The sequence below is a fragment of the Streptomyces sp. Q2 genome, from assembly GCF_056820935.1.
Genome location: NZ_JBXEJE010000030.1, coordinates 8,467 through 66,137 on the forward strand (window position 1 = coordinate 8,467; position 57,671 = coordinate 66,137).

Annotated in this window: 44 protein-coding genes and 3 pseudogenes (1 of these 47 running past the window's edge); 13 read left to right on the forward strand and 34 right to left on the reverse strand. The window is 71.2% G+C overall.

Going from position 1 to position 57,671, the window contains the following annotated elements; translation table 11 throughout:
- Positions 1-42: 42 nt before the first annotated feature.
- The 3 genes from ACWBNA_RS30655 to ACWBNA_RS30665 all read right to left on the reverse strand — a co-directional run bounded on the left by ACWBNA_RS30655 (position 43) and on the right by ACWBNA_RS30665 (position 4,408).
- Positions 43-231, reverse strand: coding sequence for an acyl-CoA carboxylase subunit epsilon (locus ACWBNA_RS30655; RefSeq protein WP_482707764.1), 189 nt, complete (start codon positions 229-231; stop codon positions 43-45).
- A 57-nt stretch (positions 232-288) separates the two neighbouring features.
- Positions 289-1,908, reverse strand: a complete 1,620-nt coding sequence (locus ACWBNA_RS30660; protein ID WP_482707765.1) for an acyl-CoA carboxylase subunit beta — start codon at positions 1,906-1,908, stop codon at positions 289-291.
- Positions 1,909-2,059: 151 nt separating this feature from the next.
- On the reverse strand, positions 2,060-4,408 hold the full coding sequence (locus ACWBNA_RS30665; protein WP_482707766.1) for a polysaccharide lyase 8 family protein: 2,349 nt from the start codon (positions 4,406-4,408) through the stop codon (positions 2,060-2,062).
- Between the two features lie 143 nt (positions 4,409-4,551).
- Here ACWBNA_RS30665 and ACWBNA_RS30670 point away from each other — a divergent pair, with 143 nt between their 5' ends.
- On the forward strand, positions 4,552-5,160 hold the full coding sequence (locus tag ACWBNA_RS30670; RefSeq protein ID WP_482707767.1) for a YceI family protein: 609 nt from the start codon (positions 4,552-4,554) through the stop codon (positions 5,158-5,160).
- A gap of 112 nt (positions 5,161-5,272) precedes the next feature.
- Here the strand turns inward: ACWBNA_RS30670 and ACWBNA_RS30675 are convergent, their stop codons facing one another.
- The gene (locus tag ACWBNA_RS30675; protein ID WP_482707768.1) at positions 5,273-5,839 is read right to left on the reverse strand and encodes a YdeI/OmpD-associated family protein; all 567 of its coding nucleotides are present in this window, start codon (positions 5,837-5,839) and stop codon (positions 5,273-5,275) included.
- A gap of 291 nt (positions 5,840-6,130) precedes the next feature.
- Between ACWBNA_RS30675 and ACWBNA_RS30680 the strand changes: the two genes are divergently transcribed.
- Entirely contained in the window at positions 6,131-6,913 is a 783-nt protein-coding gene (locus ACWBNA_RS30680; RefSeq protein ID WP_482707769.1) for a serine protease, read from the forward strand.
- A 105-nt stretch (positions 6,914-7,018) separates the two neighbouring features.
- On the opposite strand, the gene ACWBNA_RS30685 is transcribed toward ACWBNA_RS30680, so the two are convergent.
- The 7 genes and pseudogenes from ACWBNA_RS30685 to ACWBNA_RS30715 all read right to left on the reverse strand — a co-directional run bounded on the left by ACWBNA_RS30685 (position 7,019) and on the right by ACWBNA_RS30715 (position 17,415).
- A complete protein-coding gene (locus ACWBNA_RS30685; RefSeq protein WP_482707770.1) occupies positions 7,019-8,398 on the reverse strand; it encodes a hypothetical protein in 1,380 nt (459 codons plus the stop codon).
- 63 nt (positions 8,399-8,461) lie between these two features.
- Positions 8,462-9,230, reverse strand: a pseudogene (locus ACWBNA_RS30690) (glycoside hydrolase family 3 protein); the annotation flags it as partial.
- Positions 9,231-9,274: 44 nt separating this feature from the next.
- On the reverse strand, positions 9,275-10,879 hold the full coding sequence (gene cimA / locus ACWBNA_RS30695; protein WP_482707771.1) for a citramalate synthase: 1,605 nt from the start codon (positions 10,877-10,879) through the stop codon (positions 9,275-9,277).
- Positions 10,880-11,187: 308 nt separating this feature from the next.
- Positions 11,188-12,411 carry a hypothetical protein gene (locus ACWBNA_RS30700; protein ID WP_482707772.1) on the reverse strand — a complete coding sequence of 408 codons (1,224 nt, stop codon included), beginning with the start codon at positions 12,409-12,411 and terminating at the stop codon, positions 11,188-11,190.
- 53 nt (positions 12,412-12,464) lie between these two features.
- Positions 12,465-14,294, reverse strand: a complete 1,830-nt coding sequence (locus tag ACWBNA_RS30705; RefSeq protein ID WP_482707773.1) for a hypothetical protein — start codon at positions 14,292-14,294, stop codon at positions 12,465-12,467.
- A 659-nt stretch (positions 14,295-14,953) separates the two neighbouring features.
- Entirely contained in the window at positions 14,954-16,042 is a 1,089-nt protein-coding gene (locus tag ACWBNA_RS30710; RefSeq protein ID WP_217234718.1) for a branched-chain amino acid aminotransferase, read from the reverse strand.
- 329 nt (positions 16,043-16,371) lie between these two features.
- Positions 16,372-17,415, reverse strand: a complete 1,044-nt coding sequence (locus ACWBNA_RS30715) for a 3-isopropylmalate dehydrogenase (protein WP_482707774.1) — start codon at positions 17,413-17,415, stop codon at positions 16,372-16,374.
- Between the two features lie 143 nt (positions 17,416-17,558).
- Here ACWBNA_RS30715 and ACWBNA_RS30720 point away from each other — a divergent pair, with 143 nt between their 5' ends.
- Complete coding sequence (locus tag ACWBNA_RS30720) at positions 17,559-19,124, forward strand: purple acid phosphatase family protein (RefSeq protein ID WP_482707775.1); 1,566 nt, start codon at positions 17,559-17,561, stop codon at positions 19,122-19,124.
- Between the two features lie 57 nt (positions 19,125-19,181).
- Here ACWBNA_RS30720 and ACWBNA_RS30725 read toward each other — a convergent pair whose 3' ends face one another.
- From ACWBNA_RS30725 to ACWBNA_RS30740, 4 genes and pseudogenes are all read right to left on the reverse strand, one after another.
- Positions 19,182-19,313 (reverse strand): hypothetical protein, encoded by a 132-nt coding sequence (locus tag ACWBNA_RS30725; protein ID WP_107091473.1) that lies wholly within the window; start codon positions 19,311-19,313, stop codon positions 19,182-19,184.
- 307 nt (positions 19,314-19,620) lie between these two features.
- Positions 19,621-19,734, reverse strand: a pseudogene (locus ACWBNA_RS30730) (LysR family transcriptional regulator); the annotation flags it as partial.
- An 81-nt stretch (positions 19,735-19,815) separates the two neighbouring features.
- Positions 19,816-21,447, reverse strand: a complete 1,632-nt coding sequence (gene pruA / locus ACWBNA_RS30735) for an L-glutamate gamma-semialdehyde dehydrogenase (RefSeq protein ID WP_482707776.1) — start codon at positions 21,445-21,447, stop codon at positions 19,816-19,818.
- A 58-nt stretch (positions 21,448-21,505) separates the two neighbouring features.
- Entirely contained in the window at positions 21,506-22,432 is a 927-nt protein-coding gene (locus tag ACWBNA_RS30740; protein WP_482707777.1) for a proline dehydrogenase family protein, read from the reverse strand.
- 164 nt (positions 22,433-22,596) lie between these two features.
- Between ACWBNA_RS30740 and ACWBNA_RS30745 the strand changes: the two genes are divergently transcribed.
- The 6 genes and pseudogenes from ACWBNA_RS30745 (at position 22,597) to ACWBNA_RS30770 (ending at position 29,158) form a co-directional block, all read left to right on the forward strand.
- Complete coding sequence (locus ACWBNA_RS30745; protein ID WP_482707848.1) at positions 22,597-23,796, forward strand: PucR family transcriptional regulator; 1,200 nt, start codon at positions 22,597-22,599, stop codon at positions 23,794-23,796.
- 159 nt (positions 23,797-23,955) lie between these two features.
- Positions 23,956-24,162 (forward strand): annotated as a pseudogene (locus ACWBNA_RS30750) (hypothetical protein); the annotation flags it as partial.
- A gap of 129 nt (positions 24,163-24,291) precedes the next feature.
- Positions 24,292-25,788 carry an ABC transporter substrate-binding protein gene (locus ACWBNA_RS30755; RefSeq protein WP_482707778.1) on the forward strand — a complete coding sequence of 499 codons (1,497 nt, stop codon included), beginning with the start codon at positions 24,292-24,294 and terminating at the stop codon, positions 25,786-25,788.
- A 23-nt stretch (positions 25,789-25,811) separates the two neighbouring features.
- Entirely contained in the window at positions 25,812-27,524 is a 1,713-nt protein-coding gene (locus ACWBNA_RS30760; protein ID WP_482707779.1) for an ABC transporter permease subunit, read from the forward strand.
- Positions 27,514-28,497: an ABC transporter ATP-binding protein gene (locus ACWBNA_RS30765; RefSeq protein WP_482707780.1), complete on the forward strand. Its 984-nt coding sequence runs from the start codon at positions 27,514-27,516 to the stop codon at positions 28,495-28,497. The genes ACWBNA_RS30760 and ACWBNA_RS30765 overlap by 11 nt, the downstream gene beginning before the upstream one ends.
- Positions 28,484-29,158 (forward strand): ATP-binding cassette domain-containing protein, encoded by a 675-nt coding sequence (locus ACWBNA_RS30770; RefSeq protein ID WP_482707781.1) that lies wholly within the window; start codon positions 28,484-28,486, stop codon positions 29,156-29,158. Before ACWBNA_RS30765 ends, ACWBNA_RS30770 begins: the two co-directional genes overlap by 14 nt.
- Here the strand turns inward: ACWBNA_RS30770 and ACWBNA_RS30775 are convergent.
- The gene (locus ACWBNA_RS30775) at positions 29,145-29,729 is read right to left on the reverse strand and encodes a TetR/AcrR family transcriptional regulator (protein WP_482707782.1); all 585 of its coding nucleotides are present in this window, start codon (positions 29,727-29,729) and stop codon (positions 29,145-29,147) included. The two genes, ACWBNA_RS30770 and ACWBNA_RS30775, sit on opposite strands and share 14 nt — an antisense overlap.
- Positions 29,730-29,826: 97 nt before the next feature.
- Between ACWBNA_RS30775 and ACWBNA_RS30780 the strand changes: the two genes are divergently transcribed.
- A complete protein-coding gene (locus ACWBNA_RS30780) occupies positions 29,827-31,362 on the forward strand; it encodes an MFS transporter (protein WP_482707783.1) in 1,536 nt (511 codons plus the stop codon).
- Between the two features lie 8 nt (positions 31,363-31,370).
- On the opposite strand, the gene serA is transcribed toward ACWBNA_RS30780, so the two are convergent.
- The 6 genes from serA to ACWBNA_RS30810 all read right to left on the reverse strand — a co-directional run bounded on the left by serA (position 31,371) and on the right by ACWBNA_RS30810 (position 41,481).
- Positions 31,371-32,960: a phosphoglycerate dehydrogenase gene (gene serA / locus ACWBNA_RS30785; RefSeq protein ID WP_482707784.1), complete on the reverse strand. Its 1,590-nt coding sequence runs from the start codon at positions 32,958-32,960 to the stop codon at positions 31,371-31,373.
- Between the two features lie 253 nt (positions 32,961-33,213).
- Positions 33,214-34,212, reverse strand: a complete 999-nt coding sequence (ilvC, locus tag ACWBNA_RS30790; RefSeq protein ID WP_482707785.1) for a ketol-acid reductoisomerase — start codon at positions 34,210-34,212, stop codon at positions 33,214-33,216.
- A 118-nt stretch (positions 34,213-34,330) separates the two neighbouring features.
- The gene (gene ilvN / locus ACWBNA_RS30795; protein ID WP_266433468.1) at positions 34,331-34,858 is read right to left on the reverse strand and encodes an acetolactate synthase small subunit; all 528 of its coding nucleotides are present in this window, start codon (positions 34,856-34,858) and stop codon (positions 34,331-34,333) included.
- A gap of 19 nt (positions 34,859-34,877) precedes the next feature.
- Positions 34,878-36,734: an acetolactate synthase large subunit gene (locus tag ACWBNA_RS30800; RefSeq protein WP_482707786.1), complete on the reverse strand. Its 1,857-nt coding sequence runs from the start codon at positions 36,732-36,734 to the stop codon at positions 34,878-34,880.
- A 237-nt stretch (positions 36,735-36,971) separates the two neighbouring features.
- Positions 36,972-40,043, reverse strand: coding sequence for a putative bifunctional diguanylate cyclase/phosphodiesterase (locus ACWBNA_RS30805; protein WP_482707787.1), 3,072 nt, complete (start codon positions 40,041-40,043; stop codon positions 36,972-36,974).
- A 487-nt stretch (positions 40,044-40,530) separates the two neighbouring features.
- The gene (locus tag ACWBNA_RS30810) at positions 40,531-41,481 is read right to left on the reverse strand and encodes a 2-hydroxyacid dehydrogenase (RefSeq protein WP_482707788.1); all 951 of its coding nucleotides are present in this window, start codon (positions 41,479-41,481) and stop codon (positions 40,531-40,533) included.
- A gap of 76 nt (positions 41,482-41,557) precedes the next feature.
- Between ACWBNA_RS30810 and ACWBNA_RS30815 the strand changes: the two genes are divergently transcribed.
- Together ACWBNA_RS30815 and ACWBNA_RS30820 are read left to right on the forward strand one after the other, a co-directional pair.
- Entirely contained in the window at positions 41,558-42,556 is a 999-nt protein-coding gene (locus ACWBNA_RS30815) for an aldo/keto reductase (RefSeq protein ID WP_482707789.1), read from the forward strand.
- Between the two features lie 119 nt (positions 42,557-42,675).
- Positions 42,676-43,848, forward strand: a complete 1,173-nt coding sequence (locus tag ACWBNA_RS30820) for a PQQ-dependent sugar dehydrogenase (protein WP_482707790.1) — start codon at positions 42,676-42,678, stop codon at positions 43,846-43,848.
- Here ACWBNA_RS30820 and ACWBNA_RS30825 read toward each other — a convergent pair.
- The 7 genes from ACWBNA_RS30825 to ACWBNA_RS30855 all read right to left on the reverse strand — a co-directional run bounded on the left by ACWBNA_RS30825 (position 43,845) and on the right by ACWBNA_RS30855 (position 51,517).
- A complete protein-coding gene (locus ACWBNA_RS30825) occupies positions 43,845-44,054 on the reverse strand; it encodes a DUF6191 domain-containing protein (protein ID WP_482707791.1) in 210 nt (69 codons plus the stop codon). The genes ACWBNA_RS30820 and ACWBNA_RS30825 overlap by 4 nt on opposite strands.
- A gap of 38 nt (positions 44,055-44,092) precedes the next feature.
- Positions 44,093-47,140 (reverse strand): helix-turn-helix transcriptional regulator, encoded by a 3,048-nt coding sequence (locus ACWBNA_RS30830; protein WP_482707849.1) that lies wholly within the window; start codon positions 47,138-47,140, stop codon positions 44,093-44,095.
- Between the two features lie 62 nt (positions 47,141-47,202).
- Positions 47,203-47,388: a hypothetical protein gene (locus tag ACWBNA_RS30835; RefSeq protein WP_482707792.1), complete on the reverse strand. Its 186-nt coding sequence runs from the start codon at positions 47,386-47,388 to the stop codon at positions 47,203-47,205.
- Positions 47,389-47,594: 206 nt separating this feature from the next.
- Positions 47,595-48,176, reverse strand: coding sequence for a hypothetical protein (locus ACWBNA_RS30840; RefSeq protein WP_482707793.1), 582 nt, complete (start codon positions 48,174-48,176; stop codon positions 47,595-47,597).
- Between the two features lie 35 nt (positions 48,177-48,211).
- The gene (locus ACWBNA_RS30845; protein ID WP_482707794.1) at positions 48,212-48,787 is read right to left on the reverse strand and encodes a GNAT family N-acetyltransferase; all 576 of its coding nucleotides are present in this window, start codon (positions 48,785-48,787) and stop codon (positions 48,212-48,214) included.
- Positions 48,765-51,011 (reverse strand): MMPL family transporter, encoded by a 2,247-nt coding sequence (locus ACWBNA_RS30850; RefSeq protein WP_482707795.1) that lies wholly within the window; start codon positions 51,009-51,011, stop codon positions 48,765-48,767. The genes ACWBNA_RS30845 and ACWBNA_RS30850 overlap by 23 nt, the downstream gene beginning before the upstream one ends.
- A gap of 212 nt (positions 51,012-51,223) precedes the next feature.
- Positions 51,224-51,517, reverse strand: coding sequence for a hypothetical protein (locus ACWBNA_RS30855; protein WP_383860961.1), 294 nt, complete (start codon positions 51,515-51,517; stop codon positions 51,224-51,226).
- Positions 51,518-51,706: 189 nt separating this feature from the next.
- On the opposite strand from ACWBNA_RS30855, the gene ACWBNA_RS30860 reads away from it, so the two are divergent.
- The gene (locus tag ACWBNA_RS30860; RefSeq protein ID WP_482707796.1) at positions 51,707-52,510 is read left to right on the forward strand and encodes an SAM-dependent methyltransferase; all 804 of its coding nucleotides are present in this window, start codon (positions 51,707-51,709) and stop codon (positions 52,508-52,510) included.
- 81 nt (positions 52,511-52,591) lie between these two features.
- On the opposite strand, the gene gatB is transcribed toward ACWBNA_RS30860, so the two are convergent.
- From gatB to ACWBNA_RS30885, 5 genes are all read right to left on the reverse strand, one after another.
- A complete protein-coding gene (gene gatB / locus ACWBNA_RS30865; protein WP_482707797.1) occupies positions 52,592-54,106 on the reverse strand; it encodes an Asp-tRNA(Asn)/Glu-tRNA(Gln) amidotransferase subunit GatB in 1,515 nt (504 codons plus the stop codon).
- Between the two features lie 15 nt (positions 54,107-54,121).
- Entirely contained in the window at positions 54,122-54,361 is a 240-nt protein-coding gene (locus ACWBNA_RS30870) for a hypothetical protein (RefSeq protein ID WP_030040520.1), read from the reverse strand.
- Complete coding sequence (gene gatA / locus ACWBNA_RS30875; RefSeq protein ID WP_482707798.1) at positions 54,358-55,860, reverse strand: Asp-tRNA(Asn)/Glu-tRNA(Gln) amidotransferase subunit GatA; 1,503 nt, start codon at positions 55,858-55,860, stop codon at positions 54,358-54,360. The genes ACWBNA_RS30870 and gatA overlap by 4 nt, the downstream gene beginning before the upstream one ends.
- A gap of 5 nt (positions 55,861-55,865) precedes the next feature.
- Positions 55,866-56,162, reverse strand: a complete 297-nt coding sequence (gatC, locus tag ACWBNA_RS30880; protein ID WP_067164579.1) for an Asp-tRNA(Asn)/Glu-tRNA(Gln) amidotransferase subunit GatC — start codon at positions 56,160-56,162, stop codon at positions 55,866-55,868.
- A gap of 212 nt (positions 56,163-56,374) precedes the next feature.
- Positions 56,375-57,671 carry the 3' portion of a putative bifunctional diguanylate cyclase/phosphodiesterase gene (locus ACWBNA_RS30885; RefSeq protein WP_482707799.1) on the reverse strand. Its footprint extends 959 nt past the window's final position, so 1,297 of the gene's 2,256 nt are visible here — the last part of the coding sequence; its start codon lies beyond the right edge, outside the window — the gene reads right to left on this strand; the stop codon is at positions 56,375-56,377.

The following is a 57,671-nucleotide window of genomic DNA, read 5'->3' on the forward strand; positions in this document are numbered from 1 at the left end:
GGGCCCCTCTCTCGGAGAGGGGCCCTTCCGTTTCGTTCGAGGTCAGCGCCAGCTGTGCGGGGCGCGGAAGCCGGGCTCGCGCTCCAGGCGGCGCCAGCCCGCCTTCGGGCGGACTCGGTGGGTCGGGGCGGCAGGGGCGGCCGCCGCGCGGGCCAGGAGGATGGCCGTGATGGCGGCGACTTCCTCGGGCTCGGCGTGGCCCTTCTCGACACGAATGTCATGCGTGGTCATGGGTGTCAGTCTCCGTGAGAGAGGTTTCCGCGGGGGAACCGCGGAGGTTCCGCAGGGTTACTGCGGGGGGTTGCCGTGCTTGCGGGAGGGCAGGTCGGCGTGCTTGGTGTGCAGCATCGCCAGGGACTTGATCAGGACCTCGCGGGTCTCCGCGGGGTCGATGACGTCGTCGACCAGGCCGCGCTCCGCCGCGTAGTACGGGTGCATGAGCTCGGACTTGTACTCCTTGACCATGCGGGCCCGCATGGCCTCGGGGTCCTCGGCGTCGGCGATCTGGCGACGGAAGATCACGTTGGCCGCGCCTTCCGCGCCCATGACGGCGATCTCGTTGGTCGGCCAGGCGTAGGTGAGGTCCGCACCGATGGACTGGCTGTCCATGACGATGTACGCACCTCCGTATGCCTTGCGCAGGATCAGGGAGATCCTCGGCACGGTCGCGTTGCAGTAGGCGTAGAGCAGCTTCGCTCCGTGCCGGATGATCCCGCCGTGCTCCTGGTCGACGCCCGGGAGGAACCCGGGGACGTCCAGGAAAGTGATGATCGGGATGTTAAAAGCGTCGCACATCTGGACAAAGCGTGCAGCTTTTTCCGAAGCCTCGATGTCCAGGACCCCGGCCAGGGACTGCGGCTGGTTGGCCACGATGCCCACCACCTGGCCGTCGAGACGAGCCAGGGCGCAGATGATGTTGCGGGCCCAGCGCTCATGGACCTCCAGGTAGTCGCCGTCGTCGACGATCTCCTCGATGACCTTGGTCATGTCGTACGGCCGGTTGCCGTCGGCCGGGACCAGGTCGAGCAGGACCTCGCTGCGGCGGTCCGTCTCGTCGCTCGGCTCCACCCGGGGCGGGTTCTCGCGGTTGTTCTGCGGGAGCATCGACAGCAGGTAGCGCACCTCGGCGAGGCACGTCTCCTCGTCGTCGTAGGCGAAGTGACAGACGCCGGACGTCTCGGCGTGCACGTCGGCGCCGCCGAGGCCGTTCTGGGTGATCTCCTCACCGGTGACGGCCTTGACGACGTCCGGGCCGGTGATGAACATCTGCGAGGTCTCGCGGACCATGAACACGAAGTCGGTGAGGGCGGGGCTGTAGGCCGCGCCGCCCGCGCACGGGCCGAGCATCACCGAGATCTGCGGGATGACCCCGGAGGCCTTGGTGTTGCGCTGGAAGATGCCGCCGTAGCCCGCGAGGGCCGAGACGCCCTCCTGGATACGGGCGCCGGCGCCGTCGTTCAGGGAGACCAGGGGCGCCCCGGCCGCGATGGCCATGTCCATGATCTTGTGGATCTTCGTGGCGTGGGCCTCGCCCAGCGCGCCGCCGAAGATGCGGAAGTCGTGGGCGTAGACGAAGACCGTACGGCCCTCCACGGTGCCCCAGCCGGTGATGACACCGTCCGTGTAGGGCCTCTTCGCCTCCAGGCCGAAGCCGGTCGCCCGGTGTCGCCGCAGCTGTTCGACCTCCCGGAAGGAATCCGGGTCCAGGAGCAGCTCGATGCGCTCCCGTGCGGTCAGCTTGCCCTTGGCGTGCTGCGCCGCGGTCGCCTTCTCGCCGGGGCCGGCCAGCGCCTGCGCACGGATCTCGTGCAGCTCCGCGACCCGCCCGCGCGCGTCCGTCGGCTCACCCGTCGGCTCACCCGTCGCCTCGTCGGTCGACTCACCCGGCGCCTCATCCAAAACGGTCATGTAGCGACCTTACGAACACCACCAAGGAAAGCTCGCCGTCGACTCCGTACAGTCTCCGGACCGTTTCCTTGGTACCCCTGAACAGAACCAGGGCGGCATGCAGCCCTTCTGACTGCTCAGAGGGCTTCGCGCTTGTAGAGGTCGTACAAACTCATCCGGTGAGAGTCACCTCACATTCCTGGGTGGCACATGCCCTCCCCGGAGTGACACGGAGGCGCAATCGGCGGCCTGTGGAGAGCACCTCGACCGAGTCGTCCGCGCGGATCACCCCGCTCACCGGCCGGTCCCAGGTGAGCTCCAGGGGCTCGCCGGTGCGGGGCGGCTCGCTCACGCAGAGGGTAGCGGTGCGGCCGTGGCGGCGGACCAGCACGCTCGCACCGGCGGACGCGGTGAGTCCGCCCACCGTGCCGACCTGCCAGAAGGTGGCGGCCGTCAGGCCCAGGGAGGGGACGTGGACGGCCTGGCGGACGGTGTCGTTGGCGAGGACCGACAGCCAGTGGCGGTCGGCGGCGCGGGCGGCGACCGTACGGCGGGCTGCTCCGGGCATGAGGACGTAGACGTACGAGGCGTTCACCGGGTCGGTGCCGTGGTCCAGCCACAGGGTCTGCCAGCGGCGGGAGCGGCGCTCGGTCGTGCTGCCGGTGTTGATGTCCGACCAGGCGCCGGTGCGGTCCTCGCGCAGGGTGCGCAGGTCGCCTGCCGGGACGAGCCAGCCACCGTGGTCCTCCAGGTGGGCCCAGCCGGGGCCGCGCACGAAGGCCTGGATGCCGTTCTCCCCCAGGTTGCGGTTGTCGACGACCGTCTCGACGGGGACGCCGTCGGCGCAGGTGATGCCGGCGCCGAGGCAGACGATCGCGTCGGCGACGCAGAACCACGACTTGCGGGCCTCGAGGGTCGAGCCCAGCCCCTTCAGATGCTGGCCGATCGCCGCGTACTCGCCGTCGGTCGTGCCACCGACCCACCGCACGTCCGGCTTGGGCCGGCCCCATTCGCCGCCCGCACCGTCGGGGAGGCGCTTGGTCGAGACGGTGGTGCCGGGGAGCCGGTACCAGTCGACGGTCGGCCAGTACCAGTCGGTGTACTGGTCACCGCGGCCTCTCGGCCACCACGAGAGCATCCCGGCGCCGGTGTGCCAGCCGCGCGGGTTCTCACCGTTGCCGCACTCGTAGTGCGCGATGCGGTCGCTCGCCATGGCGAGGCTCGCGGTGAAGGCGGGGCGGCGGTGGACGGCCCGGTCCATGGCCGGGAAGAGGCGGTGGCCGACGGGCTCGGGGGCGGGGGCGACCGGGGAGGCGGCGACGGCGTGCAGTCGGGCCAGGTCGGCCACGTCGAACTGGGGCGCCGTCAGGACCGGGGCCACGGTGTCCCGTTCGATCCAGCCCTTGACGCGCCCGTACCAGCGCTGCCGCTCCGCAGCGCTCGCCCCTTCGGCCAGCAGGGCGATGGCGGCGATGATCTGCTGCCCGTGGAAATGGTCTCCGCGCAGGACGGGACGGTCGTCGATCGTGAGGTGACCCCGGCTGATGGCACGGCCGTTGACGCCGTCCACGACCAGCCCGTCGTGGATCAGGGGCGCGTAGGCGTGGTCGACGCTGTCGAGGATGATCTGCCGGTTCGGGTCGGTGACCTCCCACGCGGAGCCGGCGAGCAGTGCGAACAGGCGTCCTAGGCCGTCGAGCATGACCTGGCCGTACGTCCCCGAGTAGGCGACCCAGGTGTGCTGCACGAACGAGCCGTCGGCGTGGAGCCCGTCCCCCTCGGTCACGTACGGGAAGACCGGCGAGAGGGCGTCCCGGGCGAGGGCGATCCGGTCGGGGGCCCGGCCCAGGATGCCGCGCAGGGCGACGGAGCGGCACAGGTCGACACGGTTGGCGCCGGTGGAGGTGCCGGAGTAGTCGGTCAGCATCGCGTCCGGGATGAAGTGGTCGACGGCCGCGCAGGCGGCTTCGCGCCGGGCGTCGGTGAGGTGGTCGTGGAGGGCGGCCGTGAGGTCCATGAGCAGGCGGGGGCTGCCGATCTGCCATTCCCACCAGTTGCCGTAGCGGGTGGTGGTGGGGTTGTAGACGGTGGCGGAGAGGTGGTCGAGACCGCGGAGTAGGTCCGCGAGGAGGGCGGGGTCGCCGGTGGAACCGGTGCCCTGCCGGACGTACGCCTGGGCCATGGTCCACAGGCGGCCGTAGCTCTGGGTGATGCCGGCGGGCGGGTCGTAGGGGCGGTCGGGCCACAGGGAGGTGGGGGTGGGGGTCATGGTGGCGCGGAACCCGCGGGCGAGGTCGCCGGTTTCGGCGAGGCGGGAGGCGTACGGCTCGGTGGCGGGGTCGTAGCCGGTGCCGAGGGTGAGGTCGAGCCAGCGCCGGCGGAGGGTGTCGTAGGGGTCGGCGGCCGCGTCCACGGGGCGCCCGGGGGTGGCGGCGGTGGCCGTGGCCATCAAGGCGATCGTGAGCAGGAGGGCCCGGCGGGTGGGGGCGGGTAAGGCACGGGCTCGGCGCTGGGGATCCATGACCGTTTCGTCTACCACCTCCGTGCCCTCGGACCAACAATCCGCCGGGATGGTTGAAGTGTCACCGGAATAGGACTACGGTCGTCCCTGTTGACCTGGTTGAACATTCAACATCACTCCGTCGATCTCGCTAGGAGCACCTCATGGGCATCTTCGGCCGCAAGGACACCGCCGACACGACCACCGCGGCGCCCGCCGCCGTGAACCCCGACCTCGCCGCGCTGACCGGCGACTACACCATCGACCCGTCCCACACCACGCTCGGCTTCGTCGCCCGGCACGCCATGGTCACCAACGTCAAGGGCAAGTTCCTCGACTTCAGCGGCTCGCTGCACCTCGACGGCAGCGACCCGTCCGCGTCCACGGCGTCCATCGACGTCAAGATGGACAGCATCGACACGGGTTCCGCGGACCGCGACGGCCACCTCAAGGGCTCGGACTTCTTCAAGACGGACGAGTTCCCGACGATGACCTTCCGCTCGACCTCGGCTCAGGCCCTGGGCGGCGACGACTACCGCATCACCGGCGACCTCAGCGTCCTCGGCGTCACCAAGCCGATCACCATCGACCTCGAGTTCAACGGCGCCGCGAAGGACCCCTTCGGCAACGAGCGCGTCGGCTTCGAGGGCAAGGCGGAGATCCTCCGCTCCGAGTGGGGCCTGACCTGGAACGCGGCGCTGGAGACGGGCGGCGTCCTGGTCTCCGACAAGATCAAGCTGAACTTCGACATCTCCGCGATCAAGAACGCGTGAGCCTGCCGGCGGCCGACCCGGTGAGTCGCCCCCGGTACGTCGTCGAGACACGGAAGCACTGAGCGCGCCCGCCCCCCGGTCCCCACGGACCGGAAGGGCGGGCGCTCGGCTGTCACCCCCTCGCCAGTCTGCCGACGGCCGCCGCCAGTTGGGCCTCGCGGCTCTTCGGCGTACGGGCCCGCAGGACGGGGAGCATGGCGAGGTACCGGTCCGTCTTGCCGAGGCGCTCGAAGGCGGCCTTGGCGCGGGGGTTGTGTTCCAGTGCCGCGGCGAGGTCGTCGGGGACGGTGGCCTCGCGTTGCGACTCGTACGCGGCGGCCCATCTGCCGTCGGCCTTCGCGGACTCCACCTCGGCGAGTCCGGCGGGGCGCATACGGCCGTCCGCCGTCAGTTCCTCCACGCGCCGCACGTTGACCATCGACCAGAGACTGCCGGGGCGACGCGGGGTGATCCGTTGCAGGTAGTGGGTGGCGTCGAGCCCCTTGCGCCGACCCGTGATCCAGCCGTGACAGAGGGCCACGTCGTTGACGTCGGAAGCTGTCACGGAGGGCAGGCCCGAGGACTTCTTGGCGACCTTGACCCAGAGGCCCGGGTGGGGGGCCAGGTGGGCGGCGAGCCAGCCGTCGAGGGCGCTCGTGGTGTCGAAGGCTCGGGGCTGCGGGTCCTCGGGGGCGGGCATGGAGACACCGTAGGCGGGAAATAGGTCAGGAGCTGTCCTCGTTGCGGCTCGGCTTGGTCGCGGCGGGCACACGCGGCCGGTGAGCGCTGCACGCGTCGCTGTGCGGGTTGTGCGCATGGCCGAATCACACCCCTTGTGCGGGCACTCACGGCGTTCTCATAATCCAGCAACAGATTTGACCTGCCCATGCCAGCCTCTGGGCAGTTCTTTGTTGCCCGTCATGACATGTTCTCGTCAATTCTGCGTTTCGTCGCACGTCCCCAAGGTCAACCCCCCACGGAAGGCATCACGTTGAAGAGACTCCTCACGGCACTCAAGAGATGCGCGGCCGTCGGTGCCGCCGCTCTCGCGATCGCCAGTCTTCAGCCCGTCTCGGCCGCCAACGCCGCCCCCGCCCCCGTCGTCGGCGGCACCCGTGCCGCGCAGGGCGAGTTCCCGTTCATGGTCCGGCTCTCGATGGGCTGTGGCGGCGCGCTGTACACCCAGCAGATCGTGCTGACCGCCGCGCACTGCGTGGGCGCGACCGGCAACAACACCAGCATCACCGCCACCGCCGGCGTCGTGGACCTCCAGTCCACCACCGGCCGGGTCCAGGTCAAGTCCACCAAGGTGTACCGGGCCCCCGGCTACAACGGCACCGGCAAGGACTGGGCGCTCATCAAGCTCGCCGCGCCCATCAACCTGCCGACGCTGAAGATCGCCACGACCACGCAGTACAACACCGGCACCTTCACCGTCGCCGGATGGGGCTCGGCCTCCGAGGGCGGCGCCCAGCAGCGGTACATGCTCAAGGCCAACGTGCCGTTCGTCAGCGACGCCACCTGTCGCTCCTACAGCGGCTACAGCGGCCTCGTCGCCGCCGAGGAGATCTGCGCCGGCTACGCGGCCGGCGGCGTCGACACCTGCCAGGGCGACTCCGGCGGCCCGATGTTCCGCCGTGACAGCGCCAACGCCTGGATCCAGGTCGGCATCGTCAGCTGGGGCATAGGCTGCGCCCGGGCCAACGCCCCCGGCGTCTACACCGAGGTCTCCACCTTCGCCTCCGCCATCGCCTCGGCCGCGTCCACGCTCTGACGCGCACCTGACCTCGCACGGCCCGCATACGAACTGCATGGAGCTGCACGGGCCCGGCGCGCGTCTGCGCCGGGCCCGTGCCCGTGCCCGAGGCGGGGGTGTACGTCAGAACCCGCCGCCGAAGTCCCCGCCGCCCCCTCCGAAGCCGCCGCCCCCGCCGAAGTCCCCGCCGCCGAAGCCGCCGCCGAAGTCGCCGGTGTCGAAGTCGGCGCCGGAGACGTCGCCGCCCTCGTAGCCGCCGGCGCCGAAGTCGCCGTAACCGGAGCCGTAGTCGGCGGCGTAGGCCGGGGTGGCCATCATGCTGCCGAGCATCGTGCCGATGAGCAGGCCGGGCAGGATACCGCCGCCGAAGTAGCCGCCCGCCCAGGGGCCGTAGGCGGGGCCCGCGTCCCAGTAGGGGCGGCGGCCCTGGTCGGTGTCGACCTCGCGGATCACAGGATCGCGGCCGTCCGCCAGACGGGTCCGGTCGGCCGCGCAGACCGGGACCTCGCGCGAGGCACCGCCGACCGGTGTCCAGGTCGCGTCGGCGACCGAGGGGCCGTGGCGCGGGTCGAAGAAGCAGGGTGGGCGGCGTTCGGGCAGCGGCCGGCCCTCGCGGCGGGCGGTGAGCTGGGCGAGGGCGAAGCGGCCGTCCGCCAGGGTCTGGGTGACGGGCCGGACGTCCTCGGGCTTCGCGGCCTCGGCCATGTACGTCTTCGCCTTCTCGTAGGCGTCCAGCGCACGCTCGTAGTCCGCGCGCATGGCGTCGTCCGCTCCCGGTTCCCCGGGGTGGAAGTCGAGACGGTCCAGCTCCTCACCGAAGGCGGTGATGTCCTCGTCGACCACGACCCGCAGCCTCTCCAGCGCGGCCCGCTGCGCCTCCTCGTGCCGGCGCCGCCTGCGCCGTACGAGCGCGTACGCACCTGTGCCGCCCGCCACGACCACCGCGCCGGCGGTGATCAGCCCGGCGGTGGACGCGCCGTCGCCGCCGTCGGAGGCGTCCCAGCCGGCCGGGGCCGAGCCGCCCATGTTCGTCAGGGCGCGGTCGGTGAAGTCGTCGAGCTGGGTCTCGGCGTCCTTCTCCGTCGCGACGCTGCCGACGAGGTTCTGGACGGCCGTGGGCGACAGGACCGAGGAGTCGGCGCGGGCGTCGAACTCGTCGCCGACGCGGATCGCGTACAGGCCGGTGATACCGGTGGCGGTGCGCAGGTCGGTGAAGAGCTTCCCGGTCGGCTGGTCGGCGGGCAGGACGGCGACGAAGAGCGGCTTGTCGGCGTCCTTGATCTGCTCGGACAGCGCGTCGGCGTCGGCGGAGGAGAGCTGGTCGGAGGCGGCCGGGGCGACGTAGACCGGATCCTCGCGCAGGGCCTCGGCGATCGTCGAGACGTCGGTGGCCGCGGAGGCGCGCGAGGCGCCCGCCGTCAGGACGGTCAGGGCCGTCAGGACGGCGAGCGCCAGTGCGGCGAGCAGTCCGGCAAGGCTTCGGGCCGATAGGGCGACCTTCATACTTCGAAGCTACCCGAAAGCCAAAAAAAAAAGGTCTATTCAGACCGGCGGGAACCCGGTCGCTCAGGCCGCCGCCCGATAGGCCGCCGTCAGCTTCTCCACCGCCTGTCCGTACCGCCGGGTCAGGGGCGGATGGTCCGCGTCGGCGAAGGGTTTCGCGACCGCCGCCGTGATGTCCTGGCCGGCCTTCTCCTGGACGATCAGCCGGGCCCTGGTGACGAGCGCGCGACCGGCCTCGTGGGCACCGGTACGTTCGGCCACGCCCGCCGCGACGCCGAGCCCCTTCAGGGCCGTCGCGCCGCCCTCCGGGACCCGGCTCAGGGTCGTCAGTCCCCGGCCGTAGGGGAACTGCGGGTCGTACGCCGTGTCGCCGACGTCGACCGGCAGCTGTGCCGGGGACTTCGGCCAGGTCACCGGGAGCTGCCCGTGAAGGGCCGCCTGCCGTACAGCACGTCGGCCACGCCCCCGCCCTCCGTGCCCGGAAGCCAGGAGGCGACCAGGGCGTCGATGTCGCCGAGCCGGTCCCCGACCAGTTGGGGCGCCCGGAGACGATCAGCACCGCGCATCTCATCGCGGCGCACACCGTGTCGACGGCTGCCTGGTCGGCGGCGGACAGCTCCAGGTCGTGGCCGTTGCCGACGTCGCCCACGCCCTCGGCGTACGGGGTCTCGCCGACGACGACCACCCCGACGTCGTGGCCGCCCGTCGGTGCCGAGGCGTCCTTGGAGCAGGTGACGTCACCGCCTGCCGCGCGCATCCCTTCCAGGATGGTCGTGCCGGGGGTGACGTCGCCGGAGGAGCCCTGCCAGGTGACGGTCCAGCCGCCGGCCTCGGCGAGTCCCAAGAGCTCGCCGAGGACTCCTGTCGAGCGGTCGGTTACTCGGCCGGCTCGACCCCCGCCCGCAGCAGGCCGTACGTGTAAGCGTCCTCCAGGGCCTGCCAGGACGCGGCGATCACGTTCTCCGCCACGCCTACCGTGGACCACTCGCCCGCGCCGTCGGACGTGGAGATCAGGACGCGGGTCGTGGACTGGGTGCCGTGGACGCCCTCGAGGATGCGGACCTTGTAGTCGACGAGGTCGAGCTTGGCGAGCTGGGGGTAGATCTGTTCCAGGGCGACGCGCAGGGTGCGGTCCAGGGCGTTGACCGGTCCGTTGCCCTCGGCCGTGGCGACGATGCGCTCGCCCTTGGCGAAGAGCTTGACCGTGGCCTCGTTGGCGTGGATGCCGTCGGGGCGGTCCTCGACGATCGCGCGCCAGGACTCGACCTCGAAGTACTTGAGGGGCTTGCCCTCCACCTCGGCACGCAGGAGGAGTTCGAAGGACGCGTCGGCCGCCTCGTACGTGTAGCCCTTGAGCTCGCGCTCCTTGACCCGGTCGACCACCCGCTGGACCAGCGCGCGGTCGCCGCCGAGGTCGACGCCGAGTTCCTTGCCCTTGAGCTCGATCGACGCGCGGCCCGCCATGTCGGAGACCAGCATCCGCATGGTGTTGCCGACCTGCTCGGGGTCGATGTGCTGGTACAGGTCGGGGTCGACCTTGATGGCGGAGGCGTGCAGGCCCGCCTTGTGGGCGAAGGCGGAGACACCGACGTACGGCTGGTGCGTGGAGGGGGTGAGGTTCACGACCTCCGCGATCGCGTGCGAGATGCGGGTCATCTCGCGCAGCTTGCCGTCGGGCAGCACCTTCTTGCCGTACTTCAGTTCCAGGGCGGCCACGACCGGGAACAGGTTGGCGTTGCCGACCCGCTCGCCGTAGCCGTTGGCCGTGCACTGGACGTGGGTCGCGCCCGCGTCCACCGCGGCGAGGGTGTTGGCGACCGCGCAGCCGGTGTCGTCCTGGGCGTGGATGCCGAGGCGGGCGCCGGTGTCGGCGAGGACCGTCGCGACGACCGCCTGGACCTGCGCGGGGAGCATGCCGCCGTTGGTGTCGCAGAGGATGACCACGTCGGCGCCGGCCTCGGACGCCGAGCGTACGACCGCCTTGGCGTACTCCGGGTTCTGGCGGTAGCCGTCGAAGAAGTGCTCGCAGTCGACGAAGACGCGGCGGCCCTGGCCCTTCAGGAAGGACACCGTGTCGCGGACCATCGCCAGGTTCTCGTCCAGCGTGGTGCGCAGGGCGAGTTCCACGTGCCGGTCGTGGGACTTGGCCACCAGGGTGATGACGTCGGCGCCCGAGTCGAGGAGTGCCTTGACCTGGGGGTCCTCGGCGGCCTTGGCGCCGGCCCGGCGGGTGGCGCCGAAGGCGACCAGCTGGGCGTGCTTGAAGTCGATCTCCTTCTGGGCGCGGGCGAAGAACTCGGTGTCGCGTGGGTTGGCGCCGGGCCAGCCGCCCTCGATGAAGCCCACGCCGAAGTCGTCCAGGTGCCGTGCGATGGCCAGCTTGTCCGCGACGGTGAGGTTGATGCCCTCCCGCTGCGCGCCGTCGCGCAGGGTGGTGTCGAAGACGTGGAACGAATCGTCGAGCTCGCTGGTTTCGGTCATGGTGTCAAGGCTCCTGTGTCGGATCTCGGTCTGTACCGGAATGACCGGCTCCACCGTCCTCACATGGTCCCTCGCGCTCTCGCCTCCGGCTGCGGGTGGGCCAGAAAAGCGAAAAACCTCTCGCGGGTGCGAGAGGTCTGCGCGCGGGTCGAAGACGACGGTGTCCGCCCGTACCTGGTCGTACGTGGCGGTCACTGCGGACCGGCGCGCCTGCTGCCAATAATCGTGGCGAACGAGAGCACGGGGGCAGTCTGGCACAGACCGCCCCCGTGCTCACCGTCCGTCTCAGGATGCGAGCACTCGGTTGATCACCGCAGGTGGCGGACGAAGACGTCGTAGCCGTCGTTGGCGTCTCCGGCGTCGACGAGTGTCGCGTCGGACGAGGTGAAGGCGATGCGGCGGGCGCCGTCCGCGACGCCGCCCGGTCGGACGTCGGCCGTGGCCGTGCCGCTGGTGGTGTCCGGGGTGACCAGGACGGTGGTGCCGGTCTTCAGGTCGCGCAGGTAGACCGGGTTCTCGGTGCCCCACCGGCTGCCCGGTTCGTCGACCCGGGAGGAGAAGGTGACGTAGCGGCCGTCGGCGCTCACCGCGGGCGCACGGGTGTACGCGGTGGCGGGTCCGCCATGGGTGGCGTGGATGCGCTGGTTGGCACCGGACGCCACGTCGTGCACGAACACGTTCCAGCTGGCGTCGGTGTCGTCCGGCACCAGGTGGGTGTCGGCCGACTCGAAGACGACCGTACGGCCGTCGCCGCTGATCGACGGCAGCAGGGACTCCCGCTGGGTCTGCGAGCCGTCGTGGGAGCGGTCGATCTGGGTGCGGGCGCCCGTGCCGCGGTCGAGCAGCCAGACGTCTCCCCAGTCGTCGCCGCGCGGGCCGTTGGTGTAGCGGTGGTCGTAGACGACGCGGTTGCCGTCGTCGCTGACCGTCGGGGCCCCGGCACTGCGCGGCTCCCAGGTGGGCTTCGGGTGGCTGACGCGCTCGGTGGTACCGGTCACGCGGTCGTGCAGGAAGACGACGGAGCCGCCCTCCTCGCCGTCGTACTGGCTGCCGGCGGTGAAGACCGCGTAGCGCGCGTTGCCGCTGAGGGCGACGTCGGCGCGGCCGGTGCCGTAGCTCGCCGGGATCCCGGTGTCGAGGCGCTCGGTCCGGCCGGTGCGCAGGTCGCGCAGTCGGACCTCGGTGCCGGTGGTGTAGGCGAGGTGGCGGCCGTCGGCGCTGAGCGAGGGGCTGCCGCCGTCGGCGACGTGGCGGAGCTTCCCGGTGCGCAGGTCGCGTACGAAGACGCCGCCTTCCGGGGCGCCGGGCAGCAGGTCGGACGCGCCCGAGGAGAAGGCGACGTACCGGCCGTCGCGGCTGGTCACGGCATCCGACGAGGTGCCGTTGCCCGCCTTCCGGTCGGGCGTGACGCTGATCGGCTCGGTGTGCGGAGCGCTGGGCGCGGCGCTCACCGCGGAGCCGGTGAACGTCAGGGCGGCGGTGGCCGCGACGACGACGGCCGCCAGGGCGGCGCGGTGCCTCTTCGTGCGCATGGTCGTTCCCCCGTTGTCGCTGTGCATGGTCATTCCCCCGTGGTCGTTCGTTGTCATCGCACTGTCCGCAGGAAGACGTCCGAGACCCCGTTGGTGTCGTGCTCCACCAGATCGGGTGACGCCGATTCGAACGCGACGGCCGTGCCGTCGGCGTTGACCGAGGGGTGCCCCGCCGGGAGGTCGTTGCGGCCGCCCCAGCGGTCGACACTGATCAATTGCCGCTTCCCGGTGGCGAGTTCGAGCAGGTACACGGAACGGCCCGAGGTGTACGCGACACGCGTGCCGTCACCGGAGAGCGAGGGCTGCGCGCCCCTGATCCGGGTCGTGGTCCGGGTGTCGAGGTCGCGGACGAGGACGTCCCGGCCCTGCTGGAAGGCGATCTTGCGTCCGTCCGCGCTGAGGGAGGGGGCCGAGGAGCCGCCGACTGCCTTCTCCAGGGCGCCGGTGTCGAGGTCGCGGACGTGGATGTCACCGTCCTGTTCGAAGGCGATGTACCGGCCGTCGTAGTTGATCGACGGGTTGCCCGCCGACTTGCCCGAGGGCTCGCTGACCAGGTCCGTGGTGCCGCCGTTGAACTTGAAGCGGTAGACGCGGGGCTGAGGGTGCGGGTCGGCGTCGGTGGCCGGCAGGGTGGCGGCGTAGGTGATCCACTGGCAGGTGGGGTCCACGCCGGGCTGTCCCATCCAGGTGAAGCGCACACCCTGGTAGGAGCCCAGGCTGGTCAGTTTGCCGACCGCGCGGTTGCGGATGTGGACGCCCGGGCCGCCGTCGGAGGCGAGCGGGGCCACGTAGCCGACCATGCGTCCGCTGTAGCAGGGCGTGCCCTCGCGCGAGGGGCCCTGGGCACCGGAGTCGACCTGGGAGATGCCGCCGGCCGCGTTGACGAACACGTTCGTGTTCCTCGGGTCGTCGGTCCCTTGCGAGGTGAAGGCGACGACCCTGCCCTCCCCCATCATCGGGTCGTAGGACGCCCCGGGGCGTTCCTGCCCGTCCGAGGTCATGCTGATCCGTTCGGTGACGGAGGGCATCGGGTCCGGGTTCTCCCGGAGTTCGCCCGAGAAGACGAACACGTCCGACTCCCCGTTGGTGTCGCCCGCCACCAGGTGGGACGCCCGCGAACCGAACGCGACCGCCCGCCCCTTGGCGGCCAGCATCTCCGAGCCCAGCTGGGCATCCGCCGGCAGAGCCGCCCCGCGCCGGCCCGTGCGCAGGTCGCGCACCCGCACGCCGTCCTCGCCGCCGACGACGGCGTACCGGCCGTCCGCCGTGGCCGAGAGAGGCCGCCCCTCGGCCACGCGCCGCGACTCGCCCGTGCTCAGGTCGTGGACGTACAGGCCGCTCTCGGCGTCGAGGAGGACGCGGCGGCCGTCTGCGGTGATGCGGACCAGGTAGGCCACGCCGAGGCCCTTGTCGACCTGGGTCCGCTCGCCCGTCGCCCGGTTCTTGACGAACACGTCGACCGGGTCCGTCTCGGAGTCGACGCGGACACCGTACGCCACCTGCTTGCCGTCGCCGCTCACCGAGGCCCCGGCCTTGTCGCCCTCCTCGGCCGGTGAGATCAGCTCGTCGGTGCCGGTGGCCGTGTCGCGGACGTACAACAGCCGGAAGTTCTCGTCGCCGTTGCGGTTGCCGATGGTGTACGCGACGTGCGTGCCGTCCGGGCTGATCGACTGGACGCGGCCCAACTCGTGGGAACCGGGCGGGTTCTCGGGCCACAGCCGCTGCGAGCGGCCGGTGGCGCGGTCGTACAGGTACGGGGCCAGGAACCGGGTGCCCGCGGAGTAGGCGATACGGTCCCCGTCAGCGCTCGGCATCGGCGAGCCGTACGTGTAGCCGCTGCCGAGGTCGATCTTGCTGACCTCGCCGGTGGCCAGGTCCTTCACAAGCAGGCACGGCAGGCTGTGCGCGCAGCCGAAGCTCGGCGCGTCGGACGTGAACGAGACATGTCGCCCGTCGGCGCTGATCGCGGCACCGCCGGACGGCCCGTCGGCCTGAGTTCCGTCGGCGGCGGTGCTGACCCGTTCGACGTGCGGTGCGTGTGATGCATGCGGTGCTTGTGGTGCCTGTGCGTGTGGTGCCCGTGCGTGTGGTGCCTGCGGTGCTGCGGTGGCGCTCGGAACGGCGGCTCCGGCGAGCACCAGCAACAGCACCGTGCCTAACGAGCCTCTGGACACATGTACGGCTCTGGACATGTTCCCCCCTGTGGTCCCCGTGGACGCTTCACCCCCGGCCCCGCGCCAAGGGCTCCGTTCGAGGCAAACGCACCATCGGCCACCGGGTCAATCGGCCTTATTGCGTACAACCCGGGCGGTGGGTCACGCGTCCGCGAGGAGGCTTTCGTCCGGGAAGTCCCGACCGTGGCCGAGAATCGTCTCCCGGTGACGGAGCGCGTGTTCGTCGGCCGCTGATCCTGGCTTCCTGTCGTCGGGGGCACTGGCCGGGCCGGCGCACCTGGCGGCGACAGGTCTGGAACGCGTGAGGGCCGCCGCGGACACGAAGTCCACGACGGCCCTGCGGGCGACCACCGGCGCCCGGCCCACGCCTAACCCAGCTTGTGCATCCATCCGTGCCTGTCCTCCGCCGTCCCGCGCTGGATGTCCAGCAGGGCCTGGCGCAGCCGCAACGTGACCTCGCCGGGCTCGCCGCCCGCCTGCTGCCACTCGGCGGTGGCGCGCTTGACGGTGCCGACGGGGGTGATCACGGCCGCCGTGCCGCAGGCGAAGACCTCGGTGAGGGTGCCGGCCTCGGCGTCGCGCTGCCACTGGTCGACGGAGACGCGGCCCTCCTCGGACTCGTAACCGAGGTCGCGGGCGACGGTGAGCAGGGAGTCGCGGGTGACGCCCTCCAGGATGGAGCCGGTGAGGGCGGGCGTGACGATCTTGTCGCCGTACACGAAGTACAGGTTCATGCCGCCGAGTTCCTCGACCCATGTGTGCTCGACCGCGTCGAGGTAGCAGACCTGGTCGCAGCCCTTGGTCGCCGCTTCGGCCTGGGCGAGCAGGGAGGCCGCGTAGTTGCCGCCCGTCTTCGCGTCGCCCATGCCGCCGGGGACGGCACGGACCCGGTCCTCGGAGAGCCAGATGGAGACCGGCTTGACGCCACCGGGGAAGTAGGCGCCCGCGGGGGACGCGATGACCAGGAACAGGTACTCGTTGGCGGGCTTCACACCCAGGCCGACCTCGGTCGCGATCATGAACGGGCGCAGATAGAGGGACTCCTCGCCGCCGTGCGCCGGGACCCATGCCTGGTCCTGGCGGACGAGCGCGTCGCACGCCTCGATGAACGTCTCGACCGGCAGCTCCGGCATGCCGAGGCGGCGGGCCGAGGACTGGAAGCGCCTGGCGTTCTTCTCGGGGCGGAAGCTGGCGACGGAACCGTCGGGCTGGCGGTAGGCCTTGAGCCCCTCGAAGATCTCCTGCGCGTAGTGCAGGACCATGGTCGCCGGGTCGAGGGAGATCGGCGCGTACGGAACGAGCTGGCCATCGTGCCAGCCGCGGCCCTCCGTCCACTTGATGATCACCATGTGGTCGGTGAAGTGGCGGCCGAACCCGGGGTTGGCCAGAATCGCGTCGCGCTCCGCGTCGGAGAGTGGCGAGGCCGAGGGCTTGAGCTCGATCGTGGGCGTCGTCATGAGTAGGTGTCCTTCGCATCCTGGCGAACGTCTGGGCAGCGTCCGGCCTTTCGGCCGGGGGTCCGGGGGTTTGTCCCCCGGAAATTGCAGCACCGGTCGGATAGTGACGGGCCGCGCTCACGCCCGTACTGCCAGTGGCCAGTGCTAGGACGTCCGGGCATTCCCTCAATCCGCGGCTCTGCGTTCGATTATCTCGCGACGGAGGCCGTGGACGAACAACAGCGTGAATGCGACCCAGGGGATGATGGTGGCACCCCGGCGGGGACATGCGAAAGCCGCCGGGTGGTGAGTGACCCGGCGGCTTCGAGAGTTCGCTCAAGCGCGGCGGGTCAGCCGGCTACTCGTACGGCGAGCGCGTCGCCGATCTCGGAGGTGGAACGGGCGGGCTTGCCGGTGCGCTCCGCGAGGTCGGTGGAGACGGCGTCCTCGATGCGGGCGGCCTCGGACTCGTAGCCGAGGTGACGCAGCAGGAGGGCGACGGACAGGACCGTGGCGGTGGGGTCGGCCTTGCCCTGGCCTGCGATGTCCGGGGCCGAGCCATGGACCGGCTCGAACATGGACGGGAACTCGCCGCTCGGGTTGATGTTGCCGGAGGCGGCGACGCCGATGCCGCCGGAGACGGCCGCGGCGAGGTCGGTGATGATGTCGCCGAAGAGGTTGTCGGTGACGATCACGTCGAAGCGCTCGGGCTGCGTGACCAGGTAGATGGTCGCCGCGTCCACGTGCATGTACTCGGTGGTGACGTCGGGGAACTCCGCCGCCACCTTGTTGAAGATGTTGGTCCACAGGTGACCCGCGAAGGTCAGCACGTTGTTCTTGTGGATCAGCGCGAGCTTCTTGCGCGGGCGGGCCTGGGCGCGGGCGAAGGCGTCACGGACCACGCGCTCGACACCGAAGGCCGTGTTGACGGAGACCTCGGTGGCGACCTCGTGCGGGGTGCCCTTCCTGATGGTGCCGCCGTTGCCGGTGTACGGCCCCTCGGTGCCCTCACGGACCACGACGAAGTCGATCTCGGGCTCGCCGGCCAGCGGGGTGGCCACACCCGGGAGGAGCTTCGACGGACGCAGGTTGACGTGGTGGTCGAAGAGGAAACGGAGCTTCAGCAGGAAACCGCGCTCCAGGACACCGGACGGGACCGACGGGTCGCCGATCGCGCCGAGCAGGATGGCGTCGTGCCGCTTGAGCGCCTCGGCGTCCGCGTCGGTGAGGGTCTCACCGGTGGCGTGGTACCGCTGGGCGCCGAAGTCGTACTCCTTGGTCTCCAGCTTCACATCCTGCGGGAGGACGGCGGAGAGGACCTTCAGGCCTTCGGCCACGACTTCCTGGCCGATGCCGTCACCGGGGATCACTGCGAGATTGATGCTGCGAGACATGTCGGCACCGTACTCCCTCGTCCCATGGGATGACACGCGCCGTCCGCGATACGGACACGCGGTCGGCGGACAACGTCATCCTGTCGGATGGCGTTCACCCGTACGTATGACGGGTGTTGGGCTGCGCTGGGAAGTTCACCACCATGGAGACTCCCGACTTCGGCATCCCGCCCGCGCTCGCCCGCCGGATGAGCATGGCGGAACAGCACGAGTACCTGCGCATCAAGCTGTCCCGGCGCCGCACGCTGGTGACGGCGGGCGCGGTGGCGGGCGGGCTGCTGACCGGCTGTTCGGGCGGCGGATCGCCGAGTGCCACCGCCGGCGCGACGGCCGCGACGACCGGTTCCCGGGTGCACGGCTCCGTCGTCACCCCCTTCGGCCGCCACCTCGCCTTCGGCGCCGACCCGAAGACCCAGATGCGGGTCTCCTGGCAGGTGCCGCTCGCGGTGCGCAAGCCGTATCTCCGGATCGGGACCCGGCCCGACGGCCTCGACCGCAGGATCGAGGCCGAGGTGCGCGACCTGCACACGCCCGGGTTGACCGGCGTGCGCTCGGCGCTCGACCAGTACTACCTGCACGCGGCCCTGGACGGCCTGATCCCCGGCACGACGTACTACTACGGCGTCGGCCACGACGGCTTCGACCCGGCGTCTCCCGAGCGCGCCAGAACGATCGGCACCTTCCGTACCGCCCCGGCGAGCCCCGAGCGGTTCGTGTTCACCGCGTTCGGCGACCAGGGGGTGGGCAAGGCCGCGGCCGCCAACGACCACGTGCTGCTGCGCCAGGACCCCGCCTTCCACCTCCACGCCGGCGACATCTGCTACGCCGACGTCAACGGCCGGGGCGAGAAGGCCGACGGCTACGACCCCGCCTTCTGGGACCTGTTCCTCCGGCAGAACGAGCCGGTCACCAGGTCCGTGCCGTGGATGGTGACGACCGGCAACCACGACATGGAGGCCTGGTACTCGCCGGACGGCTACGGCGGCCAGCTGGCCCGCTGGTCCCTCCCGGACAGCGGCTTCGACCCGCGCGCGGCCCCGGGCGTGTACGCGTTCACGTACGGCAACGTCGGCTTCGTGGCCCTGGACGCGAACGACGTGTCCTACGAGATCCCCGCCAACTTCGGCTACACCGAAGGCAAGCAGACGGCCTGGCTGGACCGGAAGCTGGGCGAGCTGCGGGCGGACGCCTCGGTGGACTTCGTCGTCGTCTTCTTCCACCACTGCGCGTACTCGACCTCCACGCACGCCTCCGACGGCGGGGTGCGTGACGAGTGGCTGCCGCTGTTCGCCAGGCACCAGGTGGACCTGGTGATCAACGGGCACAACCACGTCTACGAGCGCACCGACGCGATCAAGGACGGCGAGGTCGGCAGGCCGGTCCCGATCGGCGCGTCCACGGACCCCACGCGGGACGGGACGGTGTACGTCACGGCGGGCGGCGGCGGCAAGGACCTGTACGGCTTTCCGACGGGCGTCAAGGAGAGCTACGAAGGGCATGTCACGGGCCGCGAGCCGGTCGAGACCTTCCGGTGGACGAAGTCGCAGGAGTCCGAGAAGGAGACCGTGGAGTGGTCGCGGGTGCGCTACCGGGGCTTCTCCTTCCTCTCGGTGGAGGCGGAGAGCGGGGCGCGGCCGCGCCTGACGGTGTCGGCGCTGGCGCAGAGCGGGGAACGCGTCGACCATTTCGAGGTGCGGCGCGGCCACTGAGACCGCGCCGCACCTCGCGGGTGCGGCTCCCGGATCACATGGGTACGGGGCCCGGCCTCAGTGGCCGGTCGAGCCGCCGTTGTCGCGGCGGTCGAGGGCGCGCTGGAGGGCGGCGGCCGCGTTCTTGCGGTCGGACTCGCTCGTACGGGAGATACGACGGACTCGGCGGCGGGCGGTCGTCTCGGCCATGGGAAATCGACTCCTTCGAGTTTCCTGGAGTGCAACAAAGGGGTTGCGAGACGCCGGAAGAGGCGGGGAGCGGGCCGCAGGGGTTGCCTGCGCGGGGCCCGGCTCACGACCGCCATTCGCTTGGTCGAGCGAGACGTTCGGCTCCTACAAAGCTAAGGGAGGAGCGCGCGTCTGTCTCCACAATTACTCGGACTTCCTACTATCTGAGACGGCACACTGGCGGTGCACCGTCGCCCTACCGGCTCACACCGCGCTGAACTGCGGCTTCGCCCGCCCCCGCAGCTCCCGGACCAGGGCCCGCACGGTCGGCCCCGGGGAGGGAGAGCGCGGGCGTGATCGCCATGCCGAGACCGCTGCCCACCATGGGCGGCACGGCTCCGTCGTCCTCGCCCTGAACGGTCGCGGTGGGGATCCAGTCCTCGCGGCCCACCCCTGTTCGCGGACGGACACGCGGACGGGCCGGGTCGACGACGACCCGGCCCGTTTCCCCGTGGGGGGGAGGTCAGCCCATGTGCGGGTAGGTGTAGTCGGTCGGCGGGACCAGTGTTTCCTTGATGGCGCGGGTCAGTGTCCAGCGCATCAGGTTCTGCGGGGCGCCCGCCTTGTCGTTGGTGCCGGAGGCGCGGCCGCCGCCGAAGGGCTGCTGGCCGACGACGGCACCGGTCGACTTGTCGTTGATGTAGAAGTTGCCGGCCGCGTAGCGCAGCTTGTCCATCGTGTACGCCGTCGCCGTGCGGTCGGTCGAGATGACCGAGCCCGTGAGCGCGTAGGCGGACACCGACTCCATCTGGGTGAGCATCTCGTCGTACTTGTCATCCTCGTAGACGTGCACGGCGAGGATCGGTCCGAAGTACTCGGTGGTGAACACCTCGTTCGCCGGGTCGGCGCATTCGATGACGGTCGGCCGGACGAAGTAGCCGGTCGAGTCGTCGTACGAACCGCCCGCGACGATCGTGCAGGCGGGGTCGGACTTCGCGCGGTCGATGGCCGCCTTGTTCTTGGCGAAGGCCCGCTCGTCGATGACGGCGCCGATGAAGTTGGACAGGTCGGTGACGTCACCCATGGTGATGTAGTCGACCTCGGCGGCGAACTCGTCGCGGAATCCGCCGTTCCAGATCGACGCCGGGATGTACGCACGCGAGGTCGCCGAACACTTCTGGCCCTGGTACTCGAAGGCACCGCGGGTCAGGGCGGTCTTCAGGACCGCGGGGTCGGCGCTCGGGTGGGCGACGACGAAGTCCTTGCCGCCGGTCTCGCCGACCAGGCGCGGGTAGGAGCGGTACGTCTCGATGTTGGCGCCCACCGTCTTCCACAGGTACTGGAAGGTCTTGGTCGAACCGGTGAAGTGGATGCCGGCCAGGTCGCGGTGGGTCAGGGCGACCTCGGAGACCTCGATGCCGTCACCGGTGACGAGGTTGATGACGCCCTTGGGCAGCCCGGCCTCCTCCAGGAGGCGCATCAGCAGCACCGCGGCGTGGGTCTGGGTCGGGGACGGCTTCCACACGACCACGTTGCCCAGGAGAGCCGGGGCCGTCGGCAGGTTGCCCGCGATCGCCGTGAAGTTGAACGGCGTGATCGCGTAGACGAAGCCCTCGAGGGGGCGGTGGTCGAGGCGGTTCCAGACGCCCGGGGAGTTGGCCGGGGGCTGCTCGGCGAGCAGGTCACGGGCGTACTTGACGTTGAAGCGCCAGAAGTCGACGAGTTCGCAGGGGGTGTCGATCTCGGCCTGCTGGGCGGTCTTGGACTGGCCCAGCATGGTCGAGGCGGCGAGCGTCTCGCGCCAGGGGCCGGCCAGCAGGTCCGCAGCGCGCAGGATGATCGCCGCACGGTCGTCGAAGGACATCGCCCGCCAGGCGGGCGCGGCGGCGAGGGCCGCGTCGACGGCGTCCTGGGCGTCTTGCCGGGTGGCGTTGCCGTAGGTACCGAGGACGGCCTTGTGGTTGTGCGGCTGCACGACGTCGAAGCGCTCGCCGCCGCCGAGCCGCTTCACACCGCCGATGGTGCACGGCAGGTCGACCGGGTTCTCGGCCAGTTCCTTCAGCTTGGCCTCCAGCCGGGCGCGCTCGGGCGAGCCGGGGGCATAGCCGTGCACCGGCTCGTTGACGGGGGTGGGGACCTGGGTCACAGCGTCCATGAGTTCCGTAACTCCTTACTGAGCGGTGTATCGAGCGGTGTTCCGAGCGGTGTGCGGCTCAGTCCTTGGTGAGGACCGATCGGGCGAAGAAGAGGAGGTTCGCCGGCTTCTCCGCCAGGCGCCGCATGAAGTAGCCGTACCAGTCGGTGCCGTAGGCGGTGTAGACGCGCATCCGGTGGCCCTCGGCGGCGAGCCGCAGGTGCTCCTCGCTCCGGATGCCGTACAGCATCTGGAACTCGTACTCGTCGAGCTTGCGGCCGGAGCGCCGGGCGAGTTCCTGGGCGATGGAGATGAGGCGCGGGTCGTGGGACCCGATCATCGGATACCCCTCCCCCGCCATCAGGACCTTCAGGATCCGGACGTACGCCCTGTCGATCTCGTGCCTGTCCTGGTGGGCGACCTCGGCGGGCTCCTTGTAGGCCCCCTTCACCAGCCGTACCCGGCTGCCGTTCCCGGCGAGGCGGCGGGCGTCGGCCTCGGTGCGGTAGAGGTACGCCTGGATCACGCAGCCGGTCTGCGGGAAGTCCTTCCGCAGTTCCTCGTGGATGGCGAACATCGAGTCGAGGGTGGTGTGGTCCTCGGCGTCGAGGGTGACGGTCGTACCGATGGCGGCCGCGGCCTCGACGACGGGCCGGACGTTGGCAAGGGCCAGCTCGTGTCCACCGGGGAGTGCCTGGCCGAACATCGACAGCTTCACCGACATCTCGGCGCGGGCGCCCAGCTCCAGCTGCTTCAGCCGGTCGACGAGCTCCAGGTACGCGTCCCGCGCGGCGGCGGCCTGCTCGGGGGTGGTGATGTCCTCGCCGACGACGTCCATCGTCAGCTCCAGGCCCCGGTCGGTCAGCGCCCGGACGATCGGCACGACCTCGTCGACGGTCTCGCCCGGGATGAAGCGGTCGACGACCCGCTGGGTCACCGGGGCGGCCGAGATCAGGCGGCGCATCCGGTCGCTGCGCGACGCGGCGAGAATCACGGGACCCAGCACGGGGAACCTCCACATACCAACCCAGACGAGGCCGTTTCCCTACGTTCCGGGAACGGCACGGAGAACCACCGTGAAACCTAAGGATCCCTCCGATCGTCTGCCATCGACAGCTGTCACGCATCCGTGCCCCAGATCTCAGACAGATGTATGAAGAGCTTGCGGAAATACGGGAGAATGCCCGGGTGACGTCGGATTACAAGGACCACAAGGGCGACTACCAGGAGCTGGTCGACGAGGTCTCGGAGATCCTCGGCGCCCCGGCGACGCTGGAGAGCCGGGACTTCGAGCTGATCGCATTCGGCGCGTACGACAGTGAGGGCGAGCTCGACGCCGCCGCCCTGGACCCGGTGCGCACCCGCTCGATCCTGACCCGCCGCTCGACGTCCGCGGTCCGGACGTGGTTCGAGGGCTTCGGCATCACGCGGGCGACCGGCCCGGTCCGCATCCCGCCGACTCCGGAGGCGGGCGTGTACCGGGGGCGCGTCTGTCTCCCCGTACGCCATCGGGGTGTCGTCCTCGGTTATGTCTGGCTGCTGGCCGACGATCCGGGGCCGAGCGAGCGGCAGCTGACGGCGGCCATGGAGGTGACCGCCCGCATCGGCGCGCTGCTCGCGGACGAGGCGCAGCACGGGGCGGACCTCTCGCGGGAACTGAGGGCGGTCCTCACGGCCGAGCGCGACTGGCAGCGCGACGAGGCCGTCGCCGAACTCCGCAGCGCCCTCGGGCCGCGCACCGACACCCTGCACACGGTGGTGTGCGTGGCCCCCTGGCCCGCGGCCGGCCCGGACGACGCCCCTTCGGTCCGTACGGTGCCGGGGGCGACCGCCCTGTGCACGGTGCCGTGGGGGACGACGGCCACCTCCCTGGCCCTGCTGGTACGGCTGCGCTCGGCGGACGTCCTGACACCGGCCACGTCGGCGGCGGGGCGGTTGCTGGAGCGGGGGCACGGCACGACGGCCGCCGCCGGCGTCGCGCCGGCCCGTGCCGGGCTCGCGGAACTGGGCACCGCCTGGCGGGAGGCCTCGGCCGCCGCCCGCGCGGCCCTGGCGGAACCCCACCTCGGGCCGGTCGCCGAGTGGGCGTCGATCGGCCCGTACCGCCTGCTGACCGCGCTGCCTCCGGAGACGGCCCACGACCCCGCCGTACGCACGCTCCTCTCCCCCGCCCACCGCGAACTGGCCCGCACGGCCGAGGTCTACCTCGACTGCGCGGGCCAGGCGGGCCGGACGGCGGCGGAGCTGGGGATCCACCGCCAGACCCTCTACTACCGGTTGTCGCGGGTCGAACAGCTCACGGGGCTGGACCTGGACGACGGGGAGGACCGGCTGCTGCTGCACATGGCGTTGAAGAGGGCACGACTGTAGGCGGTCAGGCGGTCAGGCGGTCAGGCGGTCAGGCGGTCAGGCGGTCAGGCGGTCAGGCCGCCATGGTCGCGACGCCCAGCGCGAGGAGCGTGACCGACTTGAGCGACTCGCAGGCGATGTACACCAGGTGAGCGCGGGAGCGGGGGGCCTCCTCTCACGGACCTGGACGTCCTCCTGCTGGTGGTGTCCGGCGACGGCACCCTGGTCACCTCCGACGGACCGCGCCCCCTGAGCGAAGGCAGCCTCGCCTGGCTGCCCCACGGCTCCACCCGGGGACTCGTCGCGGGCGAACGGGGCATGGCGTACCTGACCGTCCACCGACGCCGTCCCGGCATGCGGATCCGACCCGCCGAAACCCGGGAGTAGCGCTTGGAGCAGGCCGTTTCCGCCCGGACGGCATCGGTCGGCATCAGGCGGCGGGATTACTGAAAACGATTGTCATCGTGCTACGGTCACCGCACTCACCCTTGACCACCCCTTTACCCGGAGGGTCCCGTGCGCCTGCCCGCCCGCCGCCTGCTCCCCGCCACCGCCCTCACGGCCGCCTCCGCCCTGCTCACCGGCTGCTTCGCCGGCGCGGAGTCGGCCACGGGTGACGAAGGGGGCGGCAAGCGAATACGCGTCGCGATGATGCAGCCCCCGCGCTCCGGGCTGTCCCCCCTGTCCGACGACGCGTTCAAGCTGTCCCGCTGGTCGACGGCCGAGACGCTGGTGAGACTGGACGAGGAGGGGGACGCCGAGCCCGCGCTGGCCACCAAGTGGACCCAGTCCGGGAAGAGTTGGACCTTCACCGTCAGAGACGGGGTCACCTTCCACGACGGCACACGGCTGACCGCCGAGGCCGTCGTCCGTTCCCTCACCGCGGCCGCCGGCGCCGCCCCCAAGCCCCGCATCCTCGACGGCGTCGACCTGACGGTGAAGGCCGAGGGCGAGGACACGGTCGTCGTCACCACGGCCGACGAGGACCCCCTCGTCCCCCAACGCCTCAGCTCCCCGCAGTTGTCCGTCCTCGCGGCGAAGGCGTACGCCGGGAAGACGGTGAACCCCCTCGGCGCGGGCACCGGCCCCTTCGAGCTGACCAAGGTCAACGGCACCTCCTCCGCCACCCTCGACCGCTACGACGCCTACTGGGGCGACAAGGCCGAGTCCCCCGGCATCGACGTCAGGTTCGTGCCGGACGGCACCGCCCGGGCCGCCGCCCTCCGCAGCGGCGAGGCCGACATCGTCGAGGCGGTCCCCGTGTCCCAGGCCGCGCTGCTCGACGAGGACCTGATCACCGAGGTCCCGATGCCGCGCACCAACACCCTGTACCTGAACACCGGGAAGGGCGTCTTCAAGGACGCCTCGCTGCGCGCCGCCGCCCGCGAGGCGATCGACGCCGGGACGATCGTGAAGAGCGTGTACGAGGGTCGCGCCGACGTCGCCGAAGGACTGCTGGGGCCAGCGCTGCCGTGGGCGGCCGAACTGCGGGCTCCGGTGTCCCGCACCGAGGCGGGCGACCCGTCCGGGAAGACCATCACCATCGGCACCTTCACGGACCGCGCCGAACTTCCCGAGGTCGCGGCCACCCTCCAACAGCAGCTCCAGAAGGCCGGCTTCACGGTGAAGCTGGAGGTCCGCGAGTACGCCAACATCGAATCCGACGCACTGGCGGGCGAGTTCGACGCGTTCGTGCTGTCAAGGGCCACCGTCCTCGACTCCGGCGACCCGGCCGCCTACCTGTACAGCGACTTCGCCTCCGACGGCTCCTTCAACATCGCCCAGCTCGCGAATCCCACCGTGGACAAGGCGCTGACCAAGGCGGGCGGCACCAAGGCCGGCGACGCCCGCCGCAAGGCCGTCATCGAGGCCGAGGCCGCCGTGCTCGCCACCGACGCGGCCGTGCCGATGCTCCACGAGCGGGTGATCCAGGGCGACGCCGCCGGGGTCGTCGACGCCGCCCACGACCCCCGCGAGCGGGAGCTGGTCACGGCGGACACGCACGTCAGGTGAGGCTCCGACCACGAGCGGCCGGGGTGACCCGCGCCCTCTGCCTCCTCACCGTCCTGACCACCGTGGGGCTGCTGCCCTGGCTCTCCGGCCGCGACCCCGCCCTGACGGTCCTGCGGGCCCGCTCCGCCGAGCAGGAGCCGACCGAGGAGGCCCTGGACGCCGTCCGCCAGGATCTCGGTCTCGACGCGGGTCCCCTTTCCCTGCTGGGGAGTTGGGCGTCGGACCTGCTGCGCTCAGACCTCGGCACGTCCTGGGTCTCCGGCACCGACGTCCTGCCGTCCGTGATCTCCGGCCTCCAGGTGTCGTTGGCCCTGATGGGGGCGGCCTTCGCGGTCGCGGTGCTGCTGGCGTGCGCGCTGGTGGCGCCGGTGCTGGTACGGGGGCGGGGATCGTCCGGGGCGTGGGCCGCGATGCCGGCGGCCCTGCCCGAGTTCCTGCTGGCCACCGTCGCGTTGCTGGTGGGCGGGGTGTGGCTGGGGTGGCTGCCGACGTCCGGCTGGCAGGGCCCCGCGTACATGGTCCTGCCCGCGCTCGCCCTCGGCGTCCCGGCGGGCGGCCTGCTCGGCCGGCTGGTCGCGGACGCGCTGCCCGCGGTGCTGGACGAGCGGTGGGTGGAACTGTGGCGCGGAGCCGGAGTCGGCCGCGGGAGCGTCTCGGCGGCCGCCCTGAAGCGCGTACTGCCGCCGCTGGTCCCCCAGTTCGGGATGGTGGCCGTCGGGCTGACGGGTGGCGCGGTCGCCGTCGAGACGGTGTTCGCCGTGCCCGGCATCGGCCGTACGGCGCTCGGCGCGGCCAAGTCCCAGGACCTGCCGCTGCTCCAGGGCGCGGTCCTGGCGCTGCTGCTGCTCGGCCTGGTCACGGGCGCGGTCGCGGCGCTCGTACGGCGTCGGCTGCTGGGCCCGGCCCTGCGGGACGCCGGGCTGTCCCTGCCACCGGTGCGGCCGGTCCGCGCACACCCGGCGATCCCGGTGGCCCTCGCCGTCCTGCTCGCGACGGCGATCGGCTGGGGCCTGCTGCGCGACCCGTACGCACTCGACCCCACCGCCCGGCTGGCCGCACCCTCCTGGTCGCACCCGCTCGGCACCGACGGCCTCGGCCGGGACGTGCTCGCCCGGCTCGGGCACGGCGCGGCCCCGACGGTCGGCACGGCGGCGGCCGTGTGCCTGCTGAGCCTGCTGCTCGCGCTGGCCCTCGGCTTCCTTCCCGGCGTCGCGGCCGGCGCGGCGGACATCGCGAACGCCCTGCCCCCGGTGATCGTCGGCATCCTGGTCGCCGCGGCGTCCGGACCCGGCACCGGCGGAGCGGCCCTCGCGGTCGCGCTGATCTCCTGGCCGCCCCTGGCCGCGCACGCGGCGGCACTGGTGCAGGAGGTGCGCGCGTCCTCCTTCCTCACCGCCCAACGCGCCATCGGCGCCACCCCGTGGTGGATCCTCACCCGGCACGTCCTCCCCTCGGTGGCCGCACCCGTCGCCCGGCACGCCCTGCTGCGTCTGCCCGGCATCGCCCTCGCCCTGGCCTCCCTGGGCTTCCTGGGTCTCGGCGCCCAGCCGCCCGCCCCCGAGTGGGGCCTGCTCCTCGACGAGTCCCGCGCCTACGTGGAACGCGCCCCGTGGGCGGCCCTCGCCCCCGCGGTGGCTTTGGCCCTGCTGGCGGGGCTGGCGGTGTCGGGAGCGTCGTACGCGCAGGGCCGCCGAGTGATCCGCGACACCAGGAAGGCGGTCCCCGTTGGAGTCTGAGGCACTTCTCTCCGTACGCGATCTTCGGATCGCCTTCGACGGCGTCGAGGCCGTGCGCGGCCTGTCCTTCGACGTCAGCCCGCGCGAAGTGCTGGCCGTCGTCGGCGAGTCGGGCGCGGGCAAGTCCCTCACGGCCCGTGCCCTGCTGGGCATGCTGCCGCCGGGCGCGACAACGAGCGGGAGCATACGACTGCTCGGCGAGACCGATCTCGCCGCCCAGCGCGGCCGCCGCATCGCCCTCGTGCCGCAGGACGCCCTCTCCGCCCTCTCCCCCGTGCACCCGGTCGGTGACCAACTCGCCGTCGCCGTACGGTCGGTGGCCGGTGTGTCCCGCAAGGAGGCCCGCGCCCGGGCGGTGGCCGCGCTCGACCGCGTCGGCATCGCGGACGCGGCCCGCACGGCGCGCGCGTATCCACACGAGTTCTCCGGGGGCATGCGGCAGCGGGCGGTCATCGCGATGGCCACGATCAACGAACCCGCCGTCCTCGTCGCCGACGAGCCGACCACCGCACTGGACGAGGAGCGCCGGGACCAGGTGCTCCGGCTGCTCGGCGAACAGCGGGAAGCGGTCGGGGCGGCGCTCGTCCTGGTCACGCACGATCTGGACGTCGTACGAGAGCACGCGGACCGCGCGCTGGTCATGTACGCCGGGCGCCTGACCGAACTCGGCCCCGCGCAAGAGGTATTGACCCGCCCGTCGGCGCCCTACACGGCAGGTCTGCTGGCGTCCCTCCCCGGGTTCGCCCCCGCCGGACGCCGCCTGCCCACCCTTCCCGGCACCCCGCCCGCTCCGGGCATGCTGCCGCCGGGCTGCGCCTTCGCCCCGCGCTGCCCGCTCGCGGCGGACACCTGCCACCACGAGGAACCGGAGCCGCGCCCGGTGGACGGACGGCTGGTCGCCTGCCACCGCTGGGCCGAAGTGCCGCACCCCGCCGTCGAGTTGTTCCTGGAGGAGCCGTATGCCTCTTCTTGACGTCCGCGACCTCGTCGTCCGCCACGGACCGGTCACGGCGGTGGACCACGTCTCCTTCGCCCTGCACCCAGGGGAGACGCTCGCCCTGAACGGCCCCTCCGGCTGCGGCAAGTCCTCCACCGCCCTGGCGGTACTGCAGCTGCGACGCCCGGACAGCGGCGAAGTGCGCTTCGAAGGGCGGGAGTTGACCACTCTCCCCGAACGCGAACTACGCCCGCTGCGCCCCCGCATGCAGCCCGTCTTCCAGGATCCGTATGGCTCTCTCAGCCCCCGCCACCGCATCCGCGACGCGGTCGCCGAACCGCTGAAGGTCCAGGGCCGCTGGAGCGCGGACGACGGCCCCGCCCGCGTGGCCGGCCTCCTCGACCGGGTCGGCCTCGACCCGTCGTACGGCGACCGCCATCCGCACGAACTCTCCGGCGGTCAGTGCCAGCGTGCCGGCATCGCCCGCGCGCTCGCCTCCGAGCCGCGCCTGCTGGTCCTCGACGAACCGGTGTCGGCCCTCGACCCGTCCGTCCGGGCCGGCGTGCTGAACCTGCTCGCCGACCTCCAGGACGAGCTGGGGCTCGGCTACCTGTTCATCTGCCACGACCGGGCGGTCGTACGGCACTTCGCGGACCGGGTGCTGGAAATGCGGGACGGGCGGGTCAGCCCTTCGTGATTCCGGCGATCACCTGGCGCAGGCCCTCGGTGAGCTGTTCGGCACTGGGCGCGGTCTTCGGGTCGAAGGTCCACTGCGCGATGAGGCCGGTCATCAGGGTCAGGTAGAACGCGCCGAGGGTGTCCACGGTCTCGTCCGAGACGTCCTCCTCCCGGCCGCCCATGAGCAGCGGGATGAGCCCGCGCGCCGCCTCCCGCTGGGCCAGCGCCAGGTGATCGCGCACCTCGGGCATCTCGTCGCCCATGACCAGGACCTCCATGCTGAGGTGCCAGATCGAACCCGGATCCCGCATGGTGCCGACGATGTTCGACCACACCCCCTGGAACCGTTCGACGGACCCCGGCTCGGTGGCGCTCGTGGCGATCCCGTCCCCGTCGAAGGCGTCGCCCAGCCTCTCGACCAGGGCCACGTACGCCTGGGCCAGCAACGCGCCCTTCGATCCGTAGTGGTAGCCGATGGACGCCAGGTTGGTGCCCGACTCCTTCACGATGTCGCGCGCCGTCGTCCGCGCGAACCCCTTCTGCACCAGGCAGCGCTTGGCGCCTTCGAGCAGATCCTCACGGTGTCCCATGCCGAGCAAGCCTACCCGGTTCCATACAGTCGTCCTAGACAGACGACTCATACAGTCGTACTAGACAAGCGTTTAAGACGCTCGTACAGTCCTCGGCATGACGAATCCGACGAGCACTTCCGCGTGCCCCCGTGCCGGGCGCCGCGAATGGACCGCCCTCGCCGTGCTGATGCTTCCGCTGCTCCTGGTCTCCATGGACGTCTCGGTGCTCTACTTCGCCATCCCGGCGATCAGCGCCGACCTGGAGCCGAGTGGCACCCAGCAGCTGTGGATCTTCGACATCTACGCGTTCGTGCTGGCCGGCCTGCTGATGACGATGGGCTCCCTCGGCGACCGCATCGGCCGCCGCAAGCTGCTGCTCGGCGGTGCGGCCGCCTTCGGCACCGCCTCCCTGGTCGCCGCGTACGCGAACAGCGCCGAGACCCTGATCGCGGCCCGCGCGGTCCTCGGCATCGGCGGCGCGACCCTGATGCCCTCGACGATGGCCCTGATCCGCACGATGTTCACCGACCCCGGCCAGCGCGCCAAGGCGATCGGCATGTGGTCCGGCGTGATGACGGCGGGCATCGCCCTCGGCTCGGTCATGAGCGGTGTGCTGGTCGAGTACTTCTGGTGGGGCTCGGTCTTCCTGGTCAACCTGCCCGCGATGGCGCTGCTGCTGGTCCTCGGCCCGGTCCTGCTGCCGGAGTCGCGCGACCCCGCCCCCGGCCGCTTCGACTGGCCGAGCGTCCCCCTGTCGATGGCCGCCGTGCTCCCCGTGGTCTACGGCCTGAAGGAACTGCCCTCCGAGGGCTGGAACGTCCGGTACGTCCTGGCGATCACCGTCGGTCTGCTCTTCGCGGCCCTCTTCGTCCACCGCCAGCGCACGGCGGCCTCGCCGATGATCTCCCCCGCCCTGTTCCGCGGACCGGGCTTCACCCCCGCCGTCGTCCTCAACATGATCTCGGCGTTCGGCATGCTGGGATCCACGTTCTTCACCACGCAGTACCTGCAGTCGGTGCTCGACAAGAGCGCACTGGAAGCGGCCCTGTGGGCGCTGCTCCCGTCGGTGCCGATCGGCATGATGGCCCCGCTGGCGACCGCCCTGGTCCAGCGGGGTGTGCCCCGCGCCCACGTCGTGACGGCGGGCTTCGTCATCGGCGCCGCCGGCTACGGCATGCTCGCCCTCGCCGGTACGGACTCGCTGTGGCTGGTGCTCGCCGCCTGCGGTGTCCTCGCCTCCGGAATCGTCATGGTCATCTCCCAGATGACGGACCTGGCGATCGGCACGGCCCCGGTCGAACGCGCGGGGTCCGCCTCTTCACTGCTGGAGACCGGCACGGAGTTCGGCGGCGCCCTCGGCATGGCGGTGCTCGGCTCCATCGGCACGGCGATCTACCGGCACGACATGCCGGGCACGGCGCCCGATGCGGCCAGGGAGACGCTGGGCGGGGCACTGGCGGTCGCCGAGCACGTCCCCGGGCTGGCCACGGCCGCCCGGGAGGCGTTCACCAGCGGGATGCAGGGGGCGGCGATCGCGGGGACCGCGGTGCTCGCGGGTGCGGCCGTGCTGGCGGCGGTGACGCTGCGGAAGGTGCGACCGGACAGCAAAACGCCGGACGAGCCGAGTCACCTCAGCCCGTCCGGCGTGTGAGAGCAGCCTCAGACGAGATTCACCGCGCGGGCGGACGTCGCGCCGATCTCCTCCGCGACCTCCGCCAGCACATTGGCGGGCACGGTGTCGTCCACGGTCAGGACGGCCAGCGCCTCGCCGCCCGCCACCGCACGCGACACCTGCATGCCGGCGATGTTGATGCCGGCCTCGCCGAAGACACGGCCGACGGTGCCGACGACACCCGGACGGTCCTCGTACTTGAGGACGACCATGTGGTCGGCGAGCGCGAGATCCACGTCGTACTCGCCGACGGCGACGATCTTCTGCAGGTGCTTCGGGCCGGCCAGCGTGCCGGACACCGACACCTCCTCGCCGTTGCCGAGCGTGCCGCGCACGGTCACCACGTTGCGGTGGTCGGCCGACTCGGAGCTGGTCGTCAGGCGCACCTCTACGCCGCGCTCCTGCGCGAACAGCGGGGCGTTGACGTACGACACCGTCTCGTCGACGACGTCCTCGAAGACACCCTTGAGGGCGCTGAGCTCCAGCACCTTCACGTCGTGCTGGGTGATCTCGCCGTACACCTCGACGTCGAGGCGGACCGCGACCTCACCCGCGAGCGCGGTGAAGATCCGGCCGAGGCGCTCCGCGAGCGGCAGACCCGGCTTGACGTCCTCGGCGATGACCCCGCCCTGGACGTTGACCGCGTCCGGAACCAGCTCGCCGGCCAGGGCCAGGCGCACCGACTTGGCGACGGCGATACCGGCCTTCTCCTGCGCCTCGTCGGTCGACGCCCCGAGGTGCGGGGTGCACACGACCTGGTCGAGCTCGAAGAGCGGGGAGTCCGTGCAGGGCTCCTTGGCGTACACGTCGAGGCCGGCGCCGGCGACGCGGCCCTCCTTGAGCGCCGAGTACAGCGCCTCCTCGTCGACGATCCCGCCACGCGCGGCGTTCACGATGCGCACCGACGGCTTGACCTTGTGCAGCGCCTCGTCGCCGATGAGACCCAGGGTCTCGGGGGTCTTGGGCAGGTGCACGGTGATGAAGTCGGCGACCTCGAGCAGCTCGTCCAGCGACAGCACCTTGACGCCCATCTGTGCGGCCCGCGCGGGCTGCACGTAGGGGTCGTAGGCGACGACCTTCATGCCGAAGGCCGACATCCGCTGGGCGACGAGCGCGCCGATGCGGCCCAGACCCACGACACCGAGGGTCTTCTCCGCGAGCTCGACGCCCGTGTACTTGCTGCGCTTCCACTCGCCGTTCTTCAGCGCGGTGTTGGCCTGCGGAATGTGGCGCGCGGTGGCGAGCAGCAGACCGCAGGCCAGTTCGGCGGCGGTCACGATGTTCGAGGTGGGCGCGTTGACGACCATCACGCCGGCCTTGGTGGCGGCGGAGACGTCGACGTTGTCCAGGCCGACGCCGGCTCGTGCGACGACCTTCAGTTTGTTCGCGGCGGCGACGGCCTCGGCGTCGACCTTGGTGGCCGAGCGGATCAGGATCGCGTCGACATCGGCGATGGCGGGCAGCAGCTCGGCCCGGTCCGCGCCGTTGACGTGCCGGATCTCGAAGTCGGGGCCAAGCGCGTCGACAGTGGCGGGCGACAGCTCTTCAGCGATGAGTACGACAGGTTTCGAGCTCACGTGAGTCCTCACATGTCCAATGCGGACGGCCGTCCCGACGGCCGCATGCGGTGGAGGGTTGCTAGCCGCGTGGAAGACGCACGACGCTGTGGGCCTGACGCGTATGTAGTGCAGCAGTCTAGTGCCGCGACGGAGGTCGTCTTACGCCTCCACGGAAGGATCACTCGTCCGTGGCTGGACGCCGTGGACAAGCCGTTACCGGTGGTTCGGCAACGGGGGCCGCAACGCATCGCTGCGGCCCCGCCCCCGCGGCTCACGCCTCGTCGTTCACCCACGACATGAGCTTGCGCAGCTCCTTGCCGGTGGTCTCCAGGAGGTGGTTCTCGTCCTGGGTCTTGTACTCGTTGTACTTCTTCAGACCGCCGTGGTACTCGGCCATCCACTCACGCGCGAAGGTGCCGTCCTGGATCTCGGCGAGGACCTTCTTCATCTCGGCCTTGGTGGCGTCCGTGATGATCCGCGGGCCGGTGACGTAGTCGCCCCACTCGGCGGTCTCGGAGATGGACCAGCGCATCTTGTCCAGGCCGCCCTCGTACATGAGGTCGACGATCAGCTTCAGCTCGTGGAGGCACTCGAAGTACGCGATCTCCGGCTGGTAGCCGGCCTCGGTCAGCGTCTCGAAACCGGCCTTGACCAGCGCGGCCGTACCACCACACAGAACGACCTGCTCACCGAACAGGTCGGTCTCGGTCTCCTCGGTGAAGGTCGTCTTGATGACGCCGGCGCGGGTGCCGCCGATGCCCTTGGCGTACGAGAGGGCCAGCTCGAAGGCGCTGCCGGTGGCGTCCTGCTCGACGGCCGCGATGCACGGAACGCCGCGGCCCTCCTCGTACTGGCGGCGCACCAGGTGGCCCGGGCCCTTGGGGGCGACCATGCAGACGTCGACGCCCGCCGGGGGCTTGATGAAGTCGAAGCGGATGTTCAGGCCGTGACCGAAGAAGAGGGCGTCGCCGTCCTTGAGGTTGTCCTTGATGGACTCCTCGTAGACCTGGGCCTGGATCGGGTCCGGAACCAGGATCATGATGACGTCGGCCTCGGCGGCCGCCTCGGCCGGGGTCACCACGCGCAGGCCCTGCTCCTCGGCCTTCGCCTTGGACTTGGAGCCCTCGTGCAGACCGACACGCACGTCGACACCCGAGTCACGGAGCGACAGCGCGTGGGCGTGGCCCTGGCTGCCGTAACCGATGACCGCGACCTTGCGGCCCTGGATGATGGACAGGTCGGCGTCGGCGTCGTAGAACAGCTCGGCCACTTTGGGTTCTCTCCTTGTGTGCAGGTGTTGCGTCCCACCGTATGACGGCGGGCGGAAGTGGAGTTTCGGGGTCTCGGTATACGGGCGGTCGGTGGTCGCCGACCGCCCGTTCCCACTCTCAGGCAGATCGGTCCAGCGCGCGCAGCGACCGGTCGGTGATGGAACGCGAACCGCGGCCGATCGCGATCGTGCCGGACTGGACGAGCTCCTTGATGCCGAACGGCTCCAGCATCTTCAGCATCGCGGACAGCTTGTCGCCGCTGCCGGTGGCCTCGATGGTGACGGCCTCCGGGGAAACGTCGACGGTCTTGGCGCGGAACAGCTGGACGATCTCAACGATCTGGGAGCGCGTCTCGTTGTCGGCGCGCACCTTCACCAGAACGAGTTCCCGCTGAACGGCGGATCCCGCCTCCAGCTCGACGATCTTCAGCACGTTGACGAGCTTGTTGAGCTGCTTGGTGACCTGTTCGAGGGGCAGTTCCTCGATCACGTTCACCACGATGGTGATCCGGGAGATCTCGGGGTGCTCGGTGACGCCGACCGCGAGCGAGTCGATGTTGAAGCCGCGGCGGGAGAACAGGGCGGCGATCCGGGCGAGGATGCCGGGCGTGTTCTCCACCAGGACGGAGAGCGTGTGCTTGGACATGTCTCTTGGTCTTCCTCGCTCAGTCGTCTTCGTTGTCGCCGAAGTCGGGGCGGACGTCCCGAGCGGCCATGATCTCGTCGTTGGAGGTGCCGGCGGCGACCATCGGCCACACCATGGCGTCCTCATGGACGATGAAGTCCACGACGACCGGGCGGTCGTTGATGGAGTTGGCCTCTTCGATGACCTTGTCGAGGTCCTCCGGGGACTCGCAGCGGATCGCGTAGCAACCCATGGCCTCCGACAGCTTCACGAAGTCGGGGACGCGGGTGCCGGCGCTCGGCTGCTTGCCGTCGGCGTCGGGGCCGGAGTGCAGCACGGTGTTGGAGTAGCGCTGGTTGTAGAACAGGGTCTGCCACTGGCGGACCATCCCGAGGGCGCCGTTGTTGATGATGGCGACCTTGATCGGGATGTTGTTCAGGGCGCAGGTGGTGAGCTCCTGATTGGTCATCTGGAAGCAGCCGTCGCCGTCGATCGCCCAGACCGTGTGGTCCGGGGCTCCGGCCTTGGCGCCCATCGCGGCCGGGACCGCGTAGCCCATCGTGCCCGCGCCACCGGAGTTCAGCCAGGTGGCCGGCTTCTCGTACTGGACGTAGTGCGCGGCCCACATCTGGTGCTGGCCCACGCCCGCGGCGAAGATCGTGCCCTCGGGCGCGAGCTGTCCGATGCGCTCGATGACCTGCTGGGGTGACAGCGAGCCGTTGTCGGGCTGGTCGTAGCCCAGCGGGTACGTCTCGCGCCAGCGGTTGAGGTCCTTCCACCAGGCGGTGTAGTCGCCCTGGTGACCCTCGCTGTGCTCCTTCTGCACGGCCTGGACCAGATCGGCGATGACCTCGCGGGCGTCACCGACGATCGGCACGTCGGCCGCGCGGTTCTTGCCGATCTCAGCCGGGTCGATGTCGGCGTGGACGATCTTGGCGTACGGGGCGAAGCTGTCCAGCTTGCCGGTGACGCGGTCGTCGAAGCGGGCTCCGAGGGCGACGATCAGGTCGGCCTTCTGCAGCGCGGTGACGGCGGTGACCGCACCGTGCATGCCCGGCATTCCCACGTGCAGCGGGTGGCTGTCGGGGAATGCGCCGAGCGCCATCAGGGTGGTGGTGACGGGCGCTCCGGTGAGTTCTGCGAGGACCTTCAGTTCGGCGGTGGCGTTGGCCTTCAGCACGCCGCCGCCGACGTACAGCACGGGCCGCTTGGCGGCGGTGATCAGCTTGGCGGCTTCACGGATCTGCTTGGCGTGCGGCTTGGTCACCGGGCGGTAGCCGGGCAGGTCCATGACCGGCGGCCAGGCGAAGGTCGTCCGCGCCTGGAGGGCGTCCTTGGCGATGTCGACCAGGACCGGGCCCGGGCGGCCGGTGGAGGCGATGTGGAACGCCTGGGCGATCACCCGCGGGATGTCCTCGGCCTTGGTGACCAGGAAGTTGTGCTTGGTGATCGGCATGGTGATGCCGACGATGTCCGCCTCCTGGAAGGCGTCCGTACCGATCGACGCGGAGGCGACCTGGCCGGTGATCGCGACCATCGGCACGGAGTCCATGTGGGCGTTGGCGATCGGTGTGACGAGGTTGGTCGCACCGGGACCGGACGTCGCCATGCAGACCCCGACCTTGCCGGTGGCCAGGGCGTAGCCCTCGGCCGCGTGGCCCGCGCCCTGCTCGTGCCGGACCAGAACGTGGCGCACGCGGGTGGAGTCCATCAGCGGGTCGTACGCCGGGAGGATCGCACCGCCGGGGATCCCGAATACCGTCTCGGCGCCGACCTCCTCGAGAGAGCGGATGAGGGACTGCGCTCCCGTGACGTGCTCGGGCGCGGACTGGTGTCCTCCGGAACGGGGCCGCGGCTGCGGATGATGGGCCCCGGTGGCCTGCTCGGTCATCGGCATTCTCTTCTCGATGCTGAGGGTTTTTGCGAAGTTTGTGCGGTGTACGGCTTTTGTACGACAGGTGCCAATGCAACAAAAAACCCCTCGTGCCGTGAGGCAAGCGAGGGGAGCGCGCCGGGTGCGGTCGCTGGGAGTTCCGGGTCCGTCCGGAGGTCACCAGCGTCAGCCGACGCGCTTTCCAAGTACGAGAATTCGGGTGCGCATGGCACAGACCCTCCCCCCGGCGCGCACTCACTGTCAAGCGGGTGGGACGGGAGTCTCATTATGTGAGCGCAGGGCCGTCCCGCCACCGAGAACCGCGGCTACACCACTGGTGTACACCCCCGCGCCCCTTTCCACGGTCCGTTCACCTCCAGGACGCCCCTGCGGCTCCCTCACGCCGGCCGTGAACGCGGGCTCCGCCTGTCCGTGCGGCACCGGACAGTGGCCGGCTCCGAGCGCTCTGCGCAGCCGGTACTCGTCCAGCGGGCCGGAGAACGCCATGCCCTGGCCGTGCGTGCATCCCATCGCGCGCAGCGCCACGACCTGCTCCGGCAGGTCCACGCCCTCGGCCACGGACTGCAGCCCGAGATCACCGGCGATGCGCAGCAGCCCACCGGTGATCTTGTGCAGCCGGGCGGACTCGACGACTCCCTCGACCAGACCGCGGTCGAGCTTCAGTACGTCGACGGGGAGCCTGCGCAGGGCCGTGATGGCCGCGTATCCGCTCCCGAAGCCGTCGAGGGCGATCCGGACGCCGAGTCTGCGCAGGGCGCCCAGACGGCGCTCCAGCTCATCCAGCGAGGCCCGGGGGTCGGTGTCGGACAGTTCGATCACCAGCGAGCCGGACGGCAGCCCGTGCCGGGTCAGCAGGGCCTCGATCGAGCCGAGCGGCATCGAGCGGTCCAGCAGCCGGCGCGCGCCCATGCGGACCGTCACCGGCACGGACAGCCCGTTCGTGGCGCGCTCGGCGGCCTGCTCGACGGCCTCCTCGAGGATCCACCGGCCCAGCTCGGCGGTCTTCTCGCTGTCCTCGGCCACCCGCAGGAACTCGGCGGGCGTGAACAGCACGCCCTGCGAGGAGCGCCAGCGCGCCTGGGCGGCGACCGACGTGATCCGGCCGTCCTCCAGGCACACCACCGGCTGATGCAGCAGGGTGAACTCGCCGTCGTTCAAGGCGGCACGCAGGCGCGTGGCCAGCTCCGCCTTGCGTACGACGTCCTGCTGCATCTGCGGGGCGTACAGCTCGACGCGGCCCTTGCCGCCCGCCTTGGCGCGGTACATGGCCAGGTCGGCGTTGCGCAGGATCTCGCCCGCTCCGAGGCCCGGCTCGGCGAAGGCGACGCCGATGGAGGCGTTGACCCGGACATCGTTGCCGTCGATGAGGTAGGGCTGGGAGAGCGTGATCCTGAGGCGGTCGGCGAGGTCCAGGATGTGCCGCTCCCGGGCGGGGCGGTCCCGGGCGCCGTCCCCGACGATCAGGGCCGCGAACTCGTCACCGCCCAGCCGGGAGGCGGTGTCCCCGTGCCGTACCGCGTCCTGGAGTCTGCGGGCGGCCTGGACGAGCAGTTCGTCCCCGGCCTGGTGCCCGATCGTGTCGTTGACGGCCTTGAAGCCGTCGAGGTCGATGAAGAGGACCGCCGTGCCGCGCAGGGCCGCGCCGCGGTCGGTGGAGCGGCGGCCGGACAAGGCCTGCTGGACGCGCCGGGTGAACAGGGCGCGGTTGGGCAGGTCGGTCAGCGGGTCGTGCTCGGCGTTGTGCTGGAGCTGCGCCTGCAGGCGCACCCTTTCGGTGACGTCCCGGCTGTTGAAGATGAGGCCGCCGTGGTGCCGGTTGACGGTGGACTCGACGTTGAGCCAGCCGCCGTCGCCGGAGCGGAAGCGGCACTCGATGCGTGTGGTGGGTTCCTCCTGCGGGCTGGCGGCGAGGAAGCGGCGCACCTCGTGCACCACGCAGCCCAGGTCCTCCGGGTGGATGAGGCCGGCCAGTTCCGTACCCACGAGCTCCTCCGCGGGGCGGCCGTAGACGCCGGCGGCGGCCGGGGAGACGTACCTCAGGATGCCGTTCGGTGCGGCGATCATGATGACGTCGCTGGAGCCCTGCACCAGGGAGCGGAAGTGGTTCTCCTTCTGCGCCAGCTCCTGGGTGAGGGTGATGTTGTCGAGCAGCATGATGCCCTGGCGCACCACGAGGGCGAGCACGACGGTGCCGCCGGTGAGGAGCACCACACGGTCGACGCTCCGCCCGCTCAGGACGTTGTAGAGGATCCCGAGCGTGCAGACGGCGGCCGCCAGGTAGGGCGTGAGGGCGGCCAGCGAGCCGGCGATCGGCCGGGCCGCCGGATACCGGCTGTGATCACCTCCCGGCACGGGCGGGCGGTGGTGCGGGCCGGTGCGCTGTCCTGGCAGGTGTTCGTGCACCACGCGCGTGTGCCCCTCCGTCCGGCGCCGGTCGGGGCGCTGCCTCAGGGGGTCCGGCCGACTGTGCCGCGGGGCGGCCCAGGGGGCGTAGGCGAGCAACAGCGAGCCGGCGAACCAGCCCGCGTCGAGCAGCTGCCCGGAGCGGTAGGTGTGGTGCATCAGCGGTGAGGTGAACAGCGCGTCGCACATCACGGTCAGGGCGAGCGCCCCGATCGCGGTGTTGACCGCCGTACGGTTGACCGCCGAGCGCCGGAAGTGCAGCGCGAGCACCATGCTGACCAGGGCGATGTCGAGCAGCGGATACGCGAGCGACAGCGCGGTGTGCGCCACGCTCGACCCCTCGGACTTCGCCGCCTGCGCGAGGGCCAGGCTCCAGGACAGTGTGAGCAGCGAGCCGCCGATCAGCCAGGCGTCCAGGCCGAGGCACACCCAGCCCGCCTTGGTCACCGGCCGCTTGGCGAGCACCAGCAGACCCACGATCGCGGGCGGCGCGAAGCACAGGAAGAAGAGATCCGCGGAGCTGGGGCTGGGCACGGGCCGCCGCAGGACGACTTCGTACCACCCCCAGATGAGGTTGCCGACGGCCGCCATCGCCGAGGAGAGGGCGAAGAGCAGCCAGGCGGGCCGGAAGCGGATACGGCGCCTGCGGGCGTAGAGGAAGCAGGACACCGCGGCGGTGGCCGCCGCGGCGCTCAGCCCGAAATCACCCATGATCAGGGCGACTTGCCGTGATCCCCAGCCGAACGCGGAACCCAGGGCGTATCCCCCGCAGACCAGGGCCAGGACGAGTTGGCGGACCGTGCTCGACCCGTGGCCGCGGGCCGGTGGGCGGGTCGGCCTCGCCCCCGGCGCGGGCTGTGCCCGCCGCGCCCCGTCAAGGGTGGTCGTGGAAGGCGGGGGCGAACTCACCGGGCCCTCCCGGTCCGCGCCGCTCCAGGGTCCCGGGGGTCCCGGTGCGCTGGGTGCGCATGCCTCTTGCGGCTGCTGTGCCTGCGGTGGTGATGACTGTGGTGGTGATGGCTCTGAGGAGCGTCGTGCTGACCGTGATGACCGCCGTGGCTCCCGTGGTGGCCGCGTCTGCGCGCGGCCGTGTGCCAGGGTCGCCGCCGACGGCCCCGCCGCGTCGGATCGCTCGTCCATAGGCCGTGCATCGCCCGTCGCCCCCCTCACAGTCTCAAACGTCCATCCCCGGCGCCGAATGGTGCGCGGCGCAGCCCCTGTCGGGACGATACACCAGTCTCGTCACTCAGGGACATAGTTCCTCTACGCTCCGTGACGACCAGCGGTGATGCGAGCACGGACCGCGTCCGTGAGGTTGCGGAGGGTACCGGAAACGGATGACCCGCTTGTTGCGCCGGTCGTGCGGGACGTGCGCGCGGCGCTCACCTCGCGGGCGTCACGCGCCGGTTGGGCCTGTCGTAAGGATCACGTTGCGCAAGGGCTCCCGGTTCACGAATCGGCTCAACTGGTCTACCAGCAGTCGCTTGGCGCGGGGCAGGAACGCGGAGGTGGGGCCTCCGACGTGGGGGCTGACGAGCACCCCGGGCGCCTGCCACAGGGGGTGCCCCGGAGGCAGCGGTTCGGGGTCGGTGACGTCGAGGGCGGCGGTGATACGGCCGCCCTCCAGCTCGGCGAGCAGCGCCTTGGTGTCGACGACCTGGCCCCTGGCCACGTTGACCAGCAGCGCGCCGTTCTTCATGCGGGCCAGGAAGTCGCCGTTCACCAGGTGGCGGGTGGTCTCGGTGAGGGGCGTGGCAATGACGATCACGTCCGCCTCGGGGAGCAGGGCGGGAAGTTCGGTGAGCGGATGCACCGGACCGCGCGCCGAGGTGCGCTCGGAGCGCGCGACGCGCGCCACCCGCGCGACCTCGAAGGGAACGAGCCGGTCCTCGATCGCTGATCCGATCGAGCCGTATCCCACGATGAGGACGTTCCGGTCGGCGAGCGCGGGCCGGAACCCGCCACGCCACTCCCCCTTGTCCTGGGCCCGTACGAAGTCGGGGACACCGCGCAGCGAGGCGAGGATCAGGGTGAGTGCGAGTTCGGCGGTACTGGCTTCGTGCACTCCGCGCGCGTTGCACAACCGCACGCCGGCAGGCAGGTACTTGAGGCCCGGTTCGATCGCGTCGGTTCCGGCCGACAGCGTCTGCACGACCTGCACCGAACTCAGGCGGGGCACCGGCCGCAGTACGACCTCGACGGGCTTCATGTAGGGGACGACGTAGTACGCGCAGTCGGCCGGATCCGCGGGAAAGTCCTCATCACCGTCCCAGAAGCGGTAGTTCGGGCCTTCGGGGAGCCCTTCGATGTCTTCCGGCGGAATGGGGAGCCACACGTCTGCAGTCATGGTCAGGAGGCTATGTCAGGCACTACCGGGCGCAGAGGTTAGGTTGGGGGGCCAGGAGAGGGAGGGTCACGGCCAGGTGGAGCGCAGGACGATCGGCGCGGCGGCGCTCACGGTGGGGGCCGTCGGACTCGGGTGCATGCCGATGAGCTGGGCGTACAGCGGTTCGCGGCAGCGCGGCGACGAGTCGCTCAGGGCTGTGCACCGGGCGCTGGATCTGGGCTCGACCCTCCTGGACACGGCCGACATGTACGGCCCGTTCACCAACGAGCTGCTGCTGGGGCGGGCGCTGAAGGAGCGGCGCCAGGACGCCTTCGTCTCGACCAAGGTCGGTTTGCTGGTGGGCGAGCAGCACATCGTGGCCAACGGCCGCCCCGGCTACGTGAAGCGCGCCTGCGACGCCTCCCTGCGCCGCCTGCAGACGGACGTCATCGACCTCTACCAGCTCCACCGGGCGGACCCCGAGGTGCCCGTCGAGGAGACCTGGGGTGCGATGGCCGAACTCGTCCAGGCCGGAAAAGTACGGTCGTTGGGGCTGTGCGCGATGGGCGCACGGGGCGGCCGCAGGTCCGGGGGCCGGCTGCACGACGGGACGATCCGCCAGTTGCGGCGGGTCCAGCAGGTCTTCCCGGTGAGCGCGGTGCAGGCCGAGTTGTCGGTGTGGTCGCCGGAGGCGAGGGAGTCGCTGCTGCCGTGGTGCGAGGCGCGCGGCATCGGCTTCCTGGCGGCGATGCCGCTCGGCAACGGCTTCCTGACCGGCACGCTCACCCCCGGCGAGGGCTTCGAGCCGGACGACGTGCGCGCCCGCCACCCCCGCTTCACCGCGGAGATGATGGCCGCGAACCAGCCCATCGTGGCCGGTCTGCGCCGGGTGGCCCGCCGCCACGGCGAGGACGTCACGCCCGCCCAGGTGGCCCTGGCCTGGGTGCTGGCGCAGGGGCCGCACGTGGTTCCGGTGCCGGGCGCCAAGCAGGAGCGCTGGGTGGCGCAGAACGCGGCGGCGACGACCCTGCGCCTGACGGCCCAGGACCTGGCCGAGGTGGCGGAGCTGCCGCGGGCGCAGGGATCCTGGGAGTAGGGACCGAGGGTCACCGCGTGCGCTTCGGGTGGATCGGGTTGCGGTGATCGGGAACCTGTGAGGCGCGAGCGGTGTATGACAAGGAGAACCTGCCGCGAGACCGCCCCGTCGAAGGGACCATGATCGTGCAACGTCGAGCTGTGTCGGCCGTATTGGCCGCGACCGCGCTCGTGCTGACGGCCGGCTGCTCATCCGACGGCGGAGGTGAATCGTCCAAGGGCAGTTCCAGCGCCCCACCCAGCAGGACGACCTCCGGGGCGTCACCCACGGAACAGGCCGCCGACCCCACGCCCCCCGCCAAGGGCTCGGTGAAGGTCGTCCGCACCGTCGCCGAGGGCCTGAGCACCCCCTGGGGCCTGGCCCCGATCCCGGACGGTGACCTGCTGGTCTCCTCCCGCGACGAGGCCACCCTCACCCGGGTCGACGAGGAGACGGGCAAGAAGACCGAGCTGGGCGAGGTGCCCGGGGTGTCCCCGGCCGGCGAGGGCGGCCTGCTGGGCATCGCCCTCTCCCCGGACTACGCCTCGGACCACATGGTCTACGCGTACTTCACCTCGGCCTCCGACAACCGCATCGTCCGCATGCTGTACGACGAGCGCAAGCCGGCCGGCGAACAGCTGGGGGCGCCCGACACGGTCTTCAAGGGCATCCCCAAGGGCGTGATCCACAACGGCGGCCGGATCGCCTTCGGTCCGGACAGGATGCTGTACGCGGGAACGGGCGAGAGCGGTGACACCGGTCTGTCCCAGGACACCGAGTCCCTCGGCGGCAAGATCCTGCGCATGACTCCGGAGGGCGAGCCGGCCCCGGGCAACCCGTTCCCCGACTCACCGGTGTACTCGTACGGCCATCGCAATGTGCAGGGCCTCGCCTGGGACGACAAGCAGCGGCTGTTCGCCTCGGAGTTCGGCCAGGACACCTGGGACGAGCTGAACGCGATCAAGCCGGGCGACAACTACGGCTGGCCAAAGGCGGAGGGCAGGTCGGACGGCTCCGAGTACCACAACCCGACAGCCCAGTGGGGCACGGACGACGCCTCCCCCAGCGGTGTCGCCTACGCGGAGGGTTCCGTGTGGATGGCGGGCCTCAAGGGTCAGCGCCTGTGGCGCGTTCCCCTCAAGGGCACGGAGGCCTCGGCCGACCCGCAGGCCTTCCTGGACGGCGAGTACGGCCGTCTGCGCACGGTGGTCGCGGCGGGCGGCGACAAGCTGTGGCTCGTCACCAGCAACACGGACGGCCGGGGAGACCCGAGGCAGGGCGACGACCGGATCCTGGAGATACAGGTCAGCTAGGGCTTGTGGGGGCCTGTGTCGTCCGAGGAGGAGTCTTCCTCGTCCGGCTGCGGCGGCCGTACGACGACCTTCCCGGACGTGAGGTCTATCGGCCCTCGTCCGGGGTCGCCGTCGCCGACGTCCTCGCGGGTGAGCTCCAGCCGCTTCTGCTCGTCGCGGGTGTGCTTGCGGCCGGGGGCGAACAGTTCCTCGAAGGGGTTGAACACGGAGTCTCCCTCAGCCGGTGTCCTCTCCAGCGTAGGCCTCAGGGCGCCGTCCGCACGGTGAGCGTTTCGGACGGGAACAGCCCCAGCCGATGGGCCACCGCCGCCGCCTCGCCGCGGCCCGAGACACCGAGCTTGGCCAGGATGTTCGACACGTGGACGCTGGCCGTCTTCGGGGAGATGAAGAGCGCCTCGGCTATCTGGCGGTTGGTACGGCCCGCGGAGACCAGGCGCAGGACGTCGCGTTCCCTGCCGGTGAGGCCCAGGGTGTCGGCCGGGTCGGCGGGGGCGGGCGCCTGCTCGCAGGGCCGGTTCAGGGGGAGGCGGGCGCGTTGGGCGAGGAGCGTGACTGAGTCGGCGAGCGGGCGGGCGCCGAGGTGGGAGGCGACGGCGTGGGAGAGGCGGAGGAGTTCCGTGGCGCGGTCGCGGTTGTCGCCGCTCTCCCCCGACAGCAGCAGGGCCTCGGCCAGGCGGTGGCGGACCCGGGCGAGGTCGTAGGGCCGTTCCAGGGCCTCGAAGGCGGTGACCGTCTCCGTCCAGGTGTCCACGCAGACGCCGCCCTCGGCTCGGAGCAGTTCGGCGCGGACCCAGCGTTCGTAGGCCTGCCAGACGGGGACGTGGGTGGGCAGGGGCTTGGCCGTGGCGCGGATGCGTTCGAGGATCTCGGGGCGGCCGGGACCGGCGACGGGCAGGTCGCGGGCGTCGGCCTCCGCGGCGGCCGCGCTGAGCAGCATCCGCCAGACGTAGCGCTGGGTGGCGGGTGGGAAGCCGGCGTCCATGGCGCGTTCGAGTTCGGCGCGGGCGTCCAGGAGACGGCCCTCGCCCGCGGCGATGCCGATCGCGATGCGGACCGGGGGCAGATCGTGCTGAGGCGCCCGGTCGTGGTTGCCGAAGTGCCCGCGGGCGGCGGCCAGATGGCGCGCGGCGGCGGCCAGGTCTCCGCGGGCCAGGGCGAGTTCGGCGCGGAGGGTGGCGTGGAAGCCGCGGGGCTTCGCGCTCTGGCCGACGCGTTCGGCCTTGGTGCCCGCTTCGGCGGCGCGGTCCCAGCGGCCCAGGGAGTACAGGGTCTCCGCGAAGTTCCCCCAGATCCAGGCCTCGGAGTCCAGCAGGCCGAACTTCTGGGAGTAGGCGAGGCCTTCCTCCAGAATCGGGACGGCCTCCTTGGAGCGGCCGACGGATTCCAGGGCGTCGGGCAGGTTCACGTAGGCGCGGCCCGCGATGGTGGAGATGCCGTACTCGACGGTCTGCCGTCGGACCTCGCGCATCTCGGCGAGACCCGCCTCGACGTCACCGGCCTCGACCATGAGCCCGCCGAGCGTGAGACGGGCGTTCATCTCGGTCTCGCGGACGCCGACCATGCGCGCGTACTCCACGGCGCGTTCGGCGGCCGTGAAGGCGTCGGGTCCCGGGGCGTGCACCATGGACCAGTTGGCCACGTTGGCGAGAACCTCGGCGTGCACCTCCGAGGGCGGCAGACCGCGTACGAGTTCCTTCGCGGTGGCCAGTTCGGCCCAGCCGTCGCCGCGGGACAGCGACTGGATCAGGCGCGAGCGCTGGGTCCAGAACCAGGCGGCGCGCAGCGGGTCCTGCTCGTCCTCCAGCAGCCGCAGCGCCCGCTTGGTGATCTTCAGGGCGCGTTCGCGTTCCGAGCACAGCCGTCCGGCGACCGCGGCCTCGGCCATCAGGTCGAGGTAGTGCAGCGGGGTGGTCGCCGGGTCGCAGCCGCAGGGAGGGTAGATCTCGGTGTAGTCGGCGGGCCGGAGCCTGGCGCGGACCTCTCCGGGGGTGGAGTCCCACAGCTCCATCGCGCGTTCCAGGAGCCGCAGTTGTTCGGAGTAGGCATGCCGGCGGCGGGCGGTGACGGAGGCTTCCAGGACGGCGGGCAGGGCCTTGGCGGGGTCGTGGGCGTGGTACCAGTAGCTGGCCAGGCGCATCACGCGTTCACCGGCGGGGACGAGCGTGGGGTCGTCCTCCAGGGCCTGTGCGTAGCGGCGGTTGAGGCGGGAGCGTTCGCCGGGCAGCAGGTCGTCGGCGACGGCCTCGCGGACCAGGGAGTGGCGGAAGCGGTAGCCGTCGCCGTCGGGGGCGGCGAGCAGGATGTTGGCGTTGACGGCGGCCCTGAGCGCCTCGATGAGGTCGTCCTCGGCGAGCCCGGCGACGGCGGCGATCAGCCGGTACTCCACGGTGGAGCCGCCCTCGGCGACGATCCGGGCGACCCGCTGGGCGCTGTCGGGCAGGCTCTCGACGCGGACCAGGAGCAGGTCGCGCAGGGAGTCGGTGAGGCCGGTGCTGCAGCCCTCGTGGGCGGCGACGGCGAGTTCCTCGACGAAGAAGGCGTTGCCGTCGGAGCGTTCGAAGATGTCGTCGACCTGGGCCGGGTCCGGTTCGTGGGCGAGGATGCCGGCGATCTGGCGGCCGACCTCGGCACGGTTGAAGCGTCCGAGTTCGATGCGGTGGACGGTGCGCAGCCGGTCGAGTTCGGCGAGCAGGGGGCGCAGCGGGTGGCGGCGGTGGATGTCGTCGGCGCGGTAGGTGGCGAGGACGACGAGGCGGCCGGTGCGCAGGGTGCGGAAGAGGTAGGCGAGGAGGTGGCGGGTGGAGGCGTCGGCCCAGTGCAGGTCCTCCAGGGCGACGACGACCGTGCGGTCGGCGGCGACGCGCTCCAGGAGGCGGGCGGTGAGTTCGAAGAGGCGGGCCATGCCCTCCTCGTCGTGCCGGCCGGGGGCGAGCTCGCCGAGTTCGGGCAGCAGCCGGGCGAGTTCCTCCTCCTGGCCGGCGGCCGCGGCGGCCAGTTCGTCGGGCAGTTCGCGGCGCAGGGCGCGCAGGGCGGTGGAGAACGGGGCGAAGGGCAGTCCGTCGGCGCCGATCTCGACGCAGCCGCCGAGGGCGACGACGGCACCGCCTCGGCAGGCGGCGGTGGCGAACTCCTCGACGAGCCGGGTCTTGCCGACGCCGGCCTCGCCCCCGAGCAGTAACGCCTGCGGCTCGCCCGCGGCAGCGCGGGCGAGCGCGTCGTTCAGCGTGTCCAGCTCATCGGTGCGACCGACGAACACGGGACTGACGGACCTGGTCTCCACGGGCCCGAGCATCGCACGCGGGTCCGACAGTGCGGCACCGGTTTTCGCGGGGAGGCCCTCCCCCGCCCCGGCGGTCATGCCGTCCGCGGGGACCGGTGCCTGCGGGGGCGGCCGGTATGCACCTCGCCCTCGGCGGCGCGTTCGGCTGCCTCGCGGCGGGCGGCGCGGCGGCCCTGGACGGCCTCGCGGGCCAGGCGCTCGTGCTCGGCCCGGCGGAGCAGTTCGGCGGAACGGAGCTGGGCGATCTCGTACTCGTACATGGTGTGTCCCCTGTGTCCCTGGTGAGAGGCCGGTTTCGGCTTCGCTTGCTGCGATGTCTCCACCTTCGTCTCCCAGGGGGGTCCGCCACATCGGGAGAGTTCCGCATCTTCGGCGGCGGGGCGGGGCCTTAGACGTGCGTGAGGGGCCTTAGGAGGACCGTAAGACGCTCACGGCATTCCTAAGACCCCTCGGGTCACGTGGTGTGTCAGCTCGCCGACGGCAGTCCCAGCAGGACGTCGGTGTACTTCAGGACGGCCAGGAGCAGGCCGATGACGCCGAGCGCGACACCGCCCCAGGCGACCGACTTGATCCACACGGCCTGCGGCTTGCCGGGCGTGCCGAAGGCGGGCCGGGCGAGGACCACGGCACCGACGATCAGCGCGGTGAGGGCGAACAGTCCGCCCCACATCGCGGTGGTCTTCCAGGCGTCGCCGTAGACCTCCTTGACCTGCGTGGCGACGCTCGCGGTGGACGAGGTCCCCAGTTGGCCGATGAGGGTCTCGCGGGCGGCGGCGACGGTGGAGATCCATCCGCCGGTGAGAGAGACGACGCCGAGCGCGGCGGAGACGACGGCACCGGCACCCTGTCCCACGCCCGTCGGGCCCTCCGCCACGACCGGCTCGAGCTCCTCGTCCAGGTCGTCGGTGTCGGCGTCGACCTCGGCGGCGGCCTCCGTCTTCGTCACCTCGTCGGTCTTGGTGAGGTCGGTGGCGCCCGTCTTCTCCTCGTCGGTCGTGGTCTCGGCACCCGTCGTGGCACCGGTCTCGTCAGCTGTCTTGGTTCCCATGTCCGGCACCGTACGGATCCTGTCTGAGAGGTTTCTTAACGTTGGCTGTGTGCGGTACGCGCGCGTGCGTCCCGCCACTCGGGCGCGAGAACGGACCACACCTCGAGGTCGTGCCGCACCCCACGATAGGGGTGCGTCTCGCGCCGGACTCCCTCCAGGGTCATCCCCAGCCGCCGGGCCACGTTCAGGCTGGGAGTGTTCCCCGCGGCGGCGATCCACTCGACGCGGTGGATACCGCGCTGCTCGATCGCGAAGTCGATGAGGACCCGCATCGCCCGGGTGACCAGGCCGCGTCCGGTGCCGGCGGGCTCCAGCCAGCAGCCGACCTCGCAGTTGCCGGTGTCGGCGTGGAAGTTCAGGAAGAGCACGCCGCCCACGAGCTGCCCGTTCAGCCACAGGCCGTGCAGGGATCCGGTGTCGGCGGCGCGCATGTCGGCGTACCGCTGGAGCATGGCCCGCGTGGACTCGACGTCCGTCTCCCTGGAGCCGAAGGCGATGAACTGCCCGATGAACTCCCGGCCCCGGTTCAGATGGGCCAGGAACTCCTCGGCGTGCCACGGCTCCAAGGGACGCAGTTCGGCTCCGTCGTCACCCAGCGATATCGCGTACATCCTCGTCGTCCCGCCCCTTCGCCAGTACGTCCGCCACCTCGGCGTCCGTCGCGGCGGCCAGCCTTTCATGGGCGGCACGGCACTCGGGCGGTTCGATGCTGATGCGGGGCATACGGCGGTCCAGCCAGCGCGGCAGCCACCAGTTGGCGCCGCCGAGTAGGTGCATGAGGGCCGGCACCAGCAGCGTACGGACCACGAAGGCGTCGAGGGCGACGGCGGCGGCGAGCGCGATGCCGAACATGGCGATCACGCGGTCGCCGCTGAGCACGAAGGCGAGGAAGACGGAGATCATGATGACCGCGGCGGAGTTGATCACCCGGCTGGTCTCGGCGAGGCCGACGCGGACGGCACGCCGGTTGTCGCCGGTCTCCAGCCACTCCTCGTACATCCGGCTGACCAGGAAGACCTGGTAGTCCATGGAGAGCCCGAAGAGGACGGACACCATGATCACGGGGAGGAAGGGTTCGATCGGCCCCGCGCGGCCGAGTCCGAGCAGTTCGCTCCCCCAGCCCCACTGGAAGATCGCGACGACGACGCCGAAGGCGGCGGCGACGGCGGCGACGTTCATCGCGGCGGCCTTCAGGGGGATGCCGACGGACCGGAAGGCGAGCAGGAGCAGCAGACAGCCGAGGCCGATGACGACGCCGACGAACACGGGCAGCTTGCCGACGATGACGTCGGCGAAGTCGTCGTAGCCGGCCGTCACCCCGCCGACCTGTACGTCGAGACCGGTGCCGGTCTCGGCGCGCGGGAGCACCTCGGTGCGCAGCCGGTCGACGAGGTCGCTGGTCCGCTGGGACTGCGGCGACGACTCGGGAACGATCGTGAAGTACGCGGTGTCGCCGCCGGTGTCGTACGTCACCGGTGTCACCGACGCGACGCCCTCGGTGGTGCGGATCGTCGCGTCCAGGTTGTCGAGGGCGAGCTTGTCCTCGGCGCCGCGAACCTGCGTGACGAGGGTGAGGGGGCCGTTCACACCGGGACCGAAGCCGTCGGCGAGGAGGTCGTAGGCCTGGCGTGTGGTCGACGCCTGCGGGTTGTTGCCCTGGTCGGAGGTGCCCAGGTGGAGCCCGAAGGTGGGCAGGGCGAGGGCCGTGATCACGGCCAGGGCGAGCGCGCCGAGCAGCTTGGGGTGGCGCTCCACGAACGCCGACCAGCGGGCGGCGAGCCCGGTCGGCAGTTCGGGCTGGGGCCCGTGTTCGGCGAGGTGGCGCCGCTCGCGCCGGCTGAGGGCGCGCATCCCGATGAGGGACAGCAGGGCGGGCAGCAGGGTCACGGAGGCGGCGACGGTGAGGACGACGGTCAGCGAGGCGGCGATCGCGACGCCGTTGAGGAAGCCGAGCCGCAGGATCAGCATGCCCAGCAGGGCGATGCAAACGGTGGCACCCGCGAAGACGACCGCCCGTCCGGTGGTGGCGACGGCGTTGGTGACCGCCTCCGTCACGGACAGCCCGCGTTTCAGGCCACGCCGGTGTCTGGTGACGATGAACAGCGCGTAGTCGATGCCGACCCCGAGCCCGATCAGCATCCCGAGCATGGGCGCGAAGTCGGCGACGGTCATCACGTGCCCGAGCAGCACGATCCCGGCGTACGCCGTGCCCACGCTGACCAGCGCGGTGGCGATGGGCAGCAGCGAGGCGGCGAGCGAGCCGAAGGCGAGGAACAGGACGACGGCGGCGACGACCACGCCGACCACCTCGGCGAGGTGTCCGCCGGACGACTCGGTGAGGCCGATCGCGCTGCCGCCCAGCTCCACCCGGAGCCCGTCGGTCGCGGCGTCCTTGGCGGCGCTGACGACGGCCTGTGCCTCGCCCGGGTCGATGGTCTCGGCCGGGTCGTCGAAGGTCACCGTGGCGTACGCCGTGTGTCCGTCCGCGCTGATCCGGGCGGCGCCCTGCTCGCCGTAGGGGCCGGACACGGCGGCCACGCCGGGCAGGGCCTCGATCCGGTCGAGGGCGCGGCTCATGGCCTGTTCGACGCCGGCGGCACGGACGGTTCCGGACGTGGTGTGCCAGACCACGGTGTCGCTGTCGCCGCCGAGGTCCGGGAAGCCGTCGCGCAGCAGCTGGGTGGCGCGGCCCGACTCGGTGCCGGGGACCTCGTAGTCGTTCGAGTAGGCGGAACCCGCGACGGCGGCGGCTGCGCTCACTCCGCCGAGGGCGAGGAGCCACAGGAGAACGACGACGAGGCGTCGTTGGACACACCAGCGTGCGAGGGCTGCCACGAACGTGCTCCCGGGGTCTGTTTTGTGGATCTTTGACCGGGAACAGTCGTCCATAAGACGTCATCGGATTACATGATGTGAACGGCCCGCAAAGAACGCATGAGCAATGTGAGGACCACTCTTGCAGGCGAAAGTGATCGTTTGACGCGTTCGTGGGCTTATTCACAGGAGTGCGAGACAGATCACAGGACAGTAACGGGCACTCTGTCACCTCAGTCGAACTGGTCGCCCAGCGCCATCACCATCACACCGGCGACCAGCAGCCACAAGGCCCGCCGGGTGCGTCCCCGGGACCCGAGAACCGACGCCAGCGCGCACACCACCGCACCGAAGGCGTAGGCGGCCGGGACCAGCGTGGGTGCGGAACCGGTCAGGCGGAGCGTCGACGCGGCGAGGCCCGCCAGCGCCAGCACCGCCCCGGTCGCCGCCGCCGTCCAGCGGGCCCGTCGGGCGTCCTCGGCCGGATCTCCGACGTCGTGCATCTCGGAATCACCGCGTCCACTCATGGCGGGCGAGCGTAGCGCGTCCCGCTGGGAAATCCGGATGCGGGGCCGGACGGCCGCCTGCTAGCTTCCGCAGGTCCCTCGTCCCCGCGGCTCCTCGCCGCCGGCCTGAGCAGGTGCGTTGTTTGAGCGTCCGACCGAGCTCCTCCGTATCCCTTTCCGCTTCCCCGGACTCAAGGAGCCCGTTCACCGATGCCCGACAACACCCCGAGGACCTCGAATGAGGACCTCGCCAAGCGGCTGACCCACGCCCGCTACCCGCGCAGCAACAGCTACGACGTCCGCTGGACCATCGAGAACCAGATGGGCCCGCACGCGCTGTGGCTGCTGGAGTGGCTCGCGCCCGCCCTCGGCCTCGACGCCCTGCGCCCCGGCGCCCGCGTCCTCGACCTGGGCTGCGGCCGGGCCATGACCTCGGTCTTCCTGGCCAGGGAGTACGACGCCCAGGTCACCGCGGCCGACCTGTGGGTCAAGCCCGACGAGAACGCTCAGCGGATCGCCGAGGCCGGTTTCGCCGACCGAGTACTCCCCGTGCACGCCGAGGCGCACGACCTGCCGTTCGCCGAGGGCAGCTTCGACGCCATGGTGAGCATCGACGCCTACCAGTACTTCGGCACCGACGACCTCTATCTGCCCACCCTGACCCGGCTGTTGAAGCCGGGCGGGCGGATCGGTGTCGTCGTACCCGCGCTGCGGGAGGAGCCGGAGGGCGCCGAGCCGCCCGAGCATCTCCGGCCGTGGTGGGAGCCCGACTTCTGGTGCTTCCACTCCCCCGACTGGTGGCGGCGCCACTGGACGCGCAGCGGGGCCGTCGAGGTCGAGGCGGCCGACTGGCAGCCGGACGGCTGGCGGGACTGGCTGCTGTGGTGCGACGTCGTCGCCGAGGAGAGCCCGGAGGAGTTCCATGTGCGGATGGCCCGCCAGTGCGCGGAGATGCTGCGGGTGGACGAGGGGCGCTCGCTGGGCTTCGTACGGCTCGTAGGACGCCGTCGCTGAGCTTCAGGACGCCACCTCCGAAAACGCGCCTGGGGGCCGCACCGTGACCGGTGCGGCCCCCAGGGGTCACTGCCTCGCGTCTCAGCCCTCGCTGACGCCCAGCTTCTCCAGGATCAGTTCCTTGACCCGAGCCGCGTCCGCCTGCCCCCGCGTGGCCTTCATGACCGCGCCGACCAGGGCGCCGGCCGCGGCCACCTTGCCACCGCGGATCTTGTCCGCGACGCCCGGGTTGCCGGCGATGGCCTCCTCGACGGCGGTCGTGAGGGCGCCCTCGTCGGAGACGACCTTCAGACCGCGCTTGTCGACGACCTCGTCCGGGGTGCCTTCGCCCGCGAGGACGCCTTCGATGACCTGACGGGCCAGCTTGTCGTTCAGGTCACCGGCGGCCACCAGCTTGGAGACCCGGGCGACCTGCTCCGGCGTGATCGCCAGCTCGTCCAGCGACGTGCCGGACTCGTTGGCGCTGCGGGCCAGTTCGCCCATCCACCACTTGCGGGCGGAGCCGGCGTCGGCACCGGCCTCGATGGTGGCGACGATCGGCTCCAGCGCACCAGCGTTGAGGATCGCCTGCATCTCCGTGCCGCTGATGCCCCACTCCTCGCGCAGGCGGTTGCGGCGGACCAGCGGCAGTTCCGGCAGCGACGTGCGGATCTCCTCGACCCACTCGCGTGTCGGGGCCACCGGCACCAGGTCCGGCTCCGGGAAGTACCGGTAGTCCTCGGCCTCCTCCTTCACGCGGCCCGAGGTCGTCGACCCGGTGTCCTCGTGGAAGTGCCGGGTCTCCTGGATGATCGTGCCGCCGCCGTTCAGGACGGCCGCGTGCCGCTGGATCTCGAAGCGGGCCGCCCGCTCCACGGACCGCAGCGAGTTGACGTTCTTCGTCTCGGAGCGCGTGCCGAACTTCTCCCGGCCGTGCGGGCGCAGCGACAGGTTCACGTCGCAGCGCATCTGGCCCATCTCCATGCGGGCCTCGGAGACGCCGAGCGCCTTGATGACCTCACGCAGCTCACGGACGTACGCCTTGGCCACCTCGGGAGCACGCTCGCCGGCGCCCTCGATCGGCTTGGTGACGATCTCGATGAGCGGGATGCCGGCGCGGTTGTAGTCGAGCAGCGAGTGCGAGGCGCCGTGGATACGGCCCGTCGCGCCACCGACGTGCATGGACTTGCCGGTGTCCTCCTCCATGTGGGCGCGCTCGATCTCCACACGGAAGGTCTCGCCGTCCTCCAACTGCACGTCGAGGTAGCCGTTGAAGGCGATCGGCTCGTCGTACTGGGAGGTCTGGAAGTTCTTCGGCATGTCCGGATAGAAGTAGTTCTTCCGGGCGAAGCGGCACCACTCGGCGATCTCGCAGTTCAGCGCGAGACCGATCCTGATCGCGGACTCGACGCCGGTCGCGTTGACGACCGGGAGCGAGCCGGGCATGCCGAGGCAGGTGGGGCACGTCTGCGAGTTGGGCTCGGCGCCCAGCTCGGTCGAACAGCCGCAGAACATCTTCGTCCTGGTGCCGAGTTCGACATGGACCTCAAGGCCCATCACGGGGTCGTACGACGCCAGCGCGTCCTCGTACGACACCAGGTCGGTCGTGGTGGTCACGGTGAAACTTCCCTCTCAGCCCAGCAGGACGTCGTCGTCGCCCAGCCGCTTCAGCTCGCGGTAGAGGATGGCGAGGCCGGTGACGATGGCGACGGCGGACACGGTGGCGTCGATCAGGACCAGGGTGTCCTTGTCGGCGCGGGCCTTCTTCAGCCGCTTGGCGACGCCGAACGCGCCGAACGCGGTCCCGGCGATGGACAGGTACGTACCGGACTTGGACTTCTTGAAGCCCTTGGCCTTGGTCAGTGCACTCACAGCGACGGAGCCTCCTCGATCAACGGGTGACCCCACCTTTCCACGAAGGCGGCCTCGACGGCGGCGCCGACCTTGTAGAGACGGTCGTCCTTCAGCGCCGGGGCGATGATCTGCAGCCCGACCGGGAGGTTGTCCTCCGGGGCGAGACCGCAGGGCAGCGACATGGCCGCGTTGCCCGCCAGGTTGGTCGGGATGGTGCACAGGTCGGCGAGGTACATCGCCATCGGGTCGTCGGCCCGCTCGCCGATCGGGAACGCGGTGGTCGGCGTCGTCGGGGAGACGATCACGTCGACCTGCTCGAAGGCCTTCTCGAAGTCGCGGGTGATGAGCGTACGGACCTTCTGGGCGCTGCCGTAGTACGCGTCGTAGTAGCCGCTCGACAGGGCGTACGTGCCGAGCATGATGCGGCGCTTGACCTCGGGGCCGAAGCCCGCCTCACGGGTGAGGGAGGTGACCTCCTCGGCCGAGTGGGTGCCGTCGTCGCCGGTCCGCAGGCCGTAGCGCAGGCCGTCGAAGCGGGCGAGGTTGGAGGAGCACTCGGAGGGCGCGATGAGGTAGTACGCCGACAGGGCGAGGTCGAAGGACGGGCAGTCCAGCTCGACGATCTCGGCGCCCAGCTCCTTGAGGAGGGCGACGGACTCGTCGAACCGCTGGATGACGCCGGCCTGGTAGCCCTCGCCGCGGAACTGCTTGACGACGCCGACGCGCATCCCGGCGACGCTGCCGTTGCGGGCGGCCTCGACGACCGGCGGGACCGGGGCGTCGATGGAGGTGGAGTCGAGCGGGTCGTGCCCGGCGATGACCTCGTGCAGGAGGGCCGCGTCCAGGACCGTACGGGCGCAGGGGCCGCCCTGGTCGAGGGAGGAGGAGAAGGCGACCATGCCGTAGCGGGAGACCGCCCCGTACGTCGGCTTCACGCCGACCGTGCCGGTGACGGCGGCCGGCTGACGGATGGAGCCGCCGGTGTCGGTGCCGATGGCCAGCGGTGCCTGGAAGGAGGCGAGCGCGGCGGACGAACCGCCGCCGGAACCGCCGGGGATCTTGGTGAGGTCCCAGGGGTTGCCCGTCGGGCCGTACGCGCTGTTCTCGGTGCTGGACCCCATGGCGAACTCGTCCATGTTGGTCTTGCCGAGGATGACGACGTCGGCGGCCTTCAGCTTCTTCGTGACGGTCGCGTCGTACGGCGGGATCCAGCCCTCGAGGATCTTCGAACCGACGGTCGTCGGGACGCCCTCGGTGGTGAAGATGTCCTTGAGCGCGAGGGGAACGCCGGCCAGCGGACCGAGCTTCTCCCCCCTGGCACGCTTCTCGTCGACGGCCCGGGCCTGGGCGAGAGCGCCCTCGCGGTCGACGTGCAGGAAGGCGTGCACCTTCTCGTCGACGGCCTCGATACGGGCCAGGTGGGCCTCGGCGACCTCGACCGCGGTGAGCTCGCCGGAGGCGATCTTCGCGGCGGTCTCGGCGGCCGTGAGCTTGATGATGGTGACGTTGTCCGTCATGGCGGTTAGTCCTCCCCCAGGATCTGCGGCACCTTGAAACGCTGCTGCTCCTGGGCCGGGGCGCCGGAGAGCGCCTGCGCGGGGGTGAGCGACGGACGGACCTCGTCGGCCCGCATGACGTTCGTCAACGGGAGCGGGTGCGAGGTCGGCGGTACGTCTTGGTCGGCGACCTCACTGACGCGGGCGACCGCGCCGATGATGTCGTCCAGCTGTCCCGCGAAGTGCTCGAGCTCTTCGGGCTTCAGCTCCAGACGCGCCAGCCGGGCGAGGTGGGCGACCTCCTCGCGCGTGATGCCAGGCATGCAGCGATCCTCAGGGGTGAGTGAGTGTGGTTTGGGGCCAATCCTATGGGGCGGCGGCCCGTGCCCGTGAAACGGTTTGGCGAGCGCTCGTCACACGTCCGTCCGCCGCCGACTTCCTGGGACGACTTCCAGTGGCCGCCGATGGCGGTCAGCCCCACGGGAGAGGGTCACCTGTCGGCGGGCTGAACGCGTGGGCGGGTGAGAGAAGGAAGTCACTCCGCGGCCGGCAACGCCGCCCGCGGCCGCTGCCACCCTCGCGACCCCCGCGCCCGCAGCCACGCCGTCGTCTCCTCCGGCGGCATCGCGGCCGCGACCAGCCAGCCCTGTACGGCGTCACAGCCCATGTCCCGCAGCCGCTCCCAGGTCTCGTCGTCCTCGACTCCCTCCGCGACGACGAGCAGGCCCAGGGAGTGCGCGAGGTCGACGGTGCAGCGCACGATCTCCGCGTCCTCGGTGTCGACGGCCAGCCGCGCGACGAACGAGCGGTCGATCTTCAGCTCGCTGACGGGGAGCCGGCGCAGGTGCACCAGCGAGGAGTAGCCGGTGCCGAAGTCGTCCAGGGACATCTTCACGCCGTGGCCGGTCAGCGCGGCCAGGGTGTCGGCGGCGCGCTGCGGGTCCTCCAGGAGGACGTGTTCGGTTATCTCCAGTTGGAGCGCTCCCGCCGGGACACCGTGACGGGCCAGCCGGGCGGCCACCGAACCCGCGAAGCCGGGCGTGTGGACGTCGCGCGGGGAGACGTTGACCGCGACCGGGACGAACAGCCCCTGCGAGCGCCACTCGGCGACCTGCGCGAGGGCCGTGTCCAGGACGTATTCCGTGAGGTAGGGCATCAGGCCCGAGGACTCGGCGATGGCGATGAACTCGTCCGGCGGGACCTTGCCGCGCTCGGGATGCACCCAGCGGACCAGGGCTTCGAGGCCGGCCACCTGTCCGTCGAAGCGGACCTTGGGCTGGTAGTGCAGCTGGACCTCGCGCGCGTCCAGGGCCCGGCGCAGATCGCCCAGCAGTCCGAGCCGGTCCGGGGTGTTGGAGTCCCGTTTGGACTCGTAGACCTCGACGCCCGTCCGGTCGCGCTTGGCCTGGTACATCGCGACGTCCGCCCGCCGCAGCAGCCCCTCGGCGTCGAGGGCGTGGTCCGGGAAGACGGCGACTCCGGCGCTGGCCTCCAGGACGAGGGTGAGGCCGTCGAGGTCGAGCGGGGAGCTGAGGGCGGCGACGAGGCCGCGGGCGACCCGGGTCGCGGAGGTCGTGGAGTCGGCGACCGGCAGTAAGACGGCGAACTCGTCGCCGCCGAGCCGGGCGGCCTCCGCACCGCGGGGCAGCGCCAGCCGGAGCCGGTCGGCTATCTGGAGGAGCAGCCGGTCACCGGCGAGGTGCCCCAGCGTGTCGTTGACCGACCGGAAGCGGTCCAGGTCGATCAGCATCAGGGCGGAGCGGGCGCCGATGCGTTCGGCGTCGTCCAGGGCCGTCCAGATGCGTTCCAGCAGCCACTGGCGGTTGGGAAGC

Bases quoted from the DNA above. Each gene is read 5' to 3' on its own strand.
- ACWBNA_RS30655 (WP_482707764.1), bottom strand. From the start codon at position 231: ATGACCACGCATGACATTCGTGTCGAGAAGGGCCACGCCGAGCCCGAG.
- ACWBNA_RS30660 (WP_482707765.1), bottom strand. From the start codon at position 1,908: ATGACCGTTTTGGATGAGGCGCCGGGTGAGTCGACCGACGAGGCGACG.
- ACWBNA_RS30665 (WP_482707766.1), bottom strand. From the start codon at position 4,408: ATGGATCCCCAGCGCCGAGCCCGTGCCTTACCCGCCCCCACCCGCCGG.
- ACWBNA_RS30670 (WP_482707767.1), top strand. From the start codon at position 4,552: ATGGGCATCTTCGGCCGCAAGGACACCGCCGACACGACCACCGCGGCG.
- ACWBNA_RS30675 (WP_482707768.1), bottom strand. From the start codon at position 5,839: ATGCCCGCCCCCGAGGACCCGCAGCCCCGAGCCTTCGACACCACGAGC.
- ACWBNA_RS30685 (WP_482707770.1), bottom strand. From the start codon at position 8,398: ATGAAGGTCGCCCTATCGGCCCGAAGCCTTGCCGGACTGCTCGCCGCA.
- cimA (WP_482707771.1), bottom strand. From the start codon at position 10,879: ATGACCGAAACCAGCGAGCTCGACGATTCGTTCCACGTCTTCGACACC.
- ACWBNA_RS30700 (WP_482707772.1), bottom strand. From the start codon at position 12,411: ATGCGCACGAAGAGGCACCGCGCCGCCCTGGCGGCCGTCGTCGTCGCG.
- ACWBNA_RS30710 (WP_217234718.1), bottom strand. From the start codon at position 16,042: ATGACGACGCCCACGATCGAGCTCAAGCCCTCGGCCTCGCCACTCTCC.
- ACWBNA_RS30715 (WP_482707774.1), bottom strand. From the start codon at position 17,415: ATGTCTCGCAGCATCAATCTCGCAGTGATCCCCGGTGACGGCATCGGC.
- ACWBNA_RS30720 (WP_482707775.1), top strand. From the start codon at position 17,559: ATGGAGACTCCCGACTTCGGCATCCCGCCCGCGCTCGCCCGCCGGATG.
- ACWBNA_RS30725 (WP_107091473.1), bottom strand. From the start codon at position 19,313: ATGGCCGAGACGACCGCCCGCCGCCGAGTCCGTCGTATCTCCCGTACG.
- pruA (WP_482707776.1), bottom strand. From the start codon at position 21,447: ATGGACGCTGTGACCCAGGTCCCCACCCCCGTCAACGAGCCGGTGCAC.
- ACWBNA_RS30770 (WP_482707781.1), top strand. From the start codon at position 28,484: ATGCCTCTTCTTGACGTCCGCGACCTCGTCGTCCGCCACGGACCGGTC.
- ACWBNA_RS30775 (WP_482707782.1), bottom strand. From the start codon at position 29,729: ATGGGACACCGTGAGGATCTGCTCGAAGGCGCCAAGCGCTGCCTGGTG.
- ACWBNA_RS30780 (WP_482707783.1), top strand. From the start codon at position 29,827: ATGACGAATCCGACGAGCACTTCCGCGTGCCCCCGTGCCGGGCGCCGC.
- ilvN (WP_266433468.1), bottom strand. From the start codon at position 34,858: ATGTCCAAGCACACGCTCTCCGTCCTGGTGGAGAACACGCCCGGCATC.
- ACWBNA_RS30800 (WP_482707786.1), bottom strand. From the start codon at position 36,734: ATGCCGATGACCGAGCAGGCCACCGGGGCCCATCATCCGCAGCCGCGG.
- ACWBNA_RS30810 (WP_482707788.1), bottom strand. From the start codon at position 41,481: ATGACTGCAGACGTGTGGCTCCCCATTCCGCCGGAAGACATCGAAGGG.
- ACWBNA_RS30820 (WP_482707790.1), top strand. From the start codon at position 42,676: ATGATCGTGCAACGTCGAGCTGTGTCGGCCGTATTGGCCGCGACCGCG.
- ACWBNA_RS30830 (WP_482707849.1), bottom strand. From the start codon at position 47,140: ATGCTCGGGCCCGTGGAGACCAGGTCCGTCAGTCCCGTGTTCGTCGGT.
- ACWBNA_RS30835 (WP_482707792.1), bottom strand. From the start codon at position 47,388: ATGTACGAGTACGAGATCGCCCAGCTCCGTTCCGCCGAACTGCTCCGC.
- ACWBNA_RS30840 (WP_482707793.1), bottom strand. From the start codon at position 48,176: ATGGGAACCAAGACAGCTGACGAGACCGGTGCCACGACGGGTGCCGAG.
- ACWBNA_RS30845 (WP_482707794.1), bottom strand. From the start codon at position 48,787: ATGTACGCGATATCGCTGGGTGACGACGGAGCCGAACTGCGTCCCTTG.
- ACWBNA_RS30855 (WP_383860961.1), bottom strand. From the start codon at position 51,517: ATGAGTGGACGCGGTGATTCCGAGATGCACGACGTCGGAGATCCGGCC.
- ACWBNA_RS30860 (WP_482707796.1), top strand. From the start codon at position 51,707: ATGCCCGACAACACCCCGAGGACCTCGAATGAGGACCTCGCCAAGCGG.
- gatA (WP_482707798.1), bottom strand. From the start codon at position 55,860: ATGACGGACAACGTCACCATCATCAAGCTCACGGCCGCCGAGACCGCC.
- gatC (WP_067164579.1), bottom strand. From the start codon at position 56,162: ATGCCTGGCATCACGCGCGAGGAGGTCGCCCACCTCGCCCGGCTGGCG.